General features: G+C 70.1%; 53 protein-coding genes (2 of these 53 only partly in view). 8 read left to right on the top strand and 45 right to left on the bottom strand.

The genetic code is table 11. The features are described 5' to 3' along the window. Positions 1 to 181, top strand: partial view of a non-hydrolyzing UDP-N-acetylglucosamine 2-epimerase gene (gene wecB, locus ASG53_RS03185; RefSeq protein ID WP_056128394.1) — the 3' portion only. 965 nt of this gene lie to the left of the window's left edge; the window shows 181 of its 1,146 coding nt (coding positions 966-1,146); its start codon lies beyond the left edge, outside the window; the stop codon is at positions 179 to 181. A gap of 69 nt (positions 182 to 250) precedes the next feature. On the opposite strand, the gene ASG53_RS03180 is transcribed toward wecB, so the two are convergent. Then, positions 251 to 1,378, bottom strand: coding sequence for an LCP family protein (locus tag ASG53_RS03180; protein ID WP_235533811.1), 1,128 nt, complete (start codon positions 1,376 to 1,378; stop codon positions 251 to 253). 155 nt (positions 1,379 to 1,533) lie between these two features. On the opposite strand from ASG53_RS03180, the gene ASG53_RS03175 reads away from it, so the two are divergent. The 5 genes from ASG53_RS03175 to ASG53_RS03155 are packed head-to-tail and all read left to right on the top strand — an operon-like array spanning position 1,534 to position 8,394. Continuing rightward, positions 1,534 to 2,769 carry a glycosyltransferase family 4 protein gene (locus ASG53_RS03175; RefSeq protein WP_056128390.1) on the top strand — a complete coding sequence of 412 codons (1,236 nt, stop codon included), beginning with the start codon at positions 1,534 to 1,536 and terminating at the stop codon, positions 2,767 to 2,769. Then, on the top strand, positions 2,766 to 4,667 hold the full coding sequence (locus tag ASG53_RS03170) for a glycosyltransferase family 4 protein (protein WP_056128386.1): 1,902 nt from the start codon (positions 2,766 to 2,768) through the stop codon (positions 4,665 to 4,667). Before ASG53_RS03175 ends, ASG53_RS03170 begins: the two co-directional genes overlap by 4 nt. Further along, the gene (locus tag ASG53_RS03165; protein ID WP_056128383.1) at positions 4,664 to 5,536 is read left to right on the top strand and encodes an ABC transporter permease; all 873 of its coding nucleotides are present in this window, start codon (positions 4,664 to 4,666) and stop codon (positions 5,534 to 5,536) included. Before ASG53_RS03170 ends, ASG53_RS03165 begins: the two co-directional genes overlap by 4 nt. Continuing rightward, entirely contained in the window at positions 5,523 to 6,449 is a 927-nt protein-coding gene (locus tag ASG53_RS03160) for an ABC transporter ATP-binding protein (protein ID WP_056128380.1), read from the top strand. The genes ASG53_RS03165 and ASG53_RS03160 overlap by 14 nt, the downstream gene beginning before the upstream one ends. After that, positions 6,436 to 8,394 (top strand): DUF6270 domain-containing protein, encoded by a 1,959-nt coding sequence (locus ASG53_RS03155; protein WP_056128377.1) that lies wholly within the window; start codon positions 6,436 to 6,438, stop codon positions 8,392 to 8,394. The genes ASG53_RS03160 and ASG53_RS03155 overlap by 14 nt, the downstream gene beginning before the upstream one ends. Before the next feature lie 28 nt (positions 8,395 to 8,422). Here ASG53_RS03155 and ASG53_RS03150 read toward each other — a convergent pair whose 3' ends face one another. The 20 genes from ASG53_RS03150 to ASG53_RS03055 all read right to left on the bottom strand — a co-directional run bounded on the left by ASG53_RS03150 (position 8,423) and on the right by ASG53_RS03055 (position 34,080). Further along, positions 8,423 to 9,997 carry a glycosyltransferase family 61 protein gene (locus ASG53_RS03150; RefSeq protein ID WP_056128374.1) on the bottom strand — a complete coding sequence of 525 codons (1,575 nt, stop codon included), beginning with the start codon at positions 9,995 to 9,997 and terminating at the stop codon, positions 8,423 to 8,425. After that, positions 9,997 to 11,142, bottom strand: coding sequence for a hypothetical protein (locus ASG53_RS03145; RefSeq protein WP_056128371.1), 1,146 nt, complete (start codon positions 11,140 to 11,142; stop codon positions 9,997 to 9,999). The genes ASG53_RS03150 and ASG53_RS03145 overlap by 1 nt, the downstream gene beginning before the upstream one ends. Next, positions 11,139 to 13,331: a glycosyltransferase gene (locus tag ASG53_RS03140; protein WP_156382646.1), complete on the bottom strand. Its 2,193-nt coding sequence runs from the start codon at positions 13,329 to 13,331 to the stop codon at positions 11,139 to 11,141. Before ASG53_RS03140 ends, ASG53_RS03145 begins: the two co-directional genes overlap by 4 nt. Positions 13,332 to 13,344: 13 nt before the next feature. After that, positions 13,345 to 14,058, bottom strand: a complete 714-nt coding sequence (locus ASG53_RS03135; protein ID WP_156382645.1) for a hypothetical protein — start codon at positions 14,056 to 14,058, stop codon at positions 13,345 to 13,347. Positions 14,059 to 14,081: 23 nt separating this feature from the next. Beyond that, entirely contained in the window at positions 14,082 to 15,323 is a 1,242-nt protein-coding gene (gene wecC, locus ASG53_RS03130; RefSeq protein ID WP_056128361.1) for a UDP-N-acetyl-D-mannosamine dehydrogenase, read from the bottom strand. 9 nt (positions 15,324 to 15,332) lie between these two features. Beyond that, complete coding sequence (locus ASG53_RS03125; protein ID WP_056128358.1) at positions 15,333 to 17,201, bottom strand: glycosyltransferase; 1,869 nt, start codon at positions 17,199 to 17,201, stop codon at positions 15,333 to 15,335. 314 nt (positions 17,202 to 17,515) lie between these two features. Then, positions 17,516 to 18,001, bottom strand: a complete 486-nt coding sequence (locus ASG53_RS03120; RefSeq protein ID WP_056128355.1) for a hypothetical protein — start codon at positions 17,999 to 18,001, stop codon at positions 17,516 to 17,518. Next, positions 17,998 to 18,357, bottom strand: a complete 360-nt coding sequence (locus tag ASG53_RS03115; RefSeq protein ID WP_056128353.1) for a response regulator — start codon at positions 18,355 to 18,357, stop codon at positions 17,998 to 18,000. Before ASG53_RS03115 ends, ASG53_RS03120 begins: the two co-directional genes overlap by 4 nt. Before the next feature lie 39 nt (positions 18,358 to 18,396). Continuing rightward, on the bottom strand, positions 18,397 to 18,870 hold the full coding sequence (locus tag ASG53_RS03110; RefSeq protein ID WP_056128350.1) for a chemotaxis protein CheX: 474 nt from the start codon (positions 18,868 to 18,870) through the stop codon (positions 18,397 to 18,399). Then, the gene (locus tag ASG53_RS03105) at positions 18,867 to 19,250 is read right to left on the bottom strand and encodes a response regulator (protein ID WP_056128347.1); all 384 of its coding nucleotides are present in this window, start codon (positions 19,248 to 19,250) and stop codon (positions 18,867 to 18,869) included. Before ASG53_RS03105 ends, ASG53_RS03110 begins: the two co-directional genes overlap by 4 nt. After that, complete coding sequence (locus tag ASG53_RS03100) at positions 19,247 to 20,065, bottom strand: CheR family methyltransferase (protein WP_056128343.1); 819 nt, start codon at positions 20,063 to 20,065, stop codon at positions 19,247 to 19,249. The genes ASG53_RS03105 and ASG53_RS03100 overlap by 4 nt, the downstream gene beginning before the upstream one ends. After that, positions 20,066 to 21,172, bottom strand: coding sequence for a protein-glutamate methylesterase/protein-glutamine glutaminase (locus ASG53_RS03095; protein ID WP_056128341.1), 1,107 nt, complete (start codon positions 21,170 to 21,172; stop codon positions 20,066 to 20,068). 29 nt (positions 21,173 to 21,201) lie between these two features. Beyond that, complete coding sequence (locus ASG53_RS03090; RefSeq protein WP_056128338.1) at positions 21,202 to 22,932, bottom strand: methyl-accepting chemotaxis protein; 1,731 nt, start codon at positions 22,930 to 22,932, stop codon at positions 21,202 to 21,204. Next, positions 22,929 to 24,059 carry a multiple monosaccharide ABC transporter substrate-binding protein gene (gene chvE / locus ASG53_RS03085; RefSeq protein ID WP_056128335.1) on the bottom strand — a complete coding sequence of 377 codons (1,131 nt, stop codon included), beginning with the start codon at positions 24,057 to 24,059 and terminating at the stop codon, positions 22,929 to 22,931. The genes ASG53_RS03090 and chvE overlap by 4 nt, the downstream gene beginning before the upstream one ends. A gap of 5 nt (positions 24,060 to 24,064) precedes the next feature. After that, the gene (locus ASG53_RS03080) at positions 24,065 to 25,288 is read right to left on the bottom strand and encodes a methyl-accepting chemotaxis protein (RefSeq protein WP_056128332.1); all 1,224 of its coding nucleotides are present in this window, start codon (positions 25,286 to 25,288) and stop codon (positions 24,065 to 24,067) included. A gap of 165 nt (positions 25,289 to 25,453) precedes the next feature. After that, complete coding sequence (locus ASG53_RS03075; RefSeq protein ID WP_056128330.1) at positions 25,454 to 27,076, bottom strand: methyl-accepting chemotaxis protein; 1,623 nt, start codon at positions 27,074 to 27,076, stop codon at positions 25,454 to 25,456. 218 nt (positions 27,077 to 27,294) lie between these two features. Further along, positions 27,295 to 28,917 (bottom strand): methyl-accepting chemotaxis protein, encoded by a 1,623-nt coding sequence (locus ASG53_RS03070; protein ID WP_056128327.1) that lies wholly within the window; start codon positions 28,915 to 28,917, stop codon positions 27,295 to 27,297. Between the two features lie 239 nt (positions 28,918 to 29,156). Then, a complete protein-coding gene (locus ASG53_RS03065; protein WP_082543742.1) occupies positions 29,157 to 30,890 on the bottom strand; it encodes a methyl-accepting chemotaxis protein in 1,734 nt (577 codons plus the stop codon). Between the two features lie 227 nt (positions 30,891 to 31,117). Further along, a complete protein-coding gene (locus tag ASG53_RS03060; RefSeq protein ID WP_012868063.1) occupies positions 31,118 to 31,537 on the bottom strand; it encodes a chemotaxis protein CheW in 420 nt (139 codons plus the stop codon). Continuing rightward, a complete protein-coding gene (locus ASG53_RS03055; RefSeq protein ID WP_056128322.1) occupies positions 31,537 to 34,080 on the bottom strand; it encodes a chemotaxis protein CheA in 2,544 nt (847 codons plus the stop codon). Before ASG53_RS03055 ends, ASG53_RS03060 begins: the two co-directional genes overlap by 1 nt. A 183-nt stretch (positions 34,081 to 34,263) precedes the next feature. Between ASG53_RS03055 and csrA the strand changes: the two genes are divergently transcribed. Both csrA and ASG53_RS03045 read left to right on the top strand, forming a co-directional pair. Then, positions 34,264 to 34,581, top strand: coding sequence for a carbon storage regulator CsrA (gene csrA / locus ASG53_RS03050; protein WP_056128319.1), 318 nt, complete (start codon positions 34,264 to 34,266; stop codon positions 34,579 to 34,581). A 100-nt stretch (positions 34,582 to 34,681) separates the two neighbouring features. Then, complete coding sequence (locus ASG53_RS03045; RefSeq protein WP_056128316.1) at positions 34,682 to 35,041, top strand: hypothetical protein; 360 nt, start codon at positions 34,682 to 34,684, stop codon at positions 35,039 to 35,041. Positions 35,042 to 35,122: 81 nt separating this feature from the next. Here the strand turns inward: ASG53_RS03045 and ASG53_RS03040 are convergent, their stop codons facing one another. The 24 genes from ASG53_RS03040 to flgC form a co-directional block, all read right to left on the bottom strand. Next, positions 35,123 to 36,595, bottom strand: a complete 1,473-nt coding sequence (locus ASG53_RS03040) for a hypothetical protein (protein WP_156382644.1) — start codon at positions 36,593 to 36,595, stop codon at positions 35,123 to 35,125. After that, positions 36,573 to 38,633 (bottom strand): flagellar biosynthesis protein FlhA, encoded by a 2,061-nt coding sequence (locus ASG53_RS03035; protein ID WP_056128311.1) that lies wholly within the window; start codon positions 38,631 to 38,633, stop codon positions 36,573 to 36,575. The genes ASG53_RS03040 and ASG53_RS03035 overlap by 23 nt, the downstream gene beginning before the upstream one ends. Next, the gene (locus ASG53_RS03030; protein ID WP_082543741.1) at positions 38,630 to 39,868 is read right to left on the bottom strand and encodes an EscU/YscU/HrcU family type III secretion system export apparatus switch protein; all 1,239 of its coding nucleotides are present in this window, start codon (positions 39,866 to 39,868) and stop codon (positions 38,630 to 38,632) included. Before ASG53_RS03030 ends, ASG53_RS03035 begins: the two co-directional genes overlap by 4 nt. Continuing rightward, positions 39,865 to 40,623 (bottom strand): flagellar biosynthetic protein FliR, encoded by a 759-nt coding sequence (locus ASG53_RS03025; RefSeq protein WP_056128305.1) that lies wholly within the window; start codon positions 40,621 to 40,623, stop codon positions 39,865 to 39,867. Before ASG53_RS03025 ends, ASG53_RS03030 begins: the two co-directional genes overlap by 4 nt. 3 nt (positions 40,624 to 40,626) lie before the next feature. After that, the gene (gene fliQ, locus ASG53_RS03020) at positions 40,627 to 40,899 is read right to left on the bottom strand and encodes a flagellar biosynthesis protein FliQ (protein ID WP_056128301.1); all 273 of its coding nucleotides are present in this window, start codon (positions 40,897 to 40,899) and stop codon (positions 40,627 to 40,629) included. A 5-nt stretch (positions 40,900 to 40,904) separates the two neighbouring features. Continuing rightward, entirely contained in the window at positions 40,905 to 41,834 is a 930-nt protein-coding gene (fliP, locus tag ASG53_RS03015) for a flagellar type III secretion system pore protein FliP (RefSeq protein ID WP_056130560.1), read from the bottom strand. Further along, a complete protein-coding gene (locus ASG53_RS03010; RefSeq protein ID WP_056128298.1) occupies positions 41,831 to 42,595 on the bottom strand; it encodes a flagellar biosynthetic protein FliO in 765 nt (254 codons plus the stop codon). Before ASG53_RS03010 ends, fliP begins: the two co-directional genes overlap by 4 nt. After that, positions 42,595 to 43,338 (bottom strand): flagellar motor switch protein FliN, encoded by a 744-nt coding sequence (gene fliN, locus ASG53_RS03005; RefSeq protein ID WP_056128296.1) that lies wholly within the window; start codon positions 43,336 to 43,338, stop codon positions 42,595 to 42,597. The genes ASG53_RS03010 and fliN overlap by 1 nt, the downstream gene beginning before the upstream one ends. Further along, the gene (locus ASG53_RS03000; RefSeq protein WP_056128293.1) at positions 43,335 to 44,282 is read right to left on the bottom strand and encodes a flagellar motor switch protein FliM; all 948 of its coding nucleotides are present in this window, start codon (positions 44,280 to 44,282) and stop codon (positions 43,335 to 43,337) included. Before ASG53_RS03000 ends, fliN begins: the two co-directional genes overlap by 4 nt. A 212-nt stretch (positions 44,283 to 44,494) precedes the next feature. Next, positions 44,495 to 45,001, bottom strand: a complete 507-nt coding sequence (locus ASG53_RS02995) for a flagellar basal body-associated FliL family protein (RefSeq protein WP_056128290.1) — start codon at positions 44,999 to 45,001, stop codon at positions 44,495 to 44,497. Positions 45,002 to 45,008: 7 nt separating this feature from the next. Then, positions 45,009 to 45,896: a flagellar motor protein MotB gene (locus tag ASG53_RS02990; protein WP_056128289.1), complete on the bottom strand. Its 888-nt coding sequence runs from the start codon at positions 45,894 to 45,896 to the stop codon at positions 45,009 to 45,011. Next, the gene (locus ASG53_RS02985; protein WP_056128287.1) at positions 45,893 to 46,669 is read right to left on the bottom strand and encodes a motility protein A; all 777 of its coding nucleotides are present in this window, start codon (positions 46,667 to 46,669) and stop codon (positions 45,893 to 45,895) included. The genes ASG53_RS02990 and ASG53_RS02985 overlap by 4 nt, the downstream gene beginning before the upstream one ends. After that, the gene (locus tag ASG53_RS02980; RefSeq protein WP_056128283.1) at positions 46,669 to 46,944 is read right to left on the bottom strand and encodes a flagellar FlbD family protein; all 276 of its coding nucleotides are present in this window, start codon (positions 46,942 to 46,944) and stop codon (positions 46,669 to 46,671) included. Before ASG53_RS02980 ends, ASG53_RS02985 begins: the two co-directional genes overlap by 1 nt. Positions 46,945 to 47,169: 225 nt before the next feature. Next, positions 47,170 to 48,357 (bottom strand): flagellar hook protein FlgE, encoded by a 1,188-nt coding sequence (locus tag ASG53_RS02975; protein WP_056128280.1) that lies wholly within the window; start codon positions 48,355 to 48,357, stop codon positions 47,170 to 47,172. A 26-nt stretch (positions 48,358 to 48,383) separates the two neighbouring features. Beyond that, positions 48,384 to 48,926, bottom strand: coding sequence for a flagellar hook assembly protein FlgD (locus ASG53_RS02970; protein ID WP_082543739.1), 543 nt, complete (start codon positions 48,924 to 48,926; stop codon positions 48,384 to 48,386). A gap of 11 nt (positions 48,927 to 48,937) precedes the next feature. Further along, a complete protein-coding gene (locus ASG53_RS02965) occupies positions 48,938 to 50,479 on the bottom strand; it encodes a flagellar hook-length control protein FliK (protein WP_056128277.1) in 1,542 nt (513 codons plus the stop codon). Then, complete coding sequence (locus ASG53_RS02960) at positions 50,476 to 51,246, bottom strand: C40 family peptidase (protein WP_056128274.1); 771 nt, start codon at positions 51,244 to 51,246, stop codon at positions 50,476 to 50,478. The genes ASG53_RS02965 and ASG53_RS02960 overlap by 4 nt, the downstream gene beginning before the upstream one ends. Beyond that, entirely contained in the window at positions 51,243 to 51,704 is a 462-nt protein-coding gene (locus ASG53_RS02955; protein ID WP_056128272.1) for a flagellar export protein FliJ, read from the bottom strand. The genes ASG53_RS02960 and ASG53_RS02955 overlap by 4 nt, the downstream gene beginning before the upstream one ends. After that, a complete protein-coding gene (locus ASG53_RS02950) occupies positions 51,701 to 53,095 on the bottom strand; it encodes a FliI/YscN family ATPase (protein WP_082543738.1) in 1,395 nt (464 codons plus the stop codon). The genes ASG53_RS02955 and ASG53_RS02950 overlap by 4 nt, the downstream gene beginning before the upstream one ends. Then, on the bottom strand, positions 53,092 to 53,751 hold the full coding sequence (locus ASG53_RS02945) for a FliH/SctL family protein (protein ID WP_056128269.1): 660 nt from the start codon (positions 53,749 to 53,751) through the stop codon (positions 53,092 to 53,094). The genes ASG53_RS02950 and ASG53_RS02945 overlap by 4 nt, the downstream gene beginning before the upstream one ends. Then, positions 53,741 to 54,754: a flagellar motor switch protein FliG gene (fliG, locus tag ASG53_RS02940; protein ID WP_056128266.1), complete on the bottom strand. Its 1,014-nt coding sequence runs from the start codon at positions 54,752 to 54,754 to the stop codon at positions 53,741 to 53,743. The genes ASG53_RS02945 and fliG overlap by 11 nt, the downstream gene beginning before the upstream one ends. Continuing rightward, a complete protein-coding gene (gene fliF, locus ASG53_RS02935) occupies positions 54,751 to 56,349 on the bottom strand; it encodes a flagellar basal-body MS-ring/collar protein FliF (RefSeq protein WP_056128263.1) in 1,599 nt (532 codons plus the stop codon). The genes fliG and fliF overlap by 4 nt, the downstream gene beginning before the upstream one ends. Continuing rightward, positions 56,349 to 56,690, bottom strand: a complete 342-nt coding sequence (fliE, locus tag ASG53_RS02930) for a flagellar hook-basal body complex protein FliE (RefSeq protein WP_056128260.1) — start codon at positions 56,688 to 56,690, stop codon at positions 56,349 to 56,351. Before fliE ends, fliF begins: the two co-directional genes overlap by 1 nt. Further along, a protein-coding gene (gene flgC, locus ASG53_RS02925; protein WP_056128256.1) for a flagellar basal body rod protein FlgC crosses the window boundary here: on the bottom strand, positions 56,690 to 56,742 show its end. It continues 352 nt past the right edge of the window; only the last 53 of its 405 coding nucleotides appear in the window; its start codon lies off the right edge, out of view — the gene reads right to left on this strand; it ends in the stop codon at positions 56,690 to 56,692. Before flgC ends, fliE begins: the two co-directional genes overlap by 1 nt.

Raw genomic sequence — 56,742 nt, 5'->3', positions numbered from 1 at the left:
CGGGACCGACGAAGAGCGGATCGTCGCCGAGGTCGAGCGGCTCGTCACGGACGACGAGCACTTCGTGTCGATGTCGACGGCCGTGAACCCCTACGGTGACGGCGCGGCGAGCGGGCGGGCCGTCGCCGCGATCGCCCAGCTGCTGGGTGTCGGGAGCCGCCTGGAGGACTTCGTCGCCTGACCGGCCGGACCCGTGCACGGCCGAGCCCGCTCGGCCTCGCGGTCGGGCGGGCTCTGCTGCGCTCGGTGGCTACTTGACCGTAGCCCCGAGGATACCGAGGGCGTCCTTGTTGGCCTCGATGTACTCGGCCGAGGTGTCCTGCGCGATCGCGGCCACGAGCGGGTCGAAGGCTGCGCGGTCGAGGAGCACGATCGACTGCCCGTCTGCGCTCGTGCCGGTCCCGGCGTCCGGGGCCGTGAGGAAGGTGATGTCGTTGGTCGCGAGGCCGTCGAGGCTCTCGGCGATCGCCCGCATCTCGTTGATGCCGAGGCTGTCGTCGACGGACACCGAGCGGCTCACCACGGTGAGCAGGTTCGTGAGCCGCACAGGGTTCGAGATCAACCCGTCGTTCTTGGTCTTGGCGACCATCGCGCGGATCCAGTTCTGCTGGCGCTTGACCCTGTCGAAGTCACCACCGGGGAGACCGTAGCGCTGGCGGGTGTAAGCGAGCGCCTGCTCCCCGCTCAGGGTCTGCTTGCCGGCCGAGAACAGGAGCGTGTCGTGCTCGTAGACGTCCTCGGGGACGGTGATCTGCACGCCACCGAGCGTGTCGGTCAGCTCGACGAAGGACGTGAAGTCCGCCACCACGAAGTTGTCGATGCGGATGCCGGTGAGGTCTTCGACGGTCTGGATGGCCAGGGTCGGCCCGCCGAAGGAGAAGGCTGCGTTGATCTTCGCCTCTCCGTGCCCGGGCACGGGGACCCAGGAGTCACGCGGGATCGACATGACGACGGCGCTCTTGCGGTCGGCCGGGAGGTGCACGATCATCAGCGCGTCGGTGCGCTGGCCACCCTCCTCCCACGAGCTCGGGTCCCCTGCGGAGATCCGGCTGTCCGAGCCGAGCACGAGGATGTTGAGCGGGGTCGCCTCGGCACCCGGCTCTGTCGGGGCAGGGGTCGGCCGAGCTGCGGGGTCGAGGTCGTCGAAGGGGTCGGCGATCCGCTCGATGTTGTTGTTGACCCACGCGAGATAGCCGGCGACAGCACCACCACCGAGCACGACGAGGCCGAGGAGCACCGAGAAGGCGATGATGACCGCCCGCCGCCCGCCGGAGCGCCGTTCCTCGGGCTCCGCGTACGGGTCGTCGTCGTTCGTGCCGCGTCGAGACCGGCGTGCCGGTTCGGTCGTCATTCCCTCGAAGGGGTCCCCTGTGCTCACAGTCGACCATGGTACGGCCTCGGGGGTTTTGGCTCCGTTACCCGGAACACCGGGTTTATGATGGTGCCCGCACTCATCACACACATGATCTCCACGCGCGGAGCACGTGAGGGCACGGCACGTACGACGACGAAGACCACAGGAGGGGCCGACGGGTGCGCATCTTGCTGGTCAGCCACCACTACGCACCGGAGAACAACGCTCCGCAGCGGCGGTGGTCCGCCCTGGTGCCTCGCCTGCGCGATCTCGGAAACGAGGTCGTCGTGTTCGCCCCGCCGCCCCACTACCCCACAGGCACCCTCGACGACCCCCGAGGCGAGCACGCCGTCGGGTCGACGTCGAGGGGACAGCACGGTGAGACCGTCCACCGCGTGAGGTTCCGGGAGCACGGGCCAGGACTCAGGTCGCGGTCGGCCGACCAGGGCGTCGCCGCCCTCGACACCGTCTGGCGTGCGCTCGTCAGGCTGCGCCACCGCGCCGACAGGCCCGACGTCGTCGTCTCGACGGCCCCCGGGCTGCCCTCCCTCTTCGCAGGCTGGGTCCTCGCGCTCGTCTGGCGGGTCCCGCACGTGGTCGAGATGCGCGACGCATGGCCCGACCTCATCCACGCGAGCGGCGTGCTGCACGACGGCCGACGGACCGTCTCACTCAAGCGCCGGGTGGCGACCCATGCCGCCGACCGTGCTGTCACCTGGGTCCAGCGCCGGGCGGCCGCCGTGGTGACCACGACCGACGCCTTCGCCGAGGTGCTGCGGTCCCGCGGCATGCGACGGGTCGAGGTCGTCCGCAACGGCGCCCCCGTCGACGCCGTGCCGGCGCTCGAACGGCCTCGAGACGAAGGTGGGCTGCACGTCCTCTACGTCGGGACCGTCGGGCGCAGCCAAGGACTCGAGACTGCCGTCGAGGCGGCTGCGGCAGCCCGCGCGCTCGGGATCGACGTCAGGCTGCGCATCGTCGGCGGCGGCGCCCTGCACTCCGAGCTGCAGGCTCTCGCCTCGACCCTCGGCGCCCCGGTCGACTTCGTCGGACGGGTCCTCGCCGACAAGGTGCCCGAGCACTACGTGTGGGCGGACACCGTCCTGGTCTCCCTGCGCGACTGGCCCCCCTTCGCCTGGACCGTCCCGTCCAAGCTCTACGAGGCCCTCGCCGTCGGCCGGCACATCTCGGCCGCCGTCACCGGGGAGGCCGCGCACCTCGTCTCGGGGACGGGCGCCGGGACCGTCGTACCACCCGGCGACGTCGAGGCCCTCGTCACGCTGTGGGGCGAGCTGGCCGACGACAGGACCCTGCTGAGCACACCGTCGACAGGGCGCGAGTGGGCTCGCGCCAACGCCGGGTTCGCCGAGCTCGCCGCCGGCTACGACGCGCTGCTCCGTGAGGTGGTCCGGTGACGGGCCGCACCGCCGAGCTGGTCACCAACCTGCGGCTGACGGTGAGCACCGTGGCCGGGCACCTGCGGGAGGACCCCTTGCTGCTCGCGGTCCAGGTGAGCCGCAGGGCGCCGCGCCGCGTCACGCGTGCGACAGGGACCGCACTGACCCGCTCGGGCAAGCCGCTCACGCGCGCCACGGGAGCCTGGCTGCTCGGAGAGCTCGACGACGCCCGCGACCAGCTGCGCCAGGCAGCGGCACTCCCCCAGTCCCGGGGCGGGCTCCTCCGGGCCGGTCGGGTGGGGCGCCGCTGGCTCGTCGAGCTCGCGGTCCAGCTCGGTACCGCCGACGACCTTCCCGCCGAGCTGTTCGACGGGCTCCGTCAGAGCCGAGCACGGGCGCTGTGGCAGCGAGGTGACCTCAGCGGAGCTGTCGCCACGCTCGACGCGGCGACGGGCGGCACGGCGGCACGCGGGCCAGGTGAGGCCGGTGAGGCCCAGAGCACCGCTCGACAGGGCGTCGCTGCACGACGGGACTCCCCGCTCCGTGCGCGGCTCGCCTCCGAGGTGCGGATGATGAGCCCAGGCGTCGACCTCGTCGTCCCGAAGACCTCCGCCCCTGGCGCCCCGGGCCGTGGAGAGACGTCCACGACGACGCCCGCCGGGATCTCCGTCCTGCACGTCCTCACCAACTCGCTGCCGCACACCCAGAGCGGGTACACCCACCGCAGCCACGCCGTGCTCCGCGCCCAGCAGGACGCCGGTCTGCGCGTCACCGCGGCCACCAGGCTCGGCTACCCCGTCACCGTCGGCAAGATCGCAGCACGGCACGCCGACACGATCGACGGGGTCGACTACCGCCGGCTGGTGCTGCCGTCCCCGGGCGCGACGGTCGAGGCCCGGCTGCGCCAGAGCGTCCAGATGCTGCTGCCCCTCGCCGAGGAGGTCGGGGCCCAGGTGCTGCACGCCACCACCAACTACACCAACGGCCTCGTCGCCCGGGCAGCCGCCCGTGAGCTCGGCGTCCCGTGGGTCTACGAGGTCCGCGGGCTGCTGGAGGAGACATGGGTCGCGAGCCGACCCGCAGGTGCGCAGCAGGAGCACGCCGCCCAGAGCGAGAAGTACCGGATGCTGCGCGACCGCGAGACCGAGCTCGCCATGGCAGCCGACCACGTCTTCACGCTGAGCGAGACGCTCCGCGACGAGCTCGTCGCCCGCGGGGTCGACCGCGACACCATCTCCCTCGTGCCGAACGCCGTCGACGCCGAGCTGCTCGAGGGCTCGCTCGACGCCGTCGACGCGCGGCAGGTCCTCGGGCTCCCGGCCGAGGGGTTCTGGGTCGGCACCGTGAGCAGCCTGGTCGACTACGAAGGCCTCGACACGCTGCTCGGTGCCGTCGCCCTGCTCCGCCAGCGCGGGATCGACGCCCGGGCGCTGATCGTCGGCGACGGTGTCTCCCGCGGGGCGCTCGAGGCCGAGGCCAGACGCCTCGAGATCGACCGGGTTACGCTGTTCACCGGCCGGGTGCCACGTTCGCAGGCGCTCATGTACCACCAGGCCCTCGACGTGTTCGTCGTCCCACGACGCGACGTCAGGGTGTGCCGCCTGGTCACCCCACTGAAACCGATCGAGGCCATGGCGTACGGACGACCAGTTGTCGCGAGCGACCTGCCGGCGCTGCGCGAGATCGTCGGAGGGCCTGGGAGCGGGGTGCTGGTGACGGCGGGTGATACCGCCAGACTTTCTAACGCCCTAGAGGAACTTTCTGGCGACGCTCGTCTCCGGGCTGAGTTCGGGGCGCAAGGCATCAGGTTCGCGGCGAGCCGGACCTGGGCATCCGTCGGACAGGTCTACAAGGTTGCCCTTCGCGGCGTGGCCCGAGGTCATCGTGGTCGTTCATCCGACGGAGACCGCCCATGAACAGCAGCGAGACTCGCTCTCCAAATAACGTCACGCTCAGCACGCGCGGCCTCCGCGAGATCGGTACTCGTCCGAGACTGCCTGACTACCTCAGCCAGCTCTGGGACCGACGACACTTCATCGTGGCGGACTCCCGAGCTCGGGCCCAGACCAGCAACCGTCAGATGCTCCTCGGGTCCGTCTGGTTGGTCCTCAAGCCTCTCCTCGACGGCCTCGCCTTCTACCTGATCTTTGCGCTGCTCCTCAAGACAGATCGCGGTGTCGAGAACTTCGTCGGCTTCCTGCTGATCGGTGTCTTCATGTTTCAGTTCACGCAGCGTTGTCTGACTACCGGGGCATCGTCGGTCACGAGCAATAGGGGCCTGATCCGGTCCTTCACCTTCCCACGTGCATCGCTCCCCATCGCCGGGGTTCTACGAGAGCTGTTCAGCACCGGACCGGTGCTGCTCACCATGGCCGTCCTCATCGCCGCGATCCCGCCGCACGCCGTGATCACCTGGCGCTGGATGCTCTTCCCCGCAGTGCTGGCCCTGCAGACGACTTTCAACCTCGGTCTGGCTCTCTTCGCGGCACGTATCGTCTTCCGGATACCAGACCTGAATCACGCCATCAGCTTCATGACACGCTTCTGGATCTACGGGTCTGGCGTGTTCTTCTCCCTCGACCACTTCGTCACCCATCCTGGTCTCCTCCAGGTCATGCAGCTCAACCCGCTCTTCGTCATCCTCGACATGACCCGAGATCTCCTTCTCTACGGTGTCTCCCCGACGGCAGGCTCGTGGCTGGTCCTCACGCTCTGGGCGACAGCGCTGCCTCTCGCCGGCCTGCTCTTCTTCTGGCGTGGTGAGGAATCTTATGGACGTGGCTGACCCCTGGGACGGCTCCGCGCTGACCGTCGCAGTCGACAGCGTCCACATGCACTACAAGGTCAGGGCGTCACAGACAACCCTGCCGACGTCTGGACCTGCACGGCTGATCGGCAAGGTTGTCGGACGTCGTCCCGGTGTGATCGTCCGCGCTCTGGGAGGCGTGTCTCTTGCCGCCTCACGCGGAGAGTCTGTCGGCATCATCGGTGCCAACGGCTCAGGGAAGAGCACCCTGCTTCGAGCCATCGCAGGCCTCGAGCCGCCCTCACGTGGACGCATCCTCAGCGCAAGCACCCCCGTGCTCCTCGGTGTCAACGCAGCCCTGCTACCAGAGCTCTCAGGCGCGGAGAATGCCGTGCTCGGATGCCTCGCGATGGGCCTGTCACCGGACCGCGCCCATGATCTCCTCCCTGACATCCTGGAGCTGGCAGGGATCGGTGCCTCGATCGACCTCCCGATGAAGACCTACTCCTCTGGGATGGGGTCGCGTCTGAGGTTCGCGATCGCCGCAGCCGCCCAGCCTCAGATCCTGCTCATCGACGAGGCGCTCGGCACCGGTGACGCTTCGTTCAGCGCGCGAAGCCAGAGCACGATGGACGAACTTCGCCGCAAGGCGACCACGGTCTTCCTCGTCTCCCATGCTGCACAGACAATTGAAGAGATGTGCTCACGCGCGGTGTGGCTCCACAAGGGCAAGGTCGTCCTGAACGGACCGGCCGAAGAGACGGCCCGTCGATACAGGTTGTGGGCCTGGAGCATCGCCCAGGGAGACACCGACAAGGCGGCTGGACTGTTCCGAGAGGCGATCGAGGACGGTCGAGCTGAGCACATCACCTTCATGTCCCGAGACTCGCGGAGGACTCCGCCTCGCCACGCACGGGCACAGTCCGCAGGAGTACTCCGTGCTGGACGCTGAACGCATCCGGGTCGCGATCTACGGCAGCTGCGTGTCGCGCGACACCTTCGAGTACCTCGCCCCCAACTTCGAGCTGGTGTCCTACACCGCTCGGCAGTCTTTGGTGAGCGCCTTCACCGCACCGGTAGATCCCGCGATCGATCTCGCTCTGAGTATGCTGCCGAGTGAGTTTCAGCGTCGAATGCTCCTTGCTGACGCGAGGTCTTCTCTCGTCGATTCTCTAGATCGGCTCCCCGAAGACCTCGACCTGCTCGTCTGGGACCTCGTCGACGAGAGACTCGGCATCTCGAGATTCGAGGACGGCAGCGTGCAGACGCGCTCTGTCGAGCAGATCCGTGCCGGGATCGTGCCAGACAACGCAGAGCACGTACGTTTCGGCAGCGCGACCCACCGCAGGCTGTGGTCCGACGCCCTCCACCAGTGGGGCGAAGCGCTCGATGCTCGGGACCTGATCGGACGAACAGTCCTGCTCGCTCCTCCGTGGGCGGTTGACGACTCAGAAGGTGATCCGACACCCGCAAGCTTCGGCCTTCGTCCCGACGAGGCCAACGAGATCACCGAGAGATATGTCGAACAGGTACGTACTACTCTCGGCGTCCCGGTGATCACCACTCGCGACGTGGTCGCTGCTGTCGACCACCGTTGGGGACGAGCGGCGTTCCACTACTCGGACGATGTCTACCAGCGGCTCGCTGTAGAGCTTTCGACGCATGCCTTCTCATGTCGACGCGAGAGGATCCTCGCAATCCCACCGCCTCTTTCCCGAGACAGCCTGCCACTGCGGCAGCACTCAGCTTCCGTGGGCTCCTTGACCATCTCGGAACACCCGGGCAGGTACGTGGTCGCACCGGTCGACGGCGGGGCACTGGCCGTTGACCTGGCCGTAGTCCCACGGGACTCCGACGTCCTGACCGTCTATCTCCACGGCGGCGTGGAGCCGGGCCCCGATCGCCTACCCCGGTTCGAGTGGTTGCGTTCTCTTGCAGGGCGCCCCGAGTCCAAGCTCTACATCTCGGACCCGACATTGTCGATCGACGAACAGCTCAAGAACGCTTGGTATGTCGGCACCGAGGGAGAGGACCTCACCCCACGCCTCGCTCAGATAGTCGACGCTGTCCAGGCACAGGTCGGGGCCCGACACGTGGTCTTGATCGGATCTTCTGCAGGCGGGTTCGCGGCGGCGCGCATAGCCTCGGCACGGTCCGAGCCATCCGTCGCGCTAGCCTTCTCGACCCAGCGCTCGCTCGCGCACGGTCCGCGAGCCCACGTCGAGGGATTCCTGTCGACCGTCTTCCCCGGGGAGAACTACGAAGCAGTCCATGCCAGGCTCGGCGACAGGGTCAGCCTCGAAGAGACTCTCGCACAAGCGACAGCTGCACGTTTCGTCTGGGTGCAGAACACCGGAGACGTTGAGCACATGCGGGACCACTTCGCCCCCTACGCGCTCGCCCAAGGACTCGCCCCAGAGACCGGCGGGACATCGCATGGCCGGCGAGTCCATCTCACGCCGATGTACTACGGACCTGGACATCCTGTTCCACCCCTAGACCTCATGCATGCGTCGATCGACGCCGCAGTGAGCTATGCCCGTCAAGGTGATTTCCCTGGTATCGACTGGTTGGAGCACGCGCCTCCGCCTGACCGTGATGCCACGGTGTCGAGCTCCGTCGACCCTCCTCGGCTGGTCTCACCCGAGCCCTCGACCACGCACCCGGCGGGGTCGGTGCACCTGCACGGGACGGCGACTCCCGGTGACACCGTCACTCTCGAGATCGGTGGGCACCGATACCAGACGGTGACGGTCACCCCCGACGGGACATGGGAGATCTACCAGTCCTTCGCACCAGCACCTCGGTGGTCCGTGCACCTCTTTGCCGCTCGAGGGGGAACGGCGATCTCCGAGAGCGTCATGGTGACGCTGGAGATCGTCCGCACCTCCGGCTGAACCCGGAAGGACTCGCACATCTGGTACCTCAGGGGCGGTCGAAAGCGTGCTTCGAGAGCACATCCTCGAGCAGGGGAATATCGATCGTGAAATCGGATGCGATCGTCGCTGGCTGCTCGGCAGCGAGACCCTGCAACCCGATGTAGATCCCACCCTTCACCGACACGATGTCGTAGAAGTAGTCGTGGTTCATTGCCTCTGTCGCCAGGCAGAGGACCCGCACGCCGTCTCCCGAGAACGCCAGGTTGGAGAGAGCCGCCCCCATGTTTCCAACGACGTGCGTCGCGTCCCGGAAGACTGCCATCTGCTCCCTGAGCGTCAGTGTCTCCGGCGCGACGACCTCATAGCCGAGAGGACGAAGAACGTCGATGACGGCATCCTCGTTAAGGAGACGGCGTCGTCCGGAGCCGTTTCGTGTGACGTAGAGCCGCCTGGGACGTCGATCTGCGGAATCGTCCAGGTCAAGTGCCAGCTCGCGGAGGAACTCTACTGACCTCGGGTTCTTGACGAGCGGAGGGACCGTCACGGGTGCCGGATAGATCGCCCGTTCCATGGCGTAGGGATGCGAACCAGTAAACACGAGCTGCTCCTCGCGGACCCCGACGAGCGACATCGAGTCTACGAAGACCTGTCGCATCTGCTCCGAGGGGGGAACGTTGAGGATGAAGCTCATGCCCTCGGTACCGTGGGCACTGACGACTGCTTCCACGCGCGGAAACGTGTCCACGATCCAGTGTCCATAGTTGACGTCCCAAGTCTGCTTCATCACCACAGACGTCACTCCGGGGAGAGGCGGGTGGGGAGGAGTAAGAGGGCGCTCGAGCAGGAAGGTGTCGGTCTCCGCCACCTGGTAGAGAAGGCCTCGCTGGCGCATGCTGCGGGTGTTGATGAGCGACTCGTCGATGAGATTCCCGTCGACCACCACCGGGCCAAAACCGAGGACCGTCGCGTCGGACAGCACCGCGACGAGGCCGCCGGGTGCCTCGACGTCGGCCAAGTTCGACGTACGAGCCCGCAGCACGTCGCCTTTAGCTCCTGGGCCGTAGAAATCTGCCACAGCTCGGCGATAGCTCCGAGGAACGACGCCTACCCGACTGTCGATGCCTTCGAGAGCGCTGAGCGGTCGTGCCGGCAGGACGACGAAGGGACGGTCGACCTTGTCCAGTGTCAAGGCGTCTGTCCCGACGCTCAACGACGCTAGGTTCCGCAGGCAGTAGGCCACGAAAGGGTCTTGCGACGTAGCAGCTGCACCATCAACCCATCGATTCGCCACGGCATCGACGAGAGCACGGATGATCGGAGCAGTCCGCAGGGCAGACCGATCGACGCCGACCTCGATCCGATAGCTCCCCCCGGGTTCGACGCACGGGAACAACGCCGTCAACATCTCGATCGCGACGTCGATGTCGCACCCACGATCGATGACGCTGCCGACGGCCCCCAACTCGACGACAGACTCGATCTGAAGAGCCCCTTCGCTCGCGGCAGGAGTTGACCCGAGGTCTCCGGCGGTCTCGACGAAGCACGTCCCGGACCGCGTCCGGACCTCGACACGTGTTCCCGACGTCCCCGGTTCTGCCCACAGGACGAGAGAGCCCGTCATCACGCCGCACCAGAGAGAAGCGCGGCCAGCTGTTCGAGCTCAGCCCAGTCTGTCCTGTCGTAGGAGAAGACTCCGCAAGCCGCGGCGACTTCGTATGCCCGAGGAGCGAGCGGGCCAGCGGATGCCGCGACGATCTCCGGGTTGAAACGCTCGTAGAGACGCAGACGAGCCGACGTGGCAAAGTCGAGGACATCTGCCGGAAGTGCAGTCTTATACATCCCCTGCACTCGCTCGACTCCGAGGACGCTGACAAGGTACGGCGTCAGGAAATCATTCGCGAAATCGTCACCCCAGTCGTACCACGCACGGGCAGAGGGCAGTTCTGGGATGGGTAAGTCGAGATGGAACCTCTCTGCGACTGCGGTCATCATGAGGATCTTCCGGGTGTACTTCGCCTCGGGCGCATTGGCCACAGACTCGGCCACCGACGCGAACGTGGAGGCGTAGCTCCTCGCAGCGACAGCGAGCGTGCCGATCTCCGTCAATCCGCGCACGGGATTGTGGGACGTCAACCCGAGATAAGCGCAAGCCTCGATCACCGCCGGAACAAAGGAGCCCGTCGCTGCTAAGAAGTCCCGCGACGCCTCCATCACAGTACCGAAGGCGTAGGCGCCGAGATCCAGCTGGTCCCGCAAGAGGATGGTCCCGACAGCCATGAACTCCCACGAGTTCCGGTGCCAGCCGAGATCGACCAGGTTCGTCGCCACGATGTTCGTCGCAAAGTTACTGAAGGAAGCGCGCTCTCGAGCGAAGCGACCTCCGAAGTCGAGCGAGATGAGAGCCGTGTCTTGCGGCATCATCTCGAGCACGGCGAGCGAGTCGAAGCCGCCAGAGAAATTCAGTGCGGCTGTAGCGCCGCGGCGCCGGTAGTATTCCGGGCCGCTCGGGGCGGTGACTTCCGCTCCCGTGATCTTCCGCAGGCTCTGCGCACAACGCTCGGAGTACACCAGATCGAACTCGACCGAGTCGTATACCTTTCCGCAGAGCGTAGCCAGACAGAGCGCGATGACATCGTCCCGCGGGCGGACCGGTGTCGGAAGCTGAAACCACAGGCACGAATTCCCACGGACACTGTCCACCACGTCGATGCTCAGACGGTTCCCGGCATCGAAACGGATGTTCTCGAAGGTGACGCTGGCGCTCATGGCCTCTCTGACTCTCGTGTTCGTGACGCGTCCCGGACGATCTGCTGCAGGACGGCGACCATCGCCGCGCTGTTACCGATGGCCGACCTGTAAGGAGCAGGGTATGCCGCGAGGGGCGAGCCCTGATCATAGATCGCCCAGATCGGTCGTCCGGATCCCGCGTAGTCCGAGACCTTCGACGGCAGGAATGGGTTGATCGGCATGGAAGACGGTCGCTCCACGTCGTTGACGACGAGGGCGTCAAAGAGCCGAGACGCACTGAGGAACTCGAGGTAGGGCAAGTACGGGTTCACCACGACGTTCTGCGACAGGCCGAGCCCTTCCACCTCTCCTCGGACGGTGTCCGGGCTGCTGCAGAAGAGGTGCAGCCGCACAGCAACGCGATCGGCTACTGGAAGGTTGCGCATCGCGACGAGCACATCCGAGAGCCCCCGGTTCGAGTAGAAGCTGCCGAAGTAAGCGATGTCGACCGTCGAGCTGCTGACCTCGTACCCCGAGTCGCGGAGGCCATAGGCATACTCCGGCGGGACAGGGTGGGGCCGGACCCGTGATCGCGCGAGAGCGTGCTTCCGGAGTCGTGGCGAGACCATGTCGAGCATGTACTCCCTCTGGTTCTCGTTGGTGAAGATGATCTCGTCAGCCAGTGCGTAGGTCACGTCCTCGATGAGCTCGAACAGCGAGGCTCCCCGTGGAGCCTCGAAGCCCCTCGACTCGATCGCCCTGACGAGACGCCTAGACATGTCGTCGTCCTTCACGTCGCCAGCGCGCCGGGCTCCCGTGGCATCTGTCCGCAGAGGATCAGAGAACTCCGCGGTCCAGCGCACCGACCAGTGATCGAGCTTGAAGAGAGCTGCAGCGAGGTGCGAGCCGACCCAGAGGGCACGTGAGTACACGGACTCGTAACCGCCTGCACGCATGTCTTCTCGGTCAGCCACGGCACCGGCCTTCGACGCGAACTGCGAGATCTGGTCCCAACCGGCGAAGGAGGGCGGGCTGTCGATCGTGTACTGCGTGTCGATCCACCGGTCGACCAGCGCACCTGCGGACTGGTCCACCCGGCGCACCCCCGTCATGTCGTTGGTGATGACATCGACCACACGCCTGCGCTCGGCGACGGCCTTCGCGGCGACGATCGCGCTCGTGTCGGAGAACGGGGCGAAGCAATAGGCGATCACGAGGTCCTTCGCCCGTGCACGGTCGAGTGTTCTCCAGGGGAATCGCCGGATACCAGAGGTCTCGATCGCCGCGACCACAGCCTCATGCTCGTCGGGGCACGCCTCGAGGTACCGGGTGATGAACCCAACCTGGGCTCGGACCAGCACAGAGACCGCAGCGGCGGCGGTGTCCGACGTGACACCTGCGGTGTCCTCGAGAGCACGGATCACTGCGAGACGCTGAGCGACCGAGAAGTCGAAGGACGGCAGCTGGCGGGAGATCGACTCGCTCCTGACCTGGCGGAGGTAAGAAGACCCGTCACCGGTCGAGACTCTCACCTTCGTCGCGGGCCGGCGGAGCAGCCCGGCCATGTAGACGAGGTCTTCACCACTCCGGAGATCGGCATCGTAGTCCTGCTCGAGCGCCCAGGACCTCGGGATGAGCTTGCACGCGTTGAAGCCGAGGAGCCACGGCACGGTGTGCAGCTCCGGCTCCGCTGTACCGATCGCACGGATGCGCTGACCGAGCGTCGTGCCGGTGTCGACGCCACCGTCTGAGTCCACGTCGTGGATGCCAGCTGCGACGATCACGTCATCTGCTGCGAGCTCGAGCATCCCACGAACAAAACCGACCTCAAGGCGGTCGTCGTCGTCGAGGAAGGTGACGAACTTGAACCTGCTGGCTGCGATACCGAGGGTTCGCGCCTCCCCTGCGCTCGCCCGCGCTCGATGGAACCAGCGGAGCTGGAGGTTCGGGTGCTCGCGGGCCAGCTCTTCGAGCACCTCGTCGCTACCGTCACGTGGCCCGTTGGTGACGACCACGACCTCGAGCTCACCTGTGTCGGCATCCTGCGCTGCCACCGAGCTCACGCAGTCTCGGAGCCTGTCACGGCCGAGGTGGCTCGCGACGATGACTGTGCAACCGAAGGGCACGACCGGGCCGCGCTCCAAGGGCGATCGCTCGGTCTCGCGACGGCGGCCCGAGGTTGATACGACAGACTCGTGGCGTTGACCGGTCGTGCTGAGAGTTGTCATCTTCCCCTCCACCTCACCGTTCACCGTTGCCCCGTCTCTTCTTCTCCCAGCGCTTCAGTGTGAGGCGGCCGAGCCGCGACCCAGCGAGCGCATCGTACTTTCTCTGCAGTGCGGCGAGCCGTTTGCTCTCTGCGACGAGTCTGGACTCAAGCGCCCTCGCATCCTCCGACTCAGCTCTCACCGAGGGCTGAGACTGAGCGGCCGCCAGCTTCTCTGTCGCCTGAGAGAGCTGGCGACGGAGCTCGTCGATCTCTTGCGCGTCGGCGACCAGCTGCGCGGCTGCCGAGGCCTGCCCGTGCTCGGCCCCGTGCACGAGCCCGACGACGAGATCACGTGCGGAGGAGTCCTCAGCACGAGCCGCTCCCAGCCTCACGAATGAGAGACCGTCCCGCATGGCAATGCTTGTGATCGCCACGTCCTCGGAGCGTTCGATCATCTCCAGGTCTCGGACGATGTCGAGAAGACTGGCATGCTGAACGAGGACCACGTAGGCCGGAGTCTCTCCACGTGCGCCTTGAAGCAGTCGCACCGCGTCGTACATCACGTGGGGGTCATCTGACACGCAGACCAGACCGCCAGCACCCAGCGGGCCAAGATCATCGAGGCTGTCGAACACCTCGCAGTCTCTCTCGACAAAACCCAAGCCGACGAGCCGCCGGTGATACGGGTCGCAGACCACCTGAGCTCCGGCGAAGGTCTCTCCGCTCTCGACCAGACGAGACTTCACGGTGGTCCCTAGCTCCCGTCGGCTCACCGAGATGCCCCGCAGGTGTCGACGATGATTGCGCTCTGCGGCCGTCCCTCGGGGGCATCGCGGAAGGCAGCGTGGCCGACGAGGACAAGCACGAGGTCCGCGCCGGCGACTGCTGTGTCATGAGATGCGAGCGTGACGCCCTCGAGAACCTCGAGCACGGGCGGTAGGGCGCTCACGTGCGGTTCCACCGCATAGATCGTGGACGTGGGCAGAGCTGCGGCAAGCTGACGGACCACCTCGACGGCGGGAGACTCCCGTAGGTCGTCGATATCCGGCTTGAAGCTCAGCCCGAGAGCGGCGATCACCGGGCTGGTGTGCCCTGACAGCTTGTCGAGGACCGACTGGACGACCCAGCCCGGCTTCGAGTCGTTCACCTCGCGCGCCGTCCGGATCAACCTCGCTTCCTCAGGAGCAGCGTCCACGATGAACCACGGGTCGACCGCGATGCAGTGCCCGCCCACGCCAGGTCCCGGCTGCAGGATGTTGACCCGCGGGTGGTGGTTGGCTAGCTCGATGAGCTCCCACACGTTCACCCCGACCTTGTCGGCGATGATCGACAGCTCGTTGGCGAAGGCGATGTTGACGTCGCGGAAGGAGTTCTCGACGAGCTTGGCCATCTCGGCGGTCTTCGCGTCGGTCAGCAGGATCTCACCCTGGCAGAAGGTCTCGTAGAGCGACTTCGCGCGCTCGGCAGCACGTGGTGTCACTCCCCCGACGATGCGGTCGTTCGTCACGAGCTCGATCATCACGCGCCCTGGCAGCACACGCTCCGGGCAGTGCGCGAAGAACAGCCCGCCGTCCTCGTCCTTGTGCCGCAGGTCGGGGCGCAGCGCGAGGATACGGTCGGCCATGTGCTGCGTGGCTCCGGGCGGCGACGTCGACTCGAGGATCAGCAGCTCTCCACCGACCAGCTGCGGGGCGATCGCGTCGGCTGCGGCCTCGATGTAGGAGAGGTCAGCGGCGTGGTCGTCCTTGAAGGGCGTCGGGACCGCGACGATGTAGGCATCTGCCGCAGGTGTCTTCGTGCTGGCGGTCAGGTTCCCCTGAGTCACCGCCCCGGCGAGGTAGGTCCCGAGGTCGGGTTCGACGAAGGGCACCTCGCCACGGTTCACGGCGTCGACGGTGCTCTGCCTGACGTCGACCCCGACGACGTCGATCCCCTTCGACGCGAGGATAGCGGCCGTGGGCAGGCCGATGTAGCCGAGCCCGATGACGGCGACCGTGGTGATGTTCTCCATGCGATTCCCCTAGATCATGACGTGCTGGTCAGCACGTCCGTAGAACTTGACCTCGCCACCCGCGAGGACCTCCGCGTCTGAGACGGACCAGGTGTGGGCCCCTGCCGCGGCCTTCCTCACCTGGACGAACCCGAACCTGTCGGAGGAGTAGATGCGTTCCCCTGCCGAGGCCACGTCGCCCAAGAACTGCGTGTCTTCCCCACGCCCCACTGGGGCGAACCTATGCGCCAGCGCGACCTCACGCGCGGCGACGATCGTGGGCCCCATGACGAAGTCGGTATACCTGTGCTCGCGCTCTGCGAACCGCAGCACCGTCGCGCCAGTGGCCTCGAGGTGCATGTAGTGCGCCTGCTTGCCCACCACCCGCGCCCCGCTGTAGTCCATGGCGTACAGCTGGTCGGAGAGGTAGTGCTCGCCGTAGAGGTCGTCGTCGTCCATCTTGGCGACCACGTCGCCGTCGGCGGCGTCGACGAGCAGGTTGAGGCAGCTGCCCAGAGGGGTCGCCGCGTCAGCGCTGAGGTGGACGACGTCGGCGAGCCCCAGGCCGGCGGCGAGGCTGCTGACGGTGCGGCGGTCGACCTCGAAGCCGTGGGTGAGCAGCGCGAGCTGCACCTCGACGTCCCGCTGGGCGGCGACGGCACGGACGACGTGCTCGAGCTGGTGCGGCCGGTGGGTCGAGACCAGGGCTGTCACGGTCGGGCGCCGCCGGGTGCCGGGCTCGCGGAGCCCCGCCGCGACGAGCACCTCGTCGGCGCGGTGGGCGTAGGTGTGCTGGGACCAGATGCGTCGCTGCGCGCGGTGCGTCGACCGGTCGCGCAGCTCGGGGCTGCGCACGAGCGCCCGCAGGACGTTCTCGGCCTCGTCGGGCTCGCTGACGGTGAAGACCTCGTCGGACGGGAAGAACGCCTCGATCGCGGCGCTCGGCGTCGAGACCACGGGAGTCCCGCAGGCGGTGATCTCGAAGATCCGCCGGGCGCACATGCTGGGCGACCCGACGACGGAGTTGACGTTGAGGAACACCTTGAAGTCGCGGTAGGCGGTGAGCATCTGGTCGTAGCGCAGCGAGCCGACCACGTGCTGGGCGAAGGGCTCGGGGAACTGGTAGTCGGGGTCTCCCCCGAGCTGGCGCGAGAAGATCTCGAGGCCTGAGGGCATCGTGCCCCCGGCGCGGACCGCGGCCCCGAGCAGGAGGTCCATCTGCTCGCGACGCTCGGGGTACCTGTGCGCGAAGTACATCCCGGCGAAGGCGACGTCGCCTCGCGGTCCCTTCCCGTGGCTCCGGACCGGGTTGTGCACGCTCGTCTGCGCCGCGAAGCCGAGGACCCCGACCCTGTCGTGGCCGAGCTCGCGGCGGTAGTCCTCGACGCGGCCGACGTCGGTCGTGAGCACGTGGTCGAAGAGGCGTGCGGTGTCGAGGAAGTCCTCGAAGTGGGCCGGGTCCTCCTTGTTCCAGAAGACCGTCGGCACCCCGCGCTCACGGCACCGGGCGAGCATCTCGACGAGGGCTGGGCGCGGGGCTGTCGGCCCGGTGAGGTGGTAGCTCCACGCCCCGCCGTTGCCGGCCCACGCCGACTCGACGAAGACCAGGTCGAGCGCGTCCTCGTCGAGGGTGGTCTGCCAGCTCGAGGGCTTGAGCAGGACCTGGTCCCACTCGGCCTCGAAGGCGACCCTCGAGAAGTCGTCGAGCACGACCCCGACCCGGGGAGCCGACGGGTCGGCGACCCGCGGCGCGGGGTCCCACGGTCTGTACTCGCCCGAGGCCGTGGTCGGTGAGGAGGAGCGGAGCCGGCGTCTCCTCGACGCCCTGAGCTGCGAGAGCCCGCCGTGGCGCAGGTGCCAGAGGTCTCGCCTGAGGCGGTCGAAGGCCGAGCCGTTCACAGAGGGCTCCTCATCCTTCGACTGGTCAGCAGGGGACGCCACGGGCCACGGCGGTCACCTGCCGTGCCGGTCCGTCCGGCTTGTCCTCAGACCATACCAAATCTTCACCTTCTCACCGGACCTTCACCATCGCCCGGACAGCCCGGTGTCGCGGTCGGGGATGGTCGGCGGCGGACGGTCAGCGCTCGACCGACTGAGACGTACGGTCGCCCGCGGTCCGCCCGCACGACCCCGGACGCACGACCCCGGACGCACGAGAGACCCGAGGCATGGCCTCGGGTCTCTCGTGGTCCGCTCGGAGGTGGCCGCAGTCGTCAGACCACCAGCACCGAGAGGTTCCCCGGTCCGTAGCCGGAGACGTCGCACTCGAGGTCGAGGCGCGGCACGTAGGCCAGCACCCAGCCTGCGACGTCGTTCGGCAGCGCAGCCTTGGGCGGGTGCACAGCGCTGAGCCGCAGGTGCGGGGCACCCTCGGCGTTGAACAGCGACGCCATGACGTTGAGGATCTCGCCGGCGTTCTCGAGCAGCACGTCGGTCAGCTCTCCGGCGCCCACAGCGTTCTCCGAGGCGAGGGAGGGCATGAGGGCGATCGACGCGCCGGAGCGTGCCGCGAGCGGCACGTCCATGACGACGATGGCAGCGAGCTGCATCTGGTCCGAGACGAACTCGGCGACGAGCGCACCGTCGGTGCTGCCGGGGTCGACCATCGGGCCGCCCGTGGCCACCGCGACCTCACGGCCGAGGAGACCTTCGAGCAGCTCGCGGACGTCGAGGGCGCTCGGCAGCGGCGTCGCGCTCACGCGAGCACCGGGTCGATGACCTCGCGGAAGGACTCCGCGGTGAACGGCTTCGCGATGAGGAACAGCGCGCCGGCGGCGGCTGCCTGGTCGCGCATCTCCTGCGACCCCTCGGAGGTGACGAACCCGAACGGGATCATGCAGCCGGCCTGGCGGAGCGCCTGGAGCGCCTCGATCCCGGTGGCGTTGGGCATGTTCCAGTCCGAGAGGATGAGGTCAGGCTTCTCGGCGAGGGCCATGTCGTAGGCCTCCTGACCGTCGGTGGCCTCGATGATCTGCCAGTCGTACCCTGCCTGGCGCAGGGTACGGATCACGATCTGCCGCATCACGCGGCTGTCGTCGGCGACAAGGACGTACATAAGGGGGGTTCCTCTCCTGCTTCTACTGGTGGTGCGGGGTCAGACCAGCGACCACAGCGACACGACGAGGACGTGGCCCCGCCAGTCGAGGGCGATGTCCTGCAAGAACTGCTGCTCGGGGAGCTCGGGGGCTGACTGTGCCACAGTCGGGAGCGAGAGCACCGCGGGGGCCGACAGCAGCGACTTGACGTTACCGCCCACGACGTTGGCGAGCTCACCGAAGGCGTCGGCGAGGTCTTCCTGGCCGACGGGCTCGGACGCGTCCATCATCAGCAGGGCGCGGGTGAGCTCGTCGGCGGCCGGACGCTCGGTGCGCACGATCGTGCGGACACCGAGACCGAGCTCGGCGACGGTCATGTCGACCCACGCGCTCAGCGGCTCGACGGGGGCCGGCACGGGCTCGAAGCGCTCGGACACGAGCACCTCGCCGCCACCGTCGATCATCGCGGCGAAGACGTCTTCGGTGATGGTCAGGATCTGCTCCCTGGCCACAGCCACAAGGTGGGCGATCATGCGTTCTCCTCTACGGGGAGCAGCCCGAGCAGCTCCAGCTTGTCCCGGAGAGCGTCCGGGGTGAACGGTTTGATGAGGTACTCGTGGGCCCCGGCCGCGAGAGCCCTGACGATCTGCCCGTGCTCGCTCTCGGTCGTGACCATCATGAGCGTGATGCCGCGCCAGGCGCGGTTCTCCCGGACCTTCGTGACGAAGGTGAGCCCGTCCATGACGGGCATGTTCCAGTCGATGCACGCGAGCTGGAACTCGTCGCCCACCTCGAGGGCGTCGAGGGCCTGCTGGCCGTCCCCGGCCTCGACGGTCTCGTAGCCGAGATCCTTGAGGGTCGAGGACACGATGCGCCGCATGGTCCGAGAGTCGTCGATCACGAGTGCTTTCATGCGGGTCTCCCTGAGTTCTGGTAGATCGAGCTGCGGCCGACCTGGACACGGGTCCAGGCGTCGTCGATGCCGACTGTGGTCTCTGCTGCCCCGAGGACGAGGAACCCTCCGGGGCGCATCTGCGGTCGCAGGCGCCGCAGGATGTCCCGCTTGACCTCGACGTCGAAGTAGATGAGCACGTTGCGCAGGAACACGATGTCGAAGGGTCCCCCTGCCGGCGGCGCGCTCAGCAGGTTGTGCTTGCTGAACCGCACCATCGACCTCACGTCGTCGGCGATCTGCCACTGCGCGCCCGACTTGGTGAAGTGCTTGACGAGATAGGTCACGGGCAGGCCGCGGTTCACCTCGAGCTGGGAGTACAGGCCGGACTTGGCCTTGTCGAGGACCTCGTTGGACAGGTCCGTCGCGGTGATCTCGGCCCGGCGGGTGCCGAGCCTCTCGCGCAGGACCATCGCGATCGAGTACGGCTCCTGGCCCGTCGAGCAGGCCGCCGACCAGATCCGCAGGGGCGCGGCCGGCAGCAGCCTGGACGTCACCTCCGGGAGGATGTGGTCGGTCAACGACTGGAACGGCAGCGCGTCGCGGAACCAGCTCGTCTCGTTGGTCGTCAGCGCCTCGACGATCATCTCCGACTCGAGCTGGTCGGGGCGGGTGCGCTGGCTGCGCACGTACTCGTCGACCGACACGCCGCGCCTGCGTGCGAGCGGCAGCAGCCGGCTCTCGACGAGGTACTCCTTGCCGGGGGCGAGGTGGATCGCGCTGCGTGCGCGGACGAGGTCAGCGACGAAGGAGAAGCTCTCCGTGGTCAGGCTCACTCAGTTCACCTCCTGTGGTGCGGCGCTCGCCTGGACGAGGGCCGAGATGGTCTGCCCGATCTCGAGGATCGGGACGATGCGGTGTGCGTAGCCGGCCTGGGCGGTGACGCCCGGCATGCCCCACACGACAGAGGTCTTCTCGTCCTGCACGACGATGGTGCCGCCGGCCTCGGCGATGGCACCCGAGCCGGCCTTGCCGTCAGCACCCATCCCCGTGAGGATCACGCCGAGCAGGTCCGGGCCGATGCGCTCGAGGACCGAGCGGAACAGCACGTCGACCGACGGCCGGCAGAAGTTCACAGGCGGACCGTGCGTGATGCGGGCGCGCAGGTTGCCGGCCTTCCCGTCGACCTCGAGGTGGGTGTCCCCAGGTGCGATGTAGATGCCGCCGGGGACGAGCGCCTGGCCGTCCTCGGCCTCGACGACCGTCGACGGGCCGAGCCTGTCGAGGCGGTTGGCCAGCTGACGGGTGAAGACCGCGGGCATGTGCTGCACCACGAGCATGGGGACCGGCAGCGGGACAGTGAGGCGCTCGACCACGCGGGAGAGCGCCTCGGGGCCACCCGTCGAGCAGCCGAGCACGACGGCACGCACGGGGTGACGGCGCGCACCCTGGCGGGGCGCTGCGGTCCGGGGTGCCGGCGGAGCACCGACGGCGGCCCGCACCGGGACCCCGGCGGCACGCTGCGGTGCCTGCCGGGCTCCGGGCACCAGGGCACGGATCTTCGGGATCAGCTGGTCGGCGACAGCCTTGAGCGACTCGTTGATCGACCCGACGTTCGACGGCTTGGCCACATAGTCCGACGCCCCGGCCGACAGCGCGTCGAGGGTCGCTGTCGCGCCCCGCTCGGTCAGGGTCGAGAACATGATGATGGGCATCTGGTGGCCCCGCTTGCGGAGCTCGCGGACAGCCTCGACACCGTTGAGCTCGGGCATCTCGATGTCCATCGTCACGGCGTCGGGCCGCAGCTGCTCGACCTTGGCGAGCGCGAGCTTCCCGTTCGCGGCCGTCGAGATCACCTCGATGCCGGGGTCGCTCTCGAGGGCCTGGACGACGAGGCGGCGGATCACCACCGAGTCGTCGACCACGAGCACACGGATCGTCATGAGAGCACCTTGTCTGTCGGGAGGGAGAGTCAGACCGCGAACTGCGCGGTCTTGGAACGGAGGTCTGCGGAGGCGCTCGTGAGTTCCTCGACGGTCGTGCCCATGCGGGCGACGACGTCGGAGGACTCCGAGGCGACGGCGGCGACCGAGCCGATGTGCACGGCGATCTCACCGGCGCCCGTGGCCGCCTCGGTGATGCCGCGGCTCATCTCGTTGGTCGTCGCGGTCTGCTCCTCGACCGCCGAGGCGATGGTCATCTGGTAGTCGCTGATGGTCCGGATGATCGTCGAGATCTCGGAGATCGCCGAGACCGTCGTGCCGGTCTGCGCCTGGATCTCGGCGATGCGGCGCGCGACGTCCTCGGCCGCACGGCCGGACTCCCCCGCGAGCTCTTTGACCTCGTGGGCGACGACCGCGAAGCCCTTGCCGGCCTCACCGGCACGGGCAGCCTCGATGGTCGCGTTGAGGGCCAGCAGGTTCGTCTGCTCCGCGATCGACGTGATGGCCTTGACCACGGCGCCGATCGCCTGCGAGGACTCCCCGAGCAGCCGGACGTTCTCGGCCGTCGTCTCGGACACCTGGACAGCCTGCGCGGCGACCTTGGACGCCTCGTCGGCCGAGCCCGCGATCTCACGGATCGAGGCACCCATCTGCTCGGCGCCGGCGGCGACCGACTGGATGGTGCGCGAGACCAGCTCGGCGGCCTCGGTCGCGACAGCGGCCTGCGCGCTCGTGGCCGCGGTCCCGCCGGCCACCTGGCTGTTGGCGGCGCCGAGGTCTTCGGCGCTCTGGGCGACGGCGTGCGCCGTGCCCACCACGCCGGTCATCGCCGTGCGCAGCGTGGAGACCGCGAGGTCGTAGGACTCGGACATCTGACCGAGCTCGTCGCGGCTGAGGACCTCGACCTCGTGGGTGAGGTCACCCGTGGCGAGGGACTCGAGCGCGGCCTGGACAGAACGGATCCCGGAGGTGATGCGGCGCACCACGAGCACCGCGAGGGTCACCGAGAGCCCTGCGCCGACGAGGAACGCGACACCCAGGACGAGGATCGTCCTGGACACGTCGGCCTGGGCGTCGTGGAGCACCTCGGCCACCTGGAAGTCGATCTGACCCTGCGCGAGGAGCAGCGCACGCCCGGCACGGTCAGGGTCGGCGGCGACGTCGGCCGCGAGGGCCTGCTCGACGCCGTCGACGTCGCCGGCCTGCACGAGGGGCAGCACGACCGAGTCACGGTAGGTGGTCCACTCGTCCCAGCGGGTCACGAAGTCCTGCCACTGCTGGGTGCCGGACTGCTCGAAGGTCTCGACCTCGGCGATCAGCCTGTCGACGGCCGAGTCGTTCCAGTCCGAGGAGGTGAGGATCTGGGTGCGCAGCGCCTCGTCGGGTGCGGCCGCGGCGCGGCGCACGAGCAGCTGGCTGGTGGCCTGCGCGGCGCGGAGGTCACCGAGGTCGCCCTGGAGCTTGCCGGTGAGGGTGTTCACCTGGTCCAGGTGGCCCGCGGCGCGGTCGAGGGCCAGTGCGGCCACCCCGCCGACCGAGGCGAAGACGACTCCCATGACGACGAGGGACGTGCCGATCTTGGCCGCGACGGGACGGTCCCAGAACCACCGGGCCCGCGAGGAACGCGGTGCCTTGGTGGGAGGCGTGGCACCGGTCTCGACCGGGGCGACCGGGCTGTACGGGCTGCGTGCGGCAGGGCGGGCTGAGGGCGCAGCGCTGCGACCTGTCGGGCGTACGGGCCGCACTGACGTCGTCGTCATCGCAGCTCCTCCTCGGTGTAGTAGCCGCCGCCGACGAGCAGCGACTCGTAGTTCGTGGCGGTCACCACGACGGGGGCGAGCAGGTAGGTGGGGACCACGGTCACGCCGTTGTCGTAGGAGGTGACGTCGTTGACCTCGGGCGACTCGCCCTTGAGGAGCGCGTCACCCATGGCGACGGTCACCTCGGCGAGCTGGCGGGTGTCCTTGTAGATGCTCGAGAACTGCTCCCCGGCGATCACGGACTTGATCGAGGGGGCCTCGGCGTCCTGGCCGACGACCACGGGGAGCGGACGGGCTGGGGTGCCGTAGCCGGCCCCCTTGAGCACGTCGATGATCGCGATCGAGATGCCGTCGTAGGGCGAGAGCACCCCGTCGATCTGCAGGTCGGTCCCGGCGTACACGGAGTCGAGCAGGCGGGTCATGCGCTCGCCACCGACCTTGGCGTCCCAGGCCTCGATCGCGATGCTCGCGAAGTCGGTCTCGCCCGAGGGCACCTGGAGCACCCCGGAGTCGAGGTACGGCTGGAGGACGCTGAAGGCACCCTCGTAGAAGACCGTCGCGTTGTTGTCGTCCGACGACCCCGCGAAGACCTCGATGGTGAAGGGCCCCGCGGCCCCTGTCGGCTCCCCGGCCTCGTCGAGGACACCCAGACCCTGGAGCAGCGACGTCGCCTGCTGGGTACCGACCCGGAAGTTGTCGAAGGTCGCGTAGTAGTCGACGTCCGGCGACTCACGGATGAGCCTGTCGTAGGCGATCACCGGGATGCCCGCGTCGGCGGCCCGGGCGAGCTGGGCCTTGAGGGCGGTCCCGTCGATCGAGCCGACCACGAGCAGGTCGGCGCCGGCGTCGATCATCGAGTCGAGCTGGTCGACCTGCGTCGCCACGTCGTTCTCGGCGTAGCGCAGGTCGACCTGGTACCCGAGCGCCTCGAGCTGGGCCTGGAGGTTGTCGCCGTCCTCGATCCACCGCAACGACGTGGTCGTCGGCATCGCCACGCCCACGAGGGACGCGTCGGCACCGGCGGCCTCGGACGCGCAGCCTGTCAGGGCGAGCGGGGCCGCGACGAGCAGCGCGAGGGCCGGCGCGACGCGGCGCGGCGACCAGGGTGGGCGGGAGAAGGACATCATCGGCCTCAGATCGTGAAGTGGGACACCTGGGACCGGAGGTCCCCGGAGAGATCGGCGAGCTCGGAGACCGTGCTGCCGACAGCTGTGAGCACACCCGTAGAGGTGTGCGCGGACTCGGCGACGTCGGTGATCGTCGCGGAGATCTCGGAGGCCCCGGCTGCGGCGTCGGTGACGGAGCGGGACATCTCGTTGGTCGTCGCGGTCTGCTCCTCGACAGCCGACGCGATGGTCAGCTGGTAGTCGTTGATGCTCGCGATGATCGCCGAGATCTCACCGATCGCCGCGACAGCAGACGTCGTCTGCGCCTGGACCTGGGTGATCCGGCGTGCGATGTCCTCAGCAGCCCGACCCGACTCCGCAGCCAGGTCCTTGACCTCGCTCGCCACGACCGCGAAGCCCTTGCCGGCTTCCCCGGCACGAGCGGCCTCGATCGTCGCGTTGAGGGCCAGCAGGTTCGTCTGCTCCGCGATGCTCGTGATCACCTTGACCACAGACCCGATCTCCTTCGAGCTCTCACCGAGGGCACCGACCGTCGCGGCTGTCGTGTTGGAGAAGGTCACGGCCTGGCTCGCGACCTTCGCGGCCTCGTTGGCGTTGGTCGCGATCTCGCGGATCGAGGCGCCCATCTGCTCGGCACCCGCCGCGACGGTCTGCACGTTGAGGGAGACCTGCTCGGCGGCCGTCGCGGCCACCCCCGCCTGGGTGCTGGTCTGGCTGACGCCGCCGGCGACCTGGGTGTTCGCCGCGGCAAGGTCGTCGGCCTTGCTCGACACCGAGCCTGCGGCTGCGGCGACCTGGGTGAGGGTGCCGCGGAGCTCGCCCCGGGCGACCTCGAAGGCGTCGACGATCGAGCCGACCTCGTCGGAGTCGACGTGGACGGCCGGGTGGGTGAGGTCGCCCGCGGCGAGCTCGTCGATCGAGCCGCGCAGCATCTCGATGCTGCGGCGGACGCGGCTGCTGACCGCGACGGTGAGGACCGTGCAGAGGATCGCACCGATGACGAAGGCGACGGCGAGGACGGCGAGCGTCCGCGTGGCCTCCTGCTCGGCGGCTGTCGCGAGCTCGGCCGCCGCGACGGGGTCGGCCTCGGCCGACACCGCGCGCAGGCTCGACGCCGCGCTGCGCAGCGCGAGTGCCCCGAGACCGCCCACCACCGCGAAGACCGCGCCCATCAGCACCAGGGGTGCTGCGAACTTCACGCCGACGGGACGGTTCCAGAACCACTGCATCTTCGGTCATCTCCTGCTGTAGTGCGGGGCGACGCAGGACTGCGCCGCCCGGAAGGCAACCTCCCTATCGGCACGCTGGTGCCATGTGTGAGACGTCCCGGGCCGCGGCTCCGCGCCGCTGGCGGCGGATCGAGGTGGTGGTGCGGACCGCGGCCGGGCGGGGGCTCAGACCGTGAAGGAGCCGACCTGGGTCCGCAGCTCGGCCGAGGTCCGGGCGAGCTCGTCGACGGTCTCGGACATCTGCCCGACGGTGATCGTCGACTCGGCCGCGGCCGAGGCCACCCCGGTGATGTTCGCGGCGATCTCCCCAGCGCCCGTGGCCGCCTCGGTGACCGAGCGGGACATCTCGTTGGTGGTCGCGGTCTGCTCTTCGACAGCCGAGGCGATGGTCAGCTGGTAGTCGTTGATGCTCGCGATGATCGCCGAGATCTCACCGATCGCCGCGACAGCAGACGTCGTCTGCGCCTGCACCTGGGTGATCCGGCGCGCGATGTCCTCAGCAGCCCGACCCGACTCGGCAGCGAGGTCCTTGACCTCGGAGGCCACCACGGCGAAGCCCTTGCCGGCTTCCCCGGCACGCGCGGCCTCGATCGTCGCGTTGAGGGCCAGCAGGTTCGTCTGCTCCGCGATGCTCGTGATCACCTTGACCACCGACCCGATCTCCTTCGAGCTCTCACCGAGCTCGCCGATCGCCGCGGCGGTCGCCGTCGAGAAGTCGACGGCCTGCCCGGCGACCCGGGCGGCCTCGTTGGCGTTCGTCGCGATCTCGCGGATCGAGGCGCCCATCTCCTCGGCGCCTGCGGCGACGGTCTGCACGTTGCGCGAGACCTGCTCGGCCGCGGCGGCGACGACGCCCGCCTGCGCGCTCGTCTCCTCCGAGCCTGCGGCGACCTGCGAGCTCGACGACGCGAGGTGCTGGGCTGCCGTCGCGAGGACGTCGCTCGAGCCGACGACCCCGGCGAGCAGCCGCGCGATCGAGCGCTGAGCCTCGGCGAGGGAGGTCGCCATGTCACCGATCTCGTCCGTGCTCGCGACCTGCGGGGTGCGGGTGAGGTCACCGGCGGCGAGGGCCTCGAGGGCGCCGTTGACCTCGGCGGCCGAGCGCTTGACGCGTCGGCCGAGCACGAGGCTCAGGGTGACCACCGCGGCCAGGCCGAGGAGCACCGCGACCACCACGACTGCACCGTTGCGGGTGCGGGCCGAGGTCATGTCCTGCTGGAGCGTGTCGGCACGGTCGGTGAGCGACTCGCCGAGCTCGGCGGTCTGGCTCGTGATCGCGTAGTACTGCTCGTAGCCGGCTCCGACCACGAGGCCGTCGGCCTCGACCTTGGAGGCCTCGGTGCCGTCTTCGTAGAGCCCGACGACCTGCGCGTCGACGGCCTCGAAGGCGTCCCAGCTGGAGGTGATCTCGGCGAAGAGCGCCTTCTCGGCGTCGGTCATGGTCTCGACGTCGAGCTCGTCGAGCAGGGTGTGGAGCTCGCCGATCGAGGTGACGAAGCCGGCGCGGTTGGCAGAGTCTGGCGCGACGGCCGCCTGCGGGCCGATCGTGCTGGCGTCCCAGGCGTAGGCGACCTGCCACCCGGAGACGTCGGAGTTGTAGCGCGAGATCTGCGCGACCTGGAGGCGCAGCGTGTCGAGCGCGACGATCTGGCTGCTGCTCGACTGCGAGGAGCTCAGGCCGCTCCAGCCCGCGGCGGCGACCAGGACGGCGACCAGCATGCCGACGGCTCCGACGGAGAGGATCTTGGCGCGGAGGTCGTAGCGCGGGCGGTTCTTCACGGTGGGCATGAGCGCTCCTGAGGCAGGCGGGTGGTACCAGACGTGCTCCCCCTGCGGGACGTCGGTGACGCGTGACGGCCAGCTGGACGTCCTATCGTCCGACCAGCCTGGTAGTTGAGGCTTCACAGAAGGCGGGACCTGCCGGAGCCTGCGCAGCCCTCCCCTGCCCACCCGCAGACGCCGACGGCGCGGCGGTCCCCCCGGGCCGCCGCGCCGTCTCGCGCGGGTCAGTAGACGAAGCTGGCGACGCGTTCGCGCAGGTCAGCAGACATCATCGCGAGCTCCTGGACGGCCGTGCCCATCTGGGCGACGACGTCGGAGGACGCCACGGCGGCCGAGGCCACGCCGACGATGTTCTGCGCGATCTCACCCGATCCCGTGGCGGCCTCGGTGACCGACCTGGACATCTCGGTGGTCGTCGCGGTCTGCTCCTCGACGGCCGAGGCGATCGTCAGCTGGTAGTCGTTGATCGTCGCGATGATCTCGCCGATCCCCGAGATCGCCGCGACAGCCGACTCGGTCTGGCTGCGGTTCACGTCGATGCGGCGCGCGATGTCCTCGGCGGCCCGGGCCGACTCGGCTGCGAGGTCCTTGACCTCCGAGGCGACGACGGCGAAGCCCTTGCCGGCCTCACCGGCACGCGCGGCCTCGATGGTCGCGTTGAGCGCGAGCAGGTTCGTCTGCTCCGCGATGCTCGTGATGACCTTGACCACGGCGCCGATCTCCTGGCTCGACGTCCCGAGGTCGACGACGGTGATGCGGGTGCGCTCCGACTGCTCGACGGCCTCGTTCGAAGCACGGGCGGCCTCGTTGGCGTTCTGCGAGATCTCGCGGATCGACGCGCCCATCTGCTCGGCGCCCGCGGCGACGGTCTGCACGTTGCGCGAGACCTGCTCGGCGGCCGCGGCCACCACGCCGGCCTGGACGCTGGTCTCCTCCGAGCCTGCGGCGACCTGCGTGGTCGAGGCCGACATCTCCTCGGCGGCTGCGGCGACGGTCCCGGCCGTGGCGACGACACCCGAGACGAGCTCGCGCAGGTTCGCCTGCGCCGAGGAGAGGGAGGCGGCCATCTGACCGAGCTCGTCGCCAGAGTCGACACCGGTGTCCTTGGTGAGGTCCCCGTCTCCGAGGGCGACGATGGTCTCCTGCACCTTGCGCAGGTTGCCGACGATCGAGCGCACGAGGGTCACGGCCACGACCACGGCGAGGAGCGCGGCGACGACACCCGCGACGATCATCGAGACGATCGCCGTGCGGGCTGTGGCCGTGGACTCCTCGACAGACTGCGCAGCGCTCTCGCCCACGGCGTCGATGATCTCCTGCAGGGCGCCCGTGACCTCGGCGGTGATCGGACGCACCTGCTCGACGTAGGCGTCGTGGTAGGCGATCGCCCCGTCCGCGGTGATCGGTGCGATGGCCTCGACGGCCGCCTGGTACCGGCTGTACGCGTCGGTCAGGGTCGCGAAGGCGGCGCTGTCGAGGACGTAGGGCTCGTAGGCGTCCATGCTCGCGAGGGCGTCGGTGTCGAACTTCTCCATCTCCTCCAGGACCGTCTTCTGACCCTCGGGGGTGCTCATGCCGTACTCGAGCACGCGGGCGCGGCTCGCCTGGAACCAGCGCTGGATGTTGTTGAGGTCCGACTGCGGTGCGATGGCCTCGCGGTCGAGCTGCTGCGTCTGGGCGTCGAGGGTCACGAGCCGCTGCGCGCCCACCGCGGTGATCATCGCCGTGAGCAGGATGACGATGCCGAAGCCGATCCCGATCCGCACGGCCACGGGGAGGTCGCCGAGGCGACGTCGGCGCGGCGCGCCGACCTGGCTGGACGTGGTGCCGGGCGTGCTCGAAGACATGGTGCTCCTAGGTCAGGGGGGTGACGGGAGCGCGCGGCGCGCTCGACGTCGGGCAGCACTCCCATCGGCACCCGCCCGACCGCCATGAGCAGACAGGTCGGCTCCTCACCCGGGTGCGCTCCGCCACACCGGAGGACTGTGCCGTCACGGGGGGGGACGCGCAGACCCCCGCCCTCGAGGAGGACGGGGGTCTGCGCGGTGCGGGGTGCGGTGTGCGGGCTGCGGAGCGCTGTGCGGGCTCAGTAGCGGAAGGTCGAGACCTTCGCGTGCAGGTCCGAGGCGATCCCGGCGAGGTCGTCGACCCGGCCGCCCAGGTCGGCGATCGCGATGTTCGACACCTCGGCGGTCTGCGCGACACCCGCGGCGTTCGCGGCGATCTCGCCCGAGCCCGTGGCGGCCTCGGTGACCGAACGGGACATCTCGTTGGTCGTCGCGGTCTGCTCCTCGACGGCCGAGGCGATGGTCAGCTGGTAGTCGTTGATGCTCGCGATGATCGAGGAGATCTCCGCGATGGCGTCGACCGCGGAGCGGGTGTCGACCTGGATGGCCTCGACCCTGCGGGCGATGTCCTCGGTCGCCTTGGCGGTCTCCTGCGCGAGGTCCTTGACCTCGGAGGCGACCACGGCGAATCCCTTGCCGGCCTCGCCAGCACGTGCAGCCTCGATGGTCGCGTTGAGGGCGAGCAGGTTCGTCTGCTCCGCGATGCTCGTGATGACCTTGACGACGGCGCCGATCTCCTGGCTCGAGGTGCCGAGCTTGGCGACGGTCTCGTTGGTCGTGGCGGCGACCGTCGTCGCCGAGTGCGCGACCTGCGCGGCCTCGTTGGCGTTGGTCGCGATCTCGCGGATCGAGGCACCCATCTCCTCGGCGCCTGCGGCGACGGTCTGGACGTTGCGCGAGACCTGCTCGGCGGCCGCGGCCACCACGCCGATCTGCGCGCTCGACTCTTCTGCGCCCGTCGTCACCTGGGCGGCTCCGGCACGCATGTCCTGGGCCGCGTCGGAGACGCTGCGGGCCGACTCCGCGACCCCGCCGAGGACGTCGCGCAGGCTGCGCTGCGCGGTGACCAGGGCGCTGGCCATCGCACCGATCTCGTCGCGCGAGGTCACCTGCGGCTCGTCGGTGAGGTCGCCCGCGGCGAGCGACTCGAGGGAGTGCTGGACCTTGACGGTCGAACGGGTGATCGAGCGGGCGATGGTCATGCCGGCGGCCAGGCCGAGCGCCATGCCGAGGACGCTCACGACGATGATCACCAGCAGGCCGCGGCTGCCCGTGGCGCGGGCCTGGTCGGCGAGGTCGGCGCTGAAGACGACGGCCTCCTCGGCCCCGGCGTCGAGGTCGACCAGGTACTCGTCGATGAGCGGCTGCGACACCTCGGTCAGGGCTGTCTCGTAGGCCTTCGGGTCCGCGAGACGCGCCGCCGGGACGACCTGGTCGTCGCGCACCTCGCGCCACTCGAGGAAGGTGTCGATCCCGGAGAGGGCCGAGGACTCGATCCCCGCCATCGCCGTCCGGAACTGCTCGATCGCGGCGTCGGTCTCCGCGTCGTTGTCCGCCTGCTTGGTCAGCCACTCGTCGATGATGTCGTCGTCCGAGGCCGCCGCGATCTGCGCGACGATCAGACGCGCCTTGAGCTGCCCCTGGTGGACCTTGTTGAGCGGGATGACGATGTCGTTCTGGACCGTGGCGAGCGTGCTCGCGTCGTCCGAGATCGCCCGCGTGGTGGTCACGGCGACCGAGGCGACGACCACGACGACCAGCACGAAGACGGCGATGATCGCGCCGATGCGCTGCATGAGGCCGACCCGGCGGCGGCCCTGCCCGGAGGGCGCCGGCGGTGCGACGGACCCGCGCCCGGCGGACGACGGGGTGTCGTAGGCCGGGGTGGTGGCTCCGTTCCCGCGGGCGGCACCCGACGGCGCGTCGGAGCGCGGACGGTCCAGGGACTGACGGGGTGCAGACGTGACGCTCATGGTGCCTCTTCCGGTCGACAGGGGATGCCGGCCGCTCTCCACAGGAGAGACTCGTCGGCACGACGGGCCGAGAGCGGTCGTCGTCGGCCCGTCGTCTGGTGCTGTGCTGCGGTGGTGCGTTGCTGCTGTGCTGCGGTCGTGCTGGTTCCTGCGGGTGCTGCTGGCTGGTGCTGGGTCCTGCCGTCCTGCGCTGCGGCGGGGTCGCTGCCGTCGACCCCGCCGCGACGTCAGGCGGCGAGCGCCGCGTCGACGTCGAGCGTCAGCAGCAGACCCTGGTCGAGCTTGAAGGCGCCGGTGATGAGCTCGCGGCTCTGCGCGCCGAGGGTCTCGGGCGGGGACTCGAACTGCTCCTCGTCGAGGGTGAGCACCTCGCCCACCTCGTCGACGAGCAGGCTGATCGAGTCGTCAGCCACCTCGACGACGACCATCATCGACTCGGCGTCTGCCGCGAGGGCCTCGAGGCCCAGACGGGGTCGCAGGTCGACCGTCATGACGACCTGGCCGCGCAGGTTCACCAGGCCGGCGATGCCGACAGGTGCGAGCGGGACCGGGGTGCGGGCGTGGTGCCCGAGCGTCTCGGAGATCCGCATGACCTCGACGCCGTAGAGCGCCTCGCCGATGCGGAACGTCACGTACTGGGTGGACATCAGGCGCTCACCATCTCGGAGTCGTACGCAGAGCCGAGGCCTGAGGCCGCGGCGTGGTCCATGCCGTCGGTGCCGAGCATCTGGTCACCGTCGTAGAAGCGGGGGTCTGCCTGGAGCAGCGCCGTCGGCACGTCGAGCAGCTCGGTGACGCGTCCGGACAGGACGATCGAGCCGAGCAGGCCGATGTCGTCGACAGTGCTGCGCTCCGCGCCGGCGTCCGAGACGATCTCGACGATCTCGGAGACGACCATCGCGACGGTCCGCTCACCGCGGGTGAAGACCACCAGGGGGATCTCCTCGGTCGGCTCCTCGAAGGACCCGAGGGTCCGGGCGAGGCGCGAGACCGGGACGATCGCGTCGCGGTACTGGATGACCTCGTGGCCACCCACCAGCTCGATGCGGTCCTGGGCGACGAGCTCGAGGCGCGTGACCATCGCGAGCGGCACGGCGACACGACGTCCCGAGCCGATCCCGACGACCAGCAGCTCGGTGACCTCGCCGGCCGAGACGCTCTTCTCGATCGCGGCACGGTGGTCGAGGTCGGCGATCTCCCCCGACAGCGACCGGCGGGCGATCGCCTGGACGTCGAGGATGAGCGCGACCTGGCCGTCACCCATGAGGGTGGCGCCCGCGTAGATGCCGATCGTCTTGAGCTGGGCCGCGAGCGGCTTGACGACGATCTCCTCGTTGTTGAGGACACGGTCGACCACGAGGCCGAAGCGCTGGTTGTCGGCCTGCAGCACCGCGATGACCGCGGAGTCGCCGTCGCCACGGGTCTGGCCCATGACGTCGCTGAGCCGCACGAGCGGGAGCAGCGCGCCGCGGAGCCTGTACACCTCGGCCGAGCCGATGTGCTCGATGGCCTCCTGCGTCTTCTGGGTGTCGAGGGCCACGAGCTCCTGCAGGTTGACCTGCGGGATCGCGTAGATCTCGGAGCCCGAGCGCACTGTGAGCGCGGGCATGATCGCGAGGGTCAGCGGGATGCGCAGGCGCCACGTGGTGCCACGGCCCACCTCGCTCTCGACCTCGACGGCGCCGCCGATCGACTCGATGTTCGAGCGGACCACGTCCATGCCGACGCCACGGCCGGACACGTTGGTCACGGCTGCGGCTGTAGAGAACCCGGGCAGGAACACGAGGTTGAGGATGTCGCTCGTCGCCATCGCGTCGAGCTGCTCGGCCGTCTTGAGGCCACGCTCGATCGCCTTGGCGGCGACCTTCTGCGGGTCGATGCCCGCGCCGTCGTCGCGCACCTCGACCATGACCTGACCACCTGCGTGGTAGGCGCGCAGGGTGAGGACACCCGTCGAGGGCTTGCCCGACGCCGTGCGCGTGGCCGGCGACTCGATGCCGTGGTCCACGGCGTTGCGCACCAGGTGGGTGAGCGGGTCCTTGACGGACTCGAGGAGGGAACGGTCGAGCTCGGTGTCCCCACCGACCATCTCGAGGCGCACCTCGCGGGCGCAGGCGGCCGCGAGGTCGCGGACGATGCGCGGCATCTTCGACCAGATGTGGTCGATCGGCTGCATGCGGGTCTTCATGACCCCTTCTTGCAGCTCAGAGGCGATGAGGCTCAGGCGCTGCGAGGAGCGGGTGAGCTCGGCGTCGGAGTCGAATCCGGCCAGCTGGGCGATCTGGTTGCGGACGAGGACGAGCTCGCCGACCTGACGCATGAGGTCGTCAAGGAGGTCGACGTCCACGCGGATCGACGACTCGCTCGTGCCGCGCGAGGCGACAGACTCTGTCGGCTCGGGTGCGCCGGCGCGGGCAGGGGTGGCCTTCGCGAGAGCGGGGGCCGGCGCCGGGGCGGCGGGTGCGGGTGCGGCAGCCTGTGCGGGTGCAGCCGGCGCGGGCGCCGCCGGGGTCGCGGCGACGACAGCGGCGGTGACGGCAGCAGCCGACATCGCGGCGGCGACGGCGCGGTCGCCCTGGTCTGCGTCGGTCGCGGCGCGCACGGCGTCGGTCGCGTCCTGAGCGGCGGCGGCTGCAGCAGCTGCGGCGAGGGGTGCAGCCTCAGCAGCGGCTGCTGCGGCGAGGTCCTCTGCGGTCGGCTGACCGATCTGCGCGAGCGTGGGCTCGGCCGGGGTGGGCTCGGCGGCGGGCTCCGGTGCTGCCTCTGCGGCGGGCTCGGGTGCGACCTCGGCCGCTGCCTCGTCCTCGCCGTCGAGGGCGCGCTGGATCACGGCGATCACGCCGTCGACCTCGATGCCGGCCTCGCCACCGGTCGACTCGATCCGACCGAGCAGGTCGCGGATGGTGTCGACCATGCGCAGCAGCACGTCTGTCGTGTGCTGGTCCATGAGGCGGCGTCCGTCACGCAGCTCGACGAGGAGGCTCTCCCCGACGTGCGCGACCCTCTCGAGGTCGCCGAAGGCGAGGAACCCGCTGGTTCCCTTGATGGTGTGGATCGTGCGGAAGACGCTCGAGAGCAGCTCACGCGACCCCGGGGCGCTCTCCAGCGCGACCAGGTCCTGGTCCAGCTGGTCCAGGTTCTCGTAGCTCTCGATCAGGAACTCCCGAACGATGTCGTCAATGTCGTCCACTGATCGCACTCCCTCCGACTCACGGACGGGTAGACCTACCCGTCACTCCCTGCAGATCGGTCGCAGCCCACCGGGTATGAGGTTTTGTCACATGAGGCACCGGGTGACTCCGTGCTCGTGCGTCCCTGGCGTGTCCCGCAGGACCGTCGCGCCGCGCCGAAGACGCTGGGGTAGGGTCGTCGCATGCTGGTGCTGAGTCGACGAGTCGGAGAGAAGCTCCTCATCGGCGACGACATCGTCATCACGATCATCGACACCCGCGGAGACGGTGTGCGGATCGGGATCGACGCCCCCCGCTCGATGCGCGTCAACCGCGCCGAGGTCGTCGAGGCAGTCCAGGCCAGCAACCTCGCCGCCGTCTCGGCCGACGACGACGCCCAGGCCGCGCTCATCGCCCTGGTCACCCAGGCCACACAGTCGGGGCAGTCGGCGCAGTCGGCGCAGGCACCCGACGCCAGCACCCCCGAGACGACCCCGGACGAGGGCCCCTCCCCCTCCTGACCGGCGCGCCACCCTCCTCGCTGCACAGCCTCGCGCCAGGAAGAACCGTCCCCCGGCGGACCTTCGCTAGGCTGGACTGACAGCCAGGAGAAGAGGTCTCATGATCGCCGACGACAAGGGCGCGGTGCCCCGCGGGTACAGGTTCGCCGACCACGTCCCCTATGACACCCCGGACGATCTCTCCGAGCTGCAAGGACCGACGTCCGGCATCGTCCGCGTGGGGCCGCACATCGACACCAGCCAGGACCCCACCTATGACCTCGCGGACGCCAGCGACCTGATCGCGTTGTACTCCGCGGTCGTCCGCGCAGGTTCGGCCGACGACCACCGACGCCTCCTGGACCGCGCCACGCTCGAGAGGCTGTGGCCAGACCTCGTGCTGCCTCACAGGTGCCGCGAGACCTGGACCGCGCACTTCCCGCGCCTGCGCACCCTGGGCCTGCGGGCCCTGAGCGTCTAGCCCGGTGCGTCCCTTCCACGAGCGTCTGGCACGTGTCGGCCTAGCGGCGACCACCTGAGCGACGTCAGGTAGTCCCGTCGCTCAGTCCCAGGCGGGGTCGTCGAGGTGCTCGTCGAGCAGGGCCGCCCAGACGAGGGCCGAGGCCGCGAAGCCGTCGAGCAGACCGACAGGCACGCCGAGCTCGAGGATCGCCGCGGGCTGCGAGGTCGACGAGACGTTGCGGGCCGCGAGCGCGTCGAAGGGCCGGTGCTGGCCGACGGCCGTCATCCAGCGGCGGGCGTCGGCGAGGCTGCGGTCGGCCTCGACGACGGCCCACACCTGGTCCGGGTCGAAGGACGCGACGAGCGACGACGCGATGGTCCAGTCGGAGGCGTCGGCCCCGACGCCGAGGGCGACCACGAGCGGCGCCTCGGACTCGACGGTCGCCGCGCGGAGCCTGCGCGCGGACATGCCGGTGATGACCCACGGCCCGTAGCCGGTCTGCGGGTCGAGCCTCCCGGCGAGGGCGATGCCGGAGTCGGGCACGCCGATGCGTCGGGCGATGAGCCGCGCGGCCTCGACCACCTGCTCACCCTGCCCGGCGACCACGACGACCGAGGCGGGCTCGCGGACGACGGCGGGTGCGCGCGGGACCTTCGAGAGGACCTGCGACAGGGGGTACGTCCCCTGCCCTGCCGGCAGCTCGGAGAGCAGCCGGCGCGGGACGCCGACCTGGAGCAGCTCGGGGATGCTCGCACCCGTGGTGCGCACGACGACGAACTCGGCGGGTCGCACCTCTTTGTCGAGCACGACCGGGGTCGGGCCTGACGGGGTGGTCTTGCGGGCCCAGGGGTTGCTGCGCCGGGCCGAGGTCTGGCCGAGCGGTGGGGCGACCGGGGGCGTCGGCGCTGCCGAGACCGGACCGCCCGTCGCTGCAGCCCCGAAGGCAGCAGCCCCGGCAGCTGCGGTGCCACCCGAGGCTGCCGCGGCAGCGCCGAGCCCCGTGGCAGGTCCGGCGGTGGCGGAGGCCGCCGCGGCGGCCGCGGCCTCGTCGGCCTGGCGGGTCTCGGAGGCGAGCTGGCGCACCGAGTCGAGGATCGAGGCGAAGGTGTCCTGCTCGGTCGAGACGGGGGCGATCTCGTCGTCGGGGTTGTTGCCGCGCGGGGCGCCGTGCCTGTCGGCGGCGTCGGCGGCGGCGAGCAGGGCGTCGATCCCGACGGGCTGCACCTCGGCGGTGCCCGCGTCGACCTCCGCGCGGCGGGCTGCGTCGTCTCCGCCGCTCCACCGGGCGGCAGACCCGGGGATTGTGCCCACAGACCCGCCACCCACAGACCCGCCGCCTGCGGAGCCGACAGGCCCGCGGCTGCCCGGGGTGACGAGCGGCCCCGGGACGTAGGCGACCTCGTCAGGAACCTCGACGGTCAGCTCGAAGCGTTCTTTGGCGAAGAACCCGGCGACGCCGCCGGTCCGCACGCGCTCGGCCTTGACCACCTTGGCGGTCGGGCCGATCTCGCCGTGGACCCGGACGATGAGCGCCTCGAGGTCGGTGCCCTCAAGCAGCAATCGCTTCGACATCGCGGACAACCCCCACAGCCTCGATCTTCACACCGGATCCGGTGACCTCGGAGTATGACATCACGGGGGCCTCGCCGTGGTGGGTGGCCACGAGCGAGCGCAGCGCGGGCCGCAGGGCCGGCGCGCAGACGAGCACGACGTCGACGCCCTGGCTCTCGGCTGCGGCGCGACCGGCCGCGAAGGACCGCAGCATGGCCTCGAGCCGGTTCGGGTCGAGCAGGATCTGCGTGCCCTGCTCCCCCGGGCGCAGACCCTCGAGGAGCGCCTGCTCGAGCACGGGCTCGAGGGTCATGACGCGCAGCACGCCCTCGTGGGTGTGCGCGGCGGTGAGGGCGGGGGCGAGCTGGAGGCGGGCGGCCTCGACGAGCCCCTCGGCGTCGGTCGAGATCTTGGCGCGCAGGGTGAGCGCCTCGTAGATGCGGCCGAGGTCGCGGATCGGCACCTGCTCGGACAGCAGGCGCTGCAGCACGCGCTGCACCTCGCCGAGGGACAGCAGCCCGGGGACGAGCTCTTCGACGACGGCGGGGTTGACCTGCTTGACACCCTCGGTGAGCACGCGGACGTCCTCGCGGCTGAGCAGCCTGTCGGCGTTGCTCGCGATGACGTTGGACAGGTGCGTGATGAGCACCGACACGCGGTCGACGACGGTCGCACCGGTCATCTCCGCGGCGAAGCGCATCTCGGCGGGCACCCACTTGCCGGCGAGACCGAAGACGGGCTCGTGCACCTCGCTGCCGGGCAGCGAGCCGAGGTCGTCGCCGAGGGCCAGCACACGGCCGGGCGGCACCTCGCCGCGCGCGGCCTCGACACCCGAGATGCGCAGCACGTAGGTGGACGGTGGCAGCTCGACGGAGTCGCGGGTGCGGACCGGCGGGACGACGATCCCGAGGTCGAGGGCGACCTTGCGGCGCAGTCCGCGGATGCGGGCGAGCAGGTCGTCGTCGGAGCCCGAGCTCACGAGGTCGACGAGGTTCGGGGCGAGCAAGATCTCGAGGGCGGAGACGCGCATCTCCTCGATGAGCTTCTCGGGGGTGTCGGCCACAGGCGCGACGGTCTCCCGGATCGCGGCGTCGAGCTTGGCGTCCTGCTCGGCCTTGGCGTCGCGCGCCTTGATGCGCTGCGCGCCCAGGAGCAGCGCGGCGCCGACGAGGATGAAGGGCAGCTTGGGCATGCCGGGCAGCAGGGCGAGGGCGATCGCGGCGCTGCCAGCGATGAGCAGCGAGTTGCGCGACTGCGACAGCTGCTTGGACGCCGAGCTGCCGAGGTCGGAGTCGGCCGTGGCGCGCGTGACGATGAGACCCGTGGAGACCGAGAGCAGCAGGGCCGGGATCTGGGTGACGAGGCCGTCGCCGATGGTCAGCAGCGAGTACGTCTCGACCGCCTCGCCGATCTCCATGCCGCGCTGCATGAGGCCGATCGCGATGCCACCCACGAGGTTGATGATCGTGATGATGATGCCGGCGATCGCGTCGCCCTTGACGAACTTCGAGCCACCGTCCATCGCACCGTAGAAGTCGGCCTCGGCCGCGACGTCGGCGCGGCGCTGGCGTGCCTGGTCTTCGGTGATGAGCCCGGAGTTGAGGTCGGCGTCGATGGCCATCTGCTTGCCGGGCATCGCGTCGAGGGTGAAGCGGGCGCCGACCTCGGCCACACGGCCGGCACCGTTGGTGATGACCACGAACTGGATGACCACGAGGATGAGGAAGATGACGAGCCCGATGATGAGCGAGCCGCCGACGACGAAGTGGCCGAAGGCACCGATGACCTCGCCCGCGTAGCCGTCGCGGAGCACGAGGCGGGTCGAGGCCACGTTGAGCCCGAGCCTGAACAGCGTCGCGATGAGGATGAGCGAGGGGAACACCGAGAAGTCGAGCGGCCGCTGCACGTACATCGTGGTGAGCAGGATGACCAGCGACATGACGATGTTGACGACGATGAGCACGTCGAGCAGCATCGCGGGCAGCGGGATGACCAGCAGCATGACGATGCCGACGACACCGACAGGGACCGCCAGCTTGGCGAGGTCACGGTTCTTCATGCTCGGGCCTCCGAGAGGGTGGACGTCCCCGGTGCGGGGTCGGTGTCGGGCTGCGGGTCAGGACTGTCTGCGGGGCGCGCTGTGCGCGACGCCCGGGTGCGGCGGGCCGGTGGTGGGCTGCCGGGAGGTGGTGCAGGGATCGTGGGGCCGGGCATGGTGCGGACCCCGTCGGTGCTGCCACCGCGGCGCTTGAGCGCCATGACGAAGGCGAGCACCTGGGCGACGGCCGCGTAGAGGTCGGCCGGGATCTCCTCGCCGATCTCGCACGCGCCGTGCAGCGCACGGGCGAGCGGGACGTCGGAGATCATCGGGACCTTCTTCTCGGCGGCGACCTCGCGGATGCGGGCCGCGACGTGCCCGGCCCCCTTGGCGACGACCCGCGGTGCGCCGGTCCCCGCCTCGTACTTGAGGGCGACGGCCACGTGGGTCGGGTTGACGAGCACCACGTCGGCGTCGCCGACCGAGGCGATCATGCGGTTGCGGCTCATCGCGATCTGCTTGGAGCGGATGGCGCCCTTGAGCTGCGGGTCACCCTCGGACTGCTTGTTCTCCTGCTTGACCTCGTAGAGGGACATGCGGGTCTTCTTGCGGTTCCGCTTCATCACCACGACGAGGTCGAGCACCGCGAGCCCGAGACCGGCGGCGACTGCGCTCCACAGGAGCGAGGTGATGCCGCCCCCGGCTGCCGAGAGCAGCGCACCGACCGACAGACCGCCTGCGGTGAGCAGGACGGGCATGAGGTTCTGGACCGCGATGTACAGCACGGCGCCGACCACGACGGTCTTGGTGAGCGCCTTGACCCCCTGCCAGAGCGCCTGACCGCCGAAGGTGTTCTTGACGCCCTTGAGCAGGTTGAACTGGTCGACCCTCGGCTTGAGCTTCTTGGTCGCGATGTGCAGCCCGCCCTGGGCGACGTTCGCGACGATCGCGGCGATCACCACGACGATGAGCATCGGCGTGACGCTGTCGAGGATCGAGTCGAGCCCGCGTCCGAGCAGGTCGACCACGACGAGGGGGTCAGGGTTCGCGACGACGTCACGGACCGCGCTCAGCTGGTCGACCGCTGCGGAGGCGCCGCGGCCGAGGACGACCGGGAGCATCACCGCGGCGGCACCGATCCCCAGCCACGAGCTGAGGTCCTGGGACTTCTGGAGCGAACCGTCCTTGCGGTTCTGCTTCATCCGTTTTGGTGTCGCCTGCTCGGTCTTCTCCCCCGAGTCCCCACCCCCGCTCACGAGGTCACCCCGAGGACGGCGTCGAGCGACCGTCCGGTGAGGTTCTCGATGATGCGCGGCAGCGCGAGGTACGTGAGCGAGGCGAGGCTGAGCGTGAGCAAGATCTTCAGCGGGAAGCCGAGCGCGAAGGCGTTGAGCGCCGGGGCCACCCGGGTCAGCAGACCGAGGCCGACGTCGGCGAGGAACAGCACGACCACGAGCGGACCGGCGATCTGCAGGGTCGCGAGGAACATCCCGGTGACGCTCGCCGTGAGGGCGTCACCGAGCTTCGACAGGTCGAGGCTCGCACCGAGCGGGAGCGCGTCGAAGGTGCGCACCAGACCGGAGATGACCATCTGGTAGCCGTCCGAGACGAAGAGGATCACGACGGCCGTGAGCTGGTACAGCCTGGCGAACTGCGCGCCGTTGACCTGGGTCATCGGGTCGAAGCCCTGCGCGAGCGAGAAGCCGCCCATGAGGTCGATGAGCGACCCTGCCGACTGCACGGCCGCGAAGACGACAGCGACGAGGAAGCCGAGTCCGACCCCGATCACGGCCTCGCCCACGAGGAGCACGACGTACTCACCCGTGCTCGCGGGCGCTGTGGTCACGACCCGGGGTGCGATGGCGAGCGCGAGACCCGTCGCGAGCATGACCTTCACGGTCGCGGGGATGCCGCGGTGCGAGAAGGGCGGTGCGACGACGAGGAAGGCGACCATGCGCACACCGACGAGCATGAGCGACTCGAGCGCGCCGAGGGAGAGGCTGAGGGTCACCTGTCAGCCCCCGAGCAGACCGGGGATGCGGGCGAAGAGCTCGTGGGTGAACGACACCATCTCGGAGATCATCCAGTGGCCGCTGATGAGCAGCGCGAGCGAGACCGCGATGGCCTTGGGCACGAAGCTGAGCGTGACCTCCTGGATCTGGGTGATCGACTGCAGGAGGGAGACCGCAAAACCGACGACGAGGGCGGTGATGAGGATCGGTGCGCACAGCTTGGCCGCGATGATGAGGCCCTGCACGCCGATGTCGAGGACTGCTGAGGTGTCCATGGCCGCTACCCGTAGCTTCCGACGAGGGCCGTGATGATCATGCCCCAGCCGTCGATGAGGACGAAGAGCAGGATCTTGAACGGCAGCGAGATCATCACCGGCGGCAGCATCATCATGCCCATGGACATCAGTGCGGACGAGACCACGAGGTCGATGACCAGGAACGGGATGAAGATGACGAAGCCGATGATAAACGCGGCCCGGAGCTCGGAGAGCATGAAGGACGGGATGAGCGTGAGCATGGGGACCGACGCGGCGTCGGTCGGGTTCGGCTGGTCGGCCGCCCGGGTCATCAGCGCGATGTCCTCCTCACGGGTCTGACCGAGCATGAACTCGCGCAGCGGGGCAGAGCCGGCCTCGACGGCGGCGCTGAAGTCGAGCCCGCCGTTGACGTAGGGCTGCACGCCGAGCTCGTTCACCTGGCTGATGATCGGCGCCATGATGAACAGCGAGAGGAAGAGCGCGAGGCCTGCGAGCACCTGGTTCGGCGGGACGCCGGTGAGCCCGAGGGCGTTGCGGGTCAGCGCGAGCACCACGAAGATCTTGGTGAAGCTGGTCATCATGAGCAGCAGCGACGGGGCGACCGACAGCAGGGTGATGCCCAGGAGCACGACGATCGAGCTGCTCGGGGTCGTCGACGTGCCGTCGAGGTCGACGGTCACGACACCGGGCGCCGGGGCGACGGGGTCGACCGGGGCGATCGGGTCCCCCGGGGCCGCCGGGTCACCGGGTGCCAGCGGGTCTCCCGGCTGGGCGGGGAGCACCGCGGCGACGGCGGAGCGGACGGCGGTGCTCTGCGCACCCTGCACGGGCGTCGCGGCCGAGGCCGAGCCTGCGGTGAGCGTCGCACCGGCGACGGTGAGCACCGTGAGCACGAGGGCGAGGAGCGCGAGGACCAGCAGCCGCAGCGGGCGACGGCCTGCGGCGGCGGTCACCGCCGGGTCCGCGACTGCACGGCGCTGACGGCCTGCCGCCACGTCGCAGGAGACAGGACAGAACCGGCGACGAGGCTGGTCGATACCGGCGCAGCCGTGCCCGTGGACTGCGTGCCGGTGGGCTGGGTGCCGGTGAGCTGTGCGGCGACGGGCTCGGTCGCTGCCGCGTCCGAGGCGACAGGTGCGAGACGCGCTGTGGTGCCCTGCGCACCCTCGGGCTGCTGGGCGACGATCCCGGCGAAGACCTCGTCGAAGGCGACAGGGGCCGCAGGCCCGTCGGACGTGGGCGCGGGCGTGCCGGCCGCGACGACAGGCGTGGTCTCAGACGTGGCGACGGGTGCCGTGCCGGGCGTGGCGCCGCCCTTCACGAGGGACGTCGCGGCGGACGGGACAGCCTCGACGACCTCGACAGGCTCGGCCTCGACGGCCGGGGCCTGCATCGACGTGAGGAGCGTGACGCCGGCCTCGCTCACGCCGAGGACCAGACGCTGGTCGCCGACGTCGACGACAGCGACGCTCGCCTTGGGGCCCAGGCCCTGGCGGCCGACGACCGTGAGGACGGCCGCGGGCCGGCGGCGCTGCTTCGGCGCGGCGGACCGGCCGGGCAGCAGCGCCCTGAAGGGCGAGAGGAGACGGGACACGATGCCGTCCTGCGTGCGCCCGGCGGCGCGGTCGTCGAGCACCCGGCCCAGGACCACGACGAGGCCGACGACCACGACGAGGGCGAGCACGGTGCGCAGCGCGAGGACGGCGGTGTCCATCAGGCGGAGGCCTCGGCGAGGTCGACGATCTCGGTGATGCGCAGACCGTAGTCCTCGTCGATGACGACGACCTCGCCGCGGGCGATGAGGCGCCCGTTGACCATGAGGTCGGCGGGGCTGCCGGCGACGCGGTCGAGCTCGATGACGGCACCCGGGACGAGCTCGAGGACCTGGCGGACGGGCAGCTTGGCACGGCCGATCTCGGCGGAGAGCGTCATCTCGACGTCGTAGAGCAGGCGGAGGTTGTCGCCGACCGAGGCGCCCTTGCCCGCACCGGCTGCGCCGGCGGGGGCTGCCGGGACGACGTCCTGGTCGGCGCGCAGGCGCAGGCCGAACCAGCCCCGGACCACACCTGCGGCCTCGAGGGCGAAGACGTGCACGTCCTCGGCGCCGAAGGCCGTCCCGGCGTCGCGGATCTGCGCCTCGCCGAGGACTCCCTCGCCGAGGGTCGAGGCCGCGGCCTCGAGGGCGGGGCGCAGCGCGTCGGCGACCGACACGAGCGCACCCGCGCCGGCACCCGAGAGCGCCTCTTCGATCGCGGTCTTGGCGATCACGGCGAGGTCGGCGCTGCGGGTGCCCACGAGCGACGCCGTCACGGCGACCTCGTCGGCCCCGGGGCCCGTGCCGGGCTCGCAGGGGGTCACGACGAGCGGCACGTCGGAGGGGACGAGGCGCGCGAGCGCCTCGGCGGCGGCCCGGACCAGCTCTGCGGCCTCGGCAGCCTGTGCGTCTGCGGTGTTCATCGGTCTTCTCCTTCAGCGTCCACGATCTTGCAGGCGAGTTGTCGTCCGTTGTTCCCTGCGACCCCTCGGGCGAGGACGATGCCGTCCACCACCACGTCGAGGGGGCGGGACACGGGGTGGTTCAGGTGGATGACCTCGCCGACCGTGAGGTTGACGACGTCGCGCGGGTGGACCGTCACCGGGCGCATCCGCACGGACACGTCGACGGGGACGGTGCTCATGGTGCGGTGCAGGCGGTCGCTCGCGTCAGCGGCCTCGGCGATCTCGTCCTTGCTGCGCTGGACCAGGCCCTCTCCCGCACGCAGCGGGGCGAGCAGCACGTCGGCGGGGATCATGAGCGTCGCGGTCGTGGGGCGCTCCGCGATGGTCAGCGTGAAGGTCGCGACGATCACGGCCTCCGACGCCGGGGCTGCCTGCACGAACTGGGGGTTGTACTGGATCCCCTTGACGCGGACGTCGAGCGGGACGACAGCCACGAAGGCGTAGCGCAGGTCGGCCAGCGCCCCGGACAGCATGTCCGTGATGAGCGTCGTCTCGATCTCGGTGAGCTCGCGCGGGAGCTCTTCACGGATCAGGCCGGGGCCGCCGAGCACGTAGTCGACCCAGAGCATCGAGGTCTCCGAGGTCACCTGGAGCACGGCTGTCGAGCGCGTGGTCTCGATGCTGCAGAGCACCATCGTGGTGTGGGTGGGGAGCCTGCGGACGTACTCGTCGTAGGAGACCATCTCGACACCGTCGAGCCCCACGCCGACCATCACGCGCAGGCGCGAGGTGAGCTGGGTGCCCCACTGGCGGGCGAAGGTCTCGAAGGCCATCTCGAAGGCTCGGCCGTGCTCGCGGGCGAGCGTCATCGGGCGTCTGAAGTCGTACGCCTCGGGCTGGGCTGGGCGCTGTCGGCGCACAGCGGGGCGCGTCTTGTCCTGGACCGTCACGAAGAGCACCATCGGCTCGTCCAGCGCGGGTATGAGGAAAAGCAGGCACCGGGTGAAAAGAACTTCTCAGGTTGCGGCCCGGAGCCCCTCGTGGGCGTCCGTCCCGCAGGTGCTGCATCCCTCCCCTCGTCGTGCACGCGATGCGTCCACGAGAAGCACGAGGGTCGTGTGGCGCCCTCCATGGCGCCCCGACTCACCGGCATCCGTGCCGGTCACTGGTCACCTCACTGGGTGACGTAGTCCGTCAGGTAGACGCCCATCACCTCGCCCTCGTACAGGTGCTCGAGCGACTCGGCGAGCTCGGTCTTGAGCGTGTCGCGGGTCGCGGGGTCGGTGACCTCTGCCACGGACTTGCCGGAGTAGAGGGCGATCGCGGCGTCTCGAGCCTTCGCGGCGTCGAGCTCGTGGGCCTCGAGGGTCAGCTGGAGGCCGAAGCCGAGACGCAGGTAGTGGCCGTCGGCGAGGTTGATGCTCATCGCCTCGACGGTGAAGACCTCGCCAGGCTCGGGGGCGGGCTCTGCGGCCTCGCCGCCCTTCGACATGACGAGGAAGTAGTAGGCAGCCGCAGCGAGGACCACGACGGCGATGCCGACGATGACGAAGAGCTTCTTCTTGCTCTTCTTCGGGGTCTCCTCGGGGGCAGCAGCCTCGGCCTTCGGCTTGATGCCGCCGCCGGACGCGGCGGCGCCTGGACGCTGGGGCGCGTTCATCACGCGCTGTTCGATGGGCATGGCGGGCTCAGCCTTCGGGGAGGGTCGGGACGATGGGGAGGAGCGCACGGATGCGCTCGGGCTCGTCGCTGAGGACGACGAGGTCGACACGACGGTTGGCCGTCAGGCCCTCCGCGGTCTCGTTGGGCTGGAGCGGGCGCGAGTCGCCGTAGCCGACGGCGGAGATCCGGGGGGCCGGCATCCCGTCAGACTCGACCATGCGGCGCAGCACCTGGGTGGCGCGGTCCGAGGACAGCTCCCAGTTCGACGCGTAGCGGGCTGTGGGCACCGAGTCCGCGTGGCCCTCGATCGAGATCTCGTTGGGCAGCGGCACCAGGAACGGCGTCATGGTGTCCACGACAGCCTGCGAGGTCGGTGTGAGGACCGCGCTCTCGGAGGCGAAGAACACCTCGTCGGTGATCATGCCGATGACCAGGCCGCGCTCGTCGATCCGGAACTGCACCACGCCTTCCATGCCACCGGCGGCGAGGGCCGTGTCGATGGACTTCGCGAGCTCTTCGAAGCTCTGGTACTCCACGCGCGCCGCGGCGATGTCGGCGTCCGAGGCTGCGTCACCGGCCCCCGTGGACTCTCCGCCGTCGCCCGAGGTCGACTCGTCCACGGTCGACGGGACGATCTTCTCGATGGCCGGGAGGACCGCCTCGGTCGGGTTGTCGGCGAGGACACCGGCACCGTCGGACAGGATCGACACCTGCGGGGCGTTGAAGCCTGCGGCGAGCGACTGGCGCAGCTGGTCGTACTTGACCTCGTCGACCTGGCTGATCGCGTACAGCACGATGAACAGCGCCACGAGGACGGTCATCATGTCGGCGTAGCTCACGAGCCACCGCTCGGCGTCCTCGTGCTCCTCCTCGAGCTCTTTCTTGCCGCGCTTCTTGCCACCGCCGCTGCTCACGCCGCTTCCTTCTCGACCTGCTGCTGCTCGCTCAGCGGCAGCAGGCTCCGCAGGCGCTCACCCACCAGACGCGGGTTGGCACCGGCCTGGACGGAGAGGAGTCCTTCGAGGACGATCTCCATCTGGCTGCACTCGAGCTCGGAGAGGCGCTTCAGGCGGTTGCCGATCGGCAGCCACAGGACGTTGGCCGAGAGGATGCCCCACAGCGTGGCGACGAAGGCCGCGGCGATCATGTGGCCGAGCTCGTCAGGGTTCGAGAGGTTCTCGAGCACGTGCACGAGCGAGATGACAGTGCCGACGATGCCGATGGTCGGCGCGTAGCCGCCCATGTCGTGGAAGAACTTGTACGACGTCTTGTCCGAGACCCTCTTGGAGTGGATCCGGTCTTCGAGGAGGGCCCGGAGGTCTTCGGGGTCGGTGCCGTCGATCGCGGAGCGCAGACCGCTCTTGAGGAACTCGTCGTCGATGTCGCGGGCCGCCTCCTCGAGGGACAGCAGACCCTCGCGGCGAGCCTTCTCGGCCAGCGTGACGATCGTGTCGATCGAGTCGGCCGAGGTCTTCGCCTTGCCGAGGAAGGCCTTGGGCAGCGACTTGAGGCCACCGATCGTGTCCTTCAGGGTCCCGCCGGCGAGGGCCACCGCGAAGGACCCGCCGAAGACGAGGATCATCGGGGCCGGGAGGAGCACGGCCATCGGGCTCGCGCCCTCGAGGATGATCATCGCGAGGATCGAGCCGAGCGCGATACCGATGCCGAGCATGGTTGCCGGATCCATCAGGAGTCCTCCTCTGAGATCTTCTTCACCAGCGCCAGGTCCGGGCGGGTCGTCGGCGGCTCTGAGAGCTCTGCCTGCTGGATCTGCTGGGCGCGGGCGATCATGTGGGAGCGGTGGTCGTTGACCAGCTCGATGACCTCGGCCATGGACTCCTGGACGATGAACTTGGTGCCGTCGACGAGGGTGAGGATCGTGTCGGGGGCGCTGTCGATGCGCTGCACGAGGTCAGGGTTGACCGCGAAGGGAGGCCCGTTGAGGCGCGTCACGACTATCACTTGTTCATCCGTCCGTGGGGTGCTGCTAGAGGTCCGTCCATGAACCCGTCAGAGATCTCTTCGGCGGGTGACCACGGGGTATGAGGCTTTGCGGGGGGTGCTGCTGCGACCGCAGGCCGCGGTCCGTGCGGGCCCGGAGCAGCGCCCGCCCGTCCGCGTAGGCGGTCGGACGGGCGTGCGTGCGTGCGGGCCGGTCAGGGCAGGGCGCGGACGCCTGCGCCGGTGTCAGCGCTTGAGGTTGACGAGCTCCTGGAGCAGCTCGTCCGAGGTGGTGATGACGCGCGAGTTCGCCTGGAAACCACGCTGGGCGATGATGAGGTTGGTGAACTCCTGCGAGAGGTCGACGTTCGACATCTCGAGCGCACCACCGACGAGGGAACCGCGGCCACCCGCTCCGGCGGTGCCGATCGCGGCCTCGCCCGAGTTGACCGTGGTCGTGTAGAGCGAGCCACCGGCCTTCTCGAGACCGACAGGGTTGGCGAAGGTGCCCAGGGCGATGCGGCCGACGGGCGACTTCAGACCGTTGGAGAACGCACCGATGATCGTGCCGTCGGCGTTGATCGTGAAGGACTGCAGGCTGCCGGCACGCTGGCCGTCCTTGGAGGCCGTCTCGATGCTCGTGAGCTTGGCGAAGCCCGTGACGTCGGCGAGGGAGACCGCGACGCCGTCGACGGTCACGGTGCCGGGCGAGGCGAGCGTGCCGTCGGCGTTGAAGGCGACGGGCTGGGCTGCGCCGCCGTCGGAGGTGGTGAGCATCCAGCGGTTGGGGTCCGCCGGGGCGGCGCCGGCCGACTGCGTGAAGGACAGCGTGATGGTGCGGGCGTTGCCGAGGGCGTCGTAGACCTCGACATCACGGTTGAGCACCGTCCCCAGCGCGGCGTCGGAGGGCAGGTTGCCGTCGAAGCCGACCTGCGTGGTCGCGCTCGCCGGGTTGAGGACTGAGGTGGGCAGGCGCAGCGGCGCGAGCGGCCCGTTCGGGTCGACGGCCCCGTCGACAGCCGCCCAGCCCTGGACGAGCGCACCCTCGGCGGTGACGAGGTTGCCGTTGGCGTCGAAGTCGAAGGCACCAGAACGGGTGTAGAAGTTCTCACCGTTCTTGGACACCACGAAGAACCCGTCGCCCGAGATCATCATGTCGGTCGAGCGGTTGGTGACCTGGGCGGCGCCCTGCTGGAAGTTCGTCGTGACACCGGCGAGCTGCACACCGAGACCGACCTGCGCCGGGTTGGTGCCACCGACGCCGCCCTGGGCGCCACCGGCGTTGGTGAGCACCTGGGACAGGGTGTCCTTGAACTGCGTCTGCGAGGCCTTGAAGCCCGTGGTGTTGACGTTGGCGATGTTGTTGCCGGTGACGTCGAGCATGGTCTGGTGGGTGCGGAGCCCGGAGATGCCGGAGAAGAGCGAGCGGAGCATGAGAAGTTCCCTTCGGGATGTACGGACTAGGCGGAGGCTGTGGCGGGGGCGGTCGGCGTCCCCGGTGCGGTGGTGTCGTCGTCGGGGTCGGCCGGCGTCGTGGGTGCGGGCGGCACGACAGGTGCGCCGGCGGCTGTGACCGTCTGCACGGCGTCGAGGGTGACCTCGACCCCGCCGACGACGACCATCGGGACCGAGTACTTGTAGGAGACAGACTCGGCGACGCCCGTCTTCACGGTCCCGTCGGCCTGCGTGTAGCTCACCTGCTTGCCGAGCAGGTTCGCGGCGTTGTCACGCATCTGGAGGGCAAAGCTCTCCGCGATGGTGTCCGTCATGGTGGTGAGCTTCTCCATGCTGGCCAGCTGGGTGGTCTGCGCCATCATCTCGGTGGTGTCCATGGGCGAGCTCGGGTCCTGGTACTTCAGCTGGGCGACGAGCAGCGTCATGAAGGTCTCGTTGTCGAGGGACTTCTTCGACGTGCTCGCGCCGTTGGCCCCGGCGTGCAGACCCTGCGCGTTCTTGACGGACGTGGTGTCGACCGGGGTGGTCATGGTGGTGTCGATGGGCATCGGCGTTCTCCTCAGGTCAGGACGTCGACGCCGAGGGCGCCAGTGGTCGGGGTCGTGGGTCGGGTGGTCTCGGGGAGCGGGGCCGCCGCGAGGGTGGCTGTGCGCTCGGCGCGGGTGCCGGCGCTGCCGTTCCCGCCGCGGGTGCCCTGCTGGCCTGCGCCCCAGTCGCCGGCGAGGCCGCCCTGCGACCTGTCGGAGTCACCGGCGAGGGTGAGCGAGGCGTTCATGCCTGTGCCCGCGAGGTCGCGGCGCAGGTCGGTGAGCAGCGCGCGCAGGCCCTCACGGCCCGCGTCGGTCGCACCGAGGAGCTCGATGCGCACGCCCGCCGCGCCGATGTGCGCCTTCACCTGGACGGGCCCGAGGCTGTCGGGCGTCACCTGCAGGGTGAGGGTGTGCTCGCCGGGGGCCGCGTGGCGCAGCGCGACGAGAGGTCCGCGGACCTGCTCGGCGAGGGACGGTGCCTGGGCGGCCACCGGGACCTGGGGTGCTGCGGCGACCCGCTCCCCCGGAGCGGTCGGCGTGAGCCCGGCGAGAGTCTGGGAGAACGTGCTCGTCGAGGAGGTCGTGCTCGCGGGTGCCGGGGCCGCGGCGGCGGCGCCACCGGCTGCGGTCTCGGCCGAGGCCGAGCCGGAGCCGCCCTGCGACAAGTCAGCGCCCTGGGCGGACGACGCGTCGGTCGCGGGCACCGGCACAGCACCGCGTGCTGCGGCCGTGTCTGCCCCAGCGGCAGCCGGAGACCCGGGACGAGCCGTCGTCGTGGTGTCTGCGGCGACCCCTCCCGCCGCGGCTCCAGCCTGGGCCGCGACCGGGGCGGACGACGCGACCTGCTGGTCGGCGGCCGGCGCGGTGGGCGCCTGCTGATCGGTGGCGGTGGCGGAGGCAGCGGCAGCAGCAGCCGCACCGGGTGCCGGTGCGGCCTGGACAGCCGGTGCCGGGACCTGGGCCGTCGCGTCGGTCTCGGCCCCGGTCGTCGCCGCCGGCGCAGCGGCCGACGCCTGCGGGTCGGCGACCACGACAGCCCCGGCCGCGGCGATCTGCTGGGCGAGGAGCGTGGCGGCGTCGACGGGCACGGCCGGGACCGTCACCGGGGCGACGGTCTCGCCCGTGGCACCGGTCGTCGGCGCAGCGTCGGTCGGGGCCGTCGCGCCTGTCGACGTCGCGTCGTCGCTGGGTGCCGTGGCGCCGGTCGTGCTGCCGGACGCGGACGTCCCCTCGGACGGCCCCGTCGACCGGGTCGTCCCGGCCCCAGGCGTCCGGGGCTTCGGCATGCCGAGGTCGTGGCCCGGGCGCTCGCGCTGGAGCGTCGAGGGTCCACGGTCCGTCGAGAGCTCGCTGCGGCGCGGCTGCACGGCCTCGAGCCTGCGGGGCTGCACGGGCTCAGGGCGCTCGACGGGGCGTTGGGCCGGGCGCCGCTGGTCAGCGGCCCTGTCGGTCTGCGAGCGGCTGAGCGCAGCCGCGAAGGCGTCGCCGCTGGACGACGACGCGCTGCGCGGCGCTGAGGCCGGCTGGGCTCCGTGGACGCCGAGCGTCGAGAGGGTGGTCGGGGCGGTCATGCGGCATCTCCCAGGAGTGCGGTCATGGACGAGCGGTCGGCGGCGCTGCTGGCGAGCAGCTGCTCGACCTGGGCCGCGGTCGAGAGGGCGGGTGCTGCGGCCGCTGCGGTGGCCGCGGCCTCGGAGGCTGTCGGCAGGACGCGGCGGATGGCCGTCGGCGTCTCGTAGACGTCGCGCTCGCGCACCCTGTCCCCGGGCTTGGGCGCGTCGATCATGCGTCCTTCGCCGAGGTAGATGCCGATGTGCGAGCCGCCGTCGAAGACGAGCAGGTCGCCCGGCTCCGCCTGGTCGAGGGAGGCCACGGGGGTCCCCTGCGTCATCTGCTCGCGGGCAACGCGCGGCATGTCGACGCCGAGGGCCGAGAGCGAGAGCTTGACCAGACCAGAGCAGTCGAGACCCTGCGGGGTCGCGCCGCCCCACACGTAGGGGACGCCCACGTACTTGCGGGCCTCGGCGACGAGGTCGGCGCCCGTCGGTCCGGTCGCCGACGCGGGTGCCGGGGCGACCGCGGCCGCACCCGAGAGCGCGGCGAGCTGGGTCGCGAAGTCCTGCGAGGTCCCGGTCGACGCCGAGGCACCGGTGAGGGCCTGGACGGCGGACGTCGTGCTCGTCGTCGCGAGGGAGGCACCGGCCGCAGACGTCGCGGTCGAGGCCGACCCCGAGCCGAGCACCGCGACGCCCATCGCCTGCTGGGCGGTCGGCTGGGTCAGGCTGCGGATGCTCGACTGGATCTGGCTGATCCGGCCCATCGCCTCGACGGCGCTCATGACTCTCCTCGGGTTCCGTCGGTCGTGGGGGCTGTGGGTGACTCAGGGCCCTTCGTGCGGGACCCGATCTCGTCGAGCACGATCTGCTCCTGGCGGAGGTCTTCGACAGCCTCGCGCTCGGCGTGCTTCTCGGAGAGCTTCTCGAGCGGCACGAGCTGGCGGCGAGTCTGGGTCCAGGCGTCCTCGCGGCGGGTCACCTCGATGCCGGCGAGCTCGGTCGCGGCACCGGCCTCGGAGGCGAGGCTGCGCAGCGCGGCGCGGGTGGCGACCGAGGACAACCAGGCACCGGCCTCTTCGACGGGGTCGAAGCCGTGGTCGGCGAGGGCCCCGTCGGCCCGGCTCTGACGCTGCGCGGCGGCGCGGCGCGCGGCGTGCGCGACGGCGAGGTCCGCGGCGGCCTGGTCTTCCTGCAGCTTGCGGAAGCGCAGCAGACCGGCGAGGCGGAAGGCGCGGCTCATGCGGCCACCCCCATGCCCTGCACGAGGCCGCGGAGCGCAGCCCAGGACTGCTCGGACGGCGCGGGCTCGTCCACGCCCTGCTGCAGGAATGCGTCGATCTGGCCCTGGTGGGCGAGGGCGGCGTCGACGAGAGGGTTGCTGCCTTGCACGTAGGCGCCGACGTCGACGAGGTCCTGGACCGCACGCCGGGCCGACATCACCTTGCGCAGGGCCGTCGCGTCGGCGCGCTGCTGCGGGCTGGTGACACGGGTCGCCACGCGCGAGATCGAGCCGAGGGCGTCGATGCTCGGGAAGTGCCCGGCGACGGCGAGGCGCCTGTCGAGCACGACGTGGCCGTCGAGGATCGAGCGGGCCGCGTCGGCGATCGGCTCGTTGTGGTCGTCGCCGTCGACCAGGACCGTGTAGATGCCCGTGACAGAGCCGCGCGCGGAGGTGCCGGCACGCTCGAGGAGCTCGGCGAGGACCGAGAAGGTCGAGGGCGGGTAGCCGCGGGTCGCGGGGGGCTCGCCGACCGACAGACCGATCTCGCGCTGGGCCATCGCCACACGGGTGAGCGAGTCCATCATGAGCACGACGTCCTGGCCGGCCTCGCGGAAGGACTCGGCGATCCGGGTCGCGACGAAGGCTGCGCGCAGGCGGACGAGTGCGGGCTCGTCGGAGGTGGCGACCACGACGACAGACCGGGCCAGGCCCTCGGGCCCGAGGTCGTCCTCGAGGAACTCGCGGACCTCACGGCCACGCTCGCCGACGAGGGCGATCACGCTGATCGCCGCGTCGGTGCCGCGGGCCACCATCGAGAGGAGCGTCGACTTGCCGACACCCGAGCCTGCGAACAGGCCCATGCGCTGGCCGCGGCCCACGGTGGTGAGGGTGTCCAGGGTGCGCACGCCGAGGGTGAGCGGCTGCGCGACGCGCTGACGCTCGAGGGGGTGCGGCGCCTTGCCGTCGAGCGGCACGGAGGACGTCCCGACGAGCGGGCCCTTGCCGTCGAGCGGACGACCGAGCCCGTCCACGACGCGGCCCAGCAGACCGGCGCCGACGGGGACCTGGAGCGCGCCACCTGTCGTGCGGGCCTGGAGCCCGGGGCGGATGCCGCGCATCGCGCCGAGGGGCATGCAGCGGGCCGTCGACCCGGTGACGGCCACGACCTCGGCGAGCATCGAGGCTGACTCGGGCGAGGAGCCGCGGCCCTTCTCGCCGAGGGTGAGGACGTCACCGAGGGCGCAGTCGAGACCGACCACGTCGAGGGACAGACCGACGGCCGCGCTGACCTGGCCGACCCGCTCGGGCCGCGCCGCGCCCAGCACGCCGGACCAGGCGGCCGCGGCCGACGGGGTCGGGTGCGGGGCCGTCGTCGCGGACCGCTCGGCGGTCGCCAGGTCGGCGGTCATCGGGGCTCGTCCGAGGGGACGAGCTCGACGCTCGTGCGCAGCGCCTCGACGGCGCGGGTGAAGGCCACCTCGATGCGGGCGTCGAAGAACCCGCCCTCGAAGGTGCTCACGGCGTCGCCGCGAGACAGCGAGGGGTCGGCCACGAGGACCACGCCGTCGAGGGACGGCAGGTCCTGCGTGCCGCGGGCGCTCTCGGCAGCCCTGACGGCGGCGAGGTCGGCGGGGTGCAGACGGACCGTCTGCACCTGGACGTCGTGCGGGACGTCGAGGGCGCGCGCGAGCGCCGCACGGGCCGACTGCTCGGTGTCGGCGAGCTCGGTCGCCAGGACAGCGCGGGCCAGCTCGACGGCACCCGTGTAGAGGAGACCGCGAGCGTCGTCGAGGACCGGGATCACCCGCGCCGCAGCACCCTGCGCGGCACGGTTGAGCACGGCGACGGCTGCGGCGTGCTCGGCGGTGCGGGCGGCCTCGGCCGCGCGCGCCTCGGCGACCAGGCGCTGGTGCAGCGTCTCGGTCGCCGCGGCTGCGGCCCGGCTGCCGGCGGCGAAGCCGGCTGCGTAGCCGGCCACGCGGGCCCGCTCCTGGGTGTCGCGGACACGGTGGTCCTCGACGACTGTGAGCCTGGCGGAGCCGAAGGTGGGGGCGTCAGGACACATACTCGTCCTCGCCCTCGCGGCGGATGACGATCTGGCCGCTCTCCTCGAGGCGTCGGATGACCTGGACGATCTCCGCCCGTGCCTCCTCGACCTGCGACATGCGGACGGCACCGAGCAGCTCGATCTCCTCGAGCAGGTTCTCGCTCGCACGCTCGGACAGGTTGCGGAGCACGGCGTCGCGCTCCCCCGGGCCAGCACCCTTGAGGGCGAGGGCCAGGTTCGCAGACTCCACGCCGCGCAGCACGAGCTGGAGCGCGCGGTCTTCGAGCAGCACGATGTCGGCGAAGACGAACATGCGCGAGCGCACCTCTTCGGCGAGCTCGACGTCGCGGGTCTCGAGTCCTTCGAGGATGAGCTTCTCGGTGCCCGGGTCGGCGCGGTTGATGATCTCGACGAGAGGACCGACACCACCCACGGCCGAGGTCTCCCGCGGGGTGAGGACGGCCGAGGCCTTCTTGTGGAGGGAGTCGGCGACGACCATGACGACGTCGGGCGCGGCACGCTCCATGAGCGCGATGCGGTGCGCGACCTCGCCCTGGGTCTCGTTGGGCAGCCCGGCGAGGATCGCCGAGGCGTGCTCGGGACGCAGGTGCGCGAGCACGAGGGCCATCGTCTGCGGGTGCTCGCCGTTGAGGAGCGCGAGGACCTGGCGGGCGTCGGCCTGCTGGAGGAACTCGAAGGGCTGGCCGGCCATGCTCGTGGCGAGACGGTCGAGGAGCTCTTGCGCCTTGACGCCGCCCATCGAGGCCTCGAGGAGCTGCTGGGCGAACCCGAGGCCGCCGTTGCTGATGCTCGAGCCGCCTCCGAGGGTCACCGCGTGGAACTCGGCGATGACCTCGTCGGCCATGTCGCGGTCGACCCGCTCCATGCGCAGGATCTCGGCGGTGAGCTCTTCGATCGACTGCTCGTCGAGCTGGGCCATCACCTTGGCCGCACGGTCGCGGCCGATCTGCATGAGGACGAGGGCGGCCTTCTGGGTCCCGGTCAGGGTCGCGGTGCTCATACGGAGGACCTCTGGTCCATCCAGCCGCGGAGCAGCTCGGCGACCTGCTCAGGCTGCTCGTCGACGAGGAGGGCCACGTCGTTGCGCTTGCGCTCGATGCTGATCTGCTCGGCCGAGGGGAGCTCGGGGACCTCGGGCAGCTCGAGGAGCTGGGTGTCGAGGTCGGCGGGCTCGAGGGCCAGCGGCTCGTCCATGATCGGCAGGTCACCGAGGTCGAGGGACTCGCGCGGGTCGGCACGGTTGCGGTTGCGGCGGGCCAGGAAGATCGCGAGCAGGATCACCGCGAGCAGCGCGGCGCCGGCGATGATGAGGGTGCGCATCATCTGGCTTCGTGCGGCGGCCTCGTCGGCGGCCGCGGCGGCGTCGAGGGCGGCCTGGGCCGACTCGGCGCTCGAGGTGTCGAAGGGCATCTGCGAGACGGTCACGACGTCGCCGCGTGCCTCGTCGAAGCCGGAGGCGGAAGAGACCATCGCCTGCAGCTGGGCCATGTCGACCGCAGCGGCAGCGGCCGCGTCGACGGCCACGGAGACCGACTGACGACGGACCGTGCCGGGCGCCGTGACGGTGTGCTCGGTGAGCTTGTCGACGGCGTTGTTGGCCTCGTTGGTCTCGTTGGTGTAGCTGCCGTCGCCGGCGCCCTCGCCGACGGGGACCTGGATGTTGTCAGGTCCGAGCACGCCCGTCGCGGGGTTGCCGGTGCCTGTGTAGTTCTCCGTCGTGCTGCGCTCGGTGAGCGGGAGGACACCCTCGGCGCTCGAGAAGGACTCCTGGGTCCGCTCGGTCGCGTCGTAGTCGAGGTCGGCCGTGACCGTGACGACGGCCTTGCCCTGCCCGACGATCGGCTCGAGCATCGACTGGATCGACTGCGCGACCCGCTGCTCGTACTCGACGGTCTGCTTGTTGGCGCCGCCGGCGGCGAGGCCGGTCCCGACGGCGGAGAGCACCGTGCCCGAGGCGTCGATGACGGCGACGTCGGTCGCCTTCATGCCCTCGACGCTCGCCGAGACGAGGTTGACGATCGACTGCACCTGGTCGTCGGTCAGCGTGACGCCGGAGCGGGTCTTGACGAAGACCGACGCCGTCGGGTCGGTCGCCTCGTCGACGAAGACCGACTCGGCCGGCATCGCGAGCTTGACCGTCGCGAGCTCGACGCCCTCCATGGAGGAAACCGTCTTGCCCATCTCGCCCTCGAGGGCGCGCTTGTACGTGACGTCCTGCTGGAACTCCGAGGAGGTCATGCCCATGTCGTCGAGGAGCGAGTAGCCGCCGTCGGCCGAGGGGGACATCCCGCTCGCCGCGACCTTGAGGCGCATGTCGTAGACCGACTCGGTCGGGACCAGGACAGTCGAGCCGCCGTTGGTCAGCTGGTACTTGACGCCCTGGGTGGTGAGCTGGTCGACGATCGCGCTGGCGTCGGCCGGTGCGAGGTCGGTGTAGAGCGGGGAGAACTGGGGACGGTTGAACCACATGCTCAGGGCGACGACGCCGACGACGGCGACCGCGAGGCCGATGAGCGCGAGGGTGCGCTGGGCGACCGTGAACTCACGGATGGACGAGGTGACCCGGCCCAGCGCGGAGGTGATCTGCTGCGGCATCAGGCCTGCATCCTCATGATCTCGGAGAAGGCCTCGACGGCCTTGTTGCGGACGGCGGCGGTGAGCTCGAGGGTCACCTTCGCCTCGGTCGAGGCGATCGTGTAGTCGTGGATGTCGTCGAGGTCACCGGTGACGGCCTTGACCGCGAGGGCGTTCGAGGTGTCCTGGAGCGACTGCAGGTTCGAGACCGCGCCCGTGAGGACGTTCCCGAAGGCGTTCGAGGTCTCGGCGGTGCCCGAGGTGCTGGGCACCCCGATGACGTCGGGGCCCGACAGGTAGCCGGTCGGCGAGACGCCGCCGGCGCCAGAGAGGGAGATTCCCTCGATCGCAGGGATGCTCATCAGCCTCGTCCGATCTGCAGTGCTGCTTCGTAGGTGGCCTTCGCGCGGTCGA

It is taken from the genome of Sanguibacter sp. Leaf3 (genome assembly GCF_001425965.1).
Taxonomy (GTDB): Bacteria; Actinomycetota; Actinomycetes; order Actinomycetales; family Cellulomonadaceae; genus Sanguibacter; species Sanguibacter inulinus.
Note: the sequence above shows the minus strand (reverse complement) of the source record. Positions and strands in the feature narration are given on the sequence as shown.

Excerpts from the sequence above, each read along its gene's own strand:
- ASG53_RS03150 (WP_056128374.1), bottom strand. The coding sequence starts at position 9,997 with ATGACGGGCTCTCTCGTCCTGTGGGCAGAACCGGGGACGTCGGGAACA.
- fliQ (WP_056128301.1), bottom strand. The coding sequence starts at position 40,899 with ATGGACACCTCAGCAGTCCTCGACATCGGCGTGCAGGGCCTCATCATC.
- ASG53_RS02960 (WP_056128274.1), bottom strand. The coding sequence starts at position 51,246 with ATGAGCGCCGTCGAGGCGATGGGCCGGATCAGCCAGATCCAGTCGAGC.
- ASG53_RS02955 (WP_056128272.1), bottom strand. The coding sequence starts at position 51,704 with ATGAGCCGCGCCTTCCGCCTCGCCGGTCTGCTGCGCTTCCGCAAGCTG.
- ASG53_RS02945 (WP_056128269.1), bottom strand. The coding sequence starts at position 53,751 with ATGTGTCCTGACGCCCCCACCTTCGGCTCCGCCAGGCTCACAGTCGTC.
- ASG53_RS03165 (WP_056128383.1), top strand. The coding sequence starts at position 4,664 with ATGAACAGCAGCGAGACTCGCTCTCCAAATAACGTCACGCTCAGCACG.
- fliF (WP_056128263.1), bottom strand. The coding sequence starts at position 56,349 with ATGCCGCAGCAGATCACCTCCGCGCTGGGCCGGGTCACCTCGTCCATC.
- ASG53_RS02985 (WP_056128287.1), bottom strand. The coding sequence starts at position 46,669 with ATGGATCCGGCAACCATGCTCGGCATCGGTATCGCGCTCGGCTCGATC.
- ASG53_RS03065 (WP_082543742.1), bottom strand. The coding sequence starts at position 30,890 with ATGAGCGTCACGTCTGCACCCCGTCAGTCCCTGGACCGTCCGCGCTCC.
- ASG53_RS02995 (WP_056128290.1), bottom strand. The coding sequence starts at position 45,001 with ATGCCCATCGAACAGCGCGTGATGAACGCGCCCCAGCGTCCAGGCGCC.
- csrA (WP_056128319.1), top strand. The coding sequence starts at position 34,264 with ATGCTGGTGCTGAGTCGACGAGTCGGAGAGAAGCTCCTCATCGGCGAC.
- ASG53_RS03075 (WP_056128330.1), bottom strand. The coding sequence starts at position 27,076 with ATGCCCACCGTGAAGAACCGCCCGCGCTACGACCTCCGCGCCAAGATC.
- fliN (WP_056128296.1), bottom strand. The coding sequence starts at position 43,338 with ATGAACACCGCAGACGCACAGGCTGCCGAGGCCGCAGAGCTGGTCCGG.
- chvE (WP_056128335.1), bottom strand. The coding sequence starts at position 24,059 with ATGATGTCCTTCTCCCGCCCACCCTGGTCGCCGCGCCGCGTCGCGCCG.
- ASG53_RS03095 (WP_056128341.1), bottom strand. The coding sequence starts at position 21,172 with ATGACGATCCGTGTGCTCGTGGTCGACGACTCGGTGGTGATCCGCCGC.
- ASG53_RS03045 (WP_056128316.1), top strand. The coding sequence starts at position 34,682 with ATGATCGCCGACGACAAGGGCGCGGTGCCCCGCGGGTACAGGTTCGCC.
- ASG53_RS03010 (WP_056128298.1), bottom strand. The coding sequence starts at position 42,595 with ATGGACACCGCCGTCCTCGCGCTGCGCACCGTGCTCGCCCTCGTCGTG.
- ASG53_RS02970 (WP_082543739.1), bottom strand. The coding sequence starts at position 48,926 with ATGCCCATCGACACCACCATGACCACCCCGGTCGACACCACGTCCGTC.
- ASG53_RS03070 (WP_056128327.1), bottom strand. The coding sequence starts at position 28,917 with ATGTCTTCGAGCACGCCCGGCACCACGTCCAGCCAGGTCGGCGCGCCG.
- ASG53_RS03000 (WP_056128293.1), bottom strand. The coding sequence starts at position 44,282 with ATGGTGCTCTTCGTGACGGTCCAGGACAAGACGCGCCCCGCTGTGCGC.
- fliE (WP_056128260.1), bottom strand. The coding sequence starts at position 56,690 with ATGAGCATCCCTGCGATCGAGGGAATCTCCCTCTCTGGCGCCGGCGGC.
- fliG (WP_056128266.1), bottom strand. The coding sequence starts at position 54,754 with ATGAGCACCGCGACCCTGACCGGGACCCAGAAGGCCGCCCTCGTCCTC.
- wecC (WP_056128361.1), bottom strand. The coding sequence starts at position 15,323 with ATGGAGAACATCACCACGGTCGCCGTCATCGGGCTCGGCTACATCGGC.
- ASG53_RS03080 (WP_056128332.1), bottom strand. The coding sequence starts at position 25,288 with ATGCAGTGGTTCTGGAACCGTCCCGTCGGCGTGAAGTTCGCAGCACCC.
- ASG53_RS03040 (WP_156382644.1), bottom strand. The coding sequence starts at position 36,595 with ATGTCGAAGCGATTGCTGCTTGAGGGCACCGACCTCGAGGCGCTCATC.
- ASG53_RS03105 (WP_056128347.1), bottom strand. The coding sequence starts at position 19,250 with ATGAAAGCACTCGTGATCGACGACTCTCGGACCATGCGGCGCATCGTG.
- ASG53_RS02950 (WP_082543738.1), bottom strand. The coding sequence starts at position 53,095 with ATGACCGCCGACCTGGCGACCGCCGAGCGGTCCGCGACGACGGCCCCG.
- ASG53_RS03145 (WP_056128371.1), bottom strand. The coding sequence starts at position 11,142 with ATGAGCGCCAGCGTCACCTTCGAGAACATCCGTTTCGATGCCGGGAAC.
- ASG53_RS03115 (WP_056128353.1), bottom strand. The coding sequence starts at position 18,357 with ATGTACGTCCTTGTCGCCGACGACAGCCGCGTGATGCGGCAGATCGTG.
- ASG53_RS03060 (WP_012868063.1), bottom strand. The coding sequence starts at position 31,537 with ATGTCCACCCAGTACGTGACGTTCCGCATCGGCGAGGCGCTCTACGGC.
- ASG53_RS03140 (WP_156382646.1), bottom strand. The coding sequence starts at position 13,331 with ATGACAACTCTCAGCACGACCGGTCAACGCCACGAGTCTGTCGTATCA.
- ASG53_RS03090 (WP_056128338.1), bottom strand. The coding sequence starts at position 22,932 with ATGACGACGACGTCAGTGCGGCCCGTACGCCCGACAGGTCGCAGCGCT.
- ASG53_RS02975 (WP_056128280.1), bottom strand. The coding sequence starts at position 48,357 with ATGCTCCGCTCGCTCTTCTCCGGCATCTCCGGGCTCCGCACCCACCAG.
- ASG53_RS03110 (WP_056128350.1), bottom strand. The coding sequence starts at position 18,870 with ATGATCGCCCACCTTGTGGCTGTGGCCAGGGAGCAGATCCTGACCATC.
- ASG53_RS02965 (WP_056128277.1), bottom strand. The coding sequence starts at position 50,479 with ATGACCGCCCCGACCACCCTCTCGACGCTCGGCGTCCACGGAGCCCAG.
- ASG53_RS03035 (WP_056128311.1), bottom strand. The coding sequence starts at position 38,633 with ATGAAGAACCGTGACCTCGCCAAGCTGGCGGTCCCTGTCGGTGTCGTC.
- ASG53_RS03160 (WP_056128380.1), top strand. The coding sequence starts at position 5,523 with ATGGACGTGGCTGACCCCTGGGACGGCTCCGCGCTGACCGTCGCAGTC.